The organism is Zobellella iuensis (assembly GCF_016746085.1).
GTDB classification, from domain to species: domain Bacteria; phylum Pseudomonadota; class Gammaproteobacteria; order Enterobacterales; family Aeromonadaceae; genus Oceanimonas; species Oceanimonas iuensis.
Map to the genome: position 1 here is coordinate 1 of NZ_JAERTZ010000026.1, position 57,152 is coordinate 57,152.

At 63.5% G+C, this 57,152-nt stretch carries 52 protein-coding genes (1 of these 52 running past the window's edge); 5 read left to right on the top strand and 47 right to left on the bottom strand.

Features of this window, described 5'->3' with window-relative positions; translation table 11 throughout:
- Positions 1-407 precede the first annotated feature (407 nt).
- The 8 genes from JKV55_RS13990 to JKV55_RS14025 all read right to left on the bottom strand — a co-directional run bounded on the left by JKV55_RS13990 (position 408) and on the right by JKV55_RS14025 (position 7,704).
- Positions 408-1,676, bottom strand: a complete 1,269-nt coding sequence (locus tag JKV55_RS13990) for a TRAP transporter large permease (protein ID WP_202086927.1) — start codon at positions 1,674-1,676, stop codon at positions 408-410.
- Positions 1,673-2,173 (bottom strand): TRAP transporter small permease, encoded by a 501-nt coding sequence (locus JKV55_RS13995; RefSeq protein ID WP_202086929.1) that lies wholly within the window; start codon positions 2,171-2,173, stop codon positions 1,673-1,675. Before JKV55_RS13995 ends, JKV55_RS13990 begins: the two co-directional genes overlap by 4 nt.
- Before the next feature lie 45 nt (positions 2,174-2,218).
- Complete coding sequence (locus tag JKV55_RS14000) at positions 2,219-3,190, bottom strand: TRAP transporter substrate-binding protein (protein ID WP_202086931.1); 972 nt, start codon at positions 3,188-3,190, stop codon at positions 2,219-2,221.
- A 121-nt stretch (positions 3,191-3,311) separates the two neighbouring features.
- Entirely contained in the window at positions 3,312-4,013 is a 702-nt protein-coding gene (locus JKV55_RS14005; protein ID WP_202086933.1) for a fumarylacetoacetate hydrolase family protein, read from the bottom strand.
- A gap of 16 nt (positions 4,014-4,029) precedes the next feature.
- Positions 4,030-5,061: a cupin domain-containing protein gene (locus tag JKV55_RS14010; RefSeq protein WP_202086935.1), complete on the bottom strand. Its 1,032-nt coding sequence runs from the start codon at positions 5,059-5,061 to the stop codon at positions 4,030-4,032.
- Between the two features lie 46 nt (positions 5,062-5,107).
- Positions 5,108-6,316 (bottom strand): 3-hydroxybenzoate 6-monooxygenase, encoded by a 1,209-nt coding sequence (locus JKV55_RS14015; RefSeq protein WP_202086937.1) that lies wholly within the window; start codon positions 6,314-6,316, stop codon positions 5,108-5,110.
- A 34-nt stretch (positions 6,317-6,350) separates the two neighbouring features.
- Complete coding sequence (maiA, locus tag JKV55_RS14020) at positions 6,351-6,992, bottom strand: maleylacetoacetate isomerase (RefSeq protein WP_202086939.1); 642 nt, start codon at positions 6,990-6,992, stop codon at positions 6,351-6,353.
- 13 nt (positions 6,993-7,005) lie between these two features.
- Positions 7,006-7,704, bottom strand: a complete 699-nt coding sequence (locus JKV55_RS14025) for a fumarylacetoacetate hydrolase family protein (protein ID WP_202086941.1) — start codon at positions 7,702-7,704, stop codon at positions 7,006-7,008.
- 179 nt (positions 7,705-7,883) lie between these two features.
- Between JKV55_RS14025 and JKV55_RS14030 the strand changes: the two genes are divergently transcribed.
- Positions 7,884-8,813: a LysR substrate-binding domain-containing protein gene (locus tag JKV55_RS14030; protein WP_202086942.1), complete on the top strand. Its 930-nt coding sequence runs from the start codon at positions 7,884-7,886 to the stop codon at positions 8,811-8,813.
- 93 nt (positions 8,814-8,906) lie between these two features.
- Here JKV55_RS14030 and JKV55_RS14035 read toward each other — a convergent pair whose 3' ends face one another.
- From JKV55_RS14035 to JKV55_RS14115, 17 genes are all read right to left on the bottom strand, one after another.
- Positions 8,907-9,854 (bottom strand): tetratricopeptide repeat protein, encoded by a 948-nt coding sequence (locus JKV55_RS14035; protein ID WP_202086951.1) that lies wholly within the window; start codon positions 9,852-9,854, stop codon positions 8,907-8,909.
- A gap of 124 nt (positions 9,855-9,978) precedes the next feature.
- On the bottom strand, positions 9,979-10,920 hold the full coding sequence (locus JKV55_RS14040; protein WP_202086953.1) for a type II secretion system F family protein: 942 nt from the start codon (positions 10,918-10,920) through the stop codon (positions 9,979-9,981).
- A gap of 1 nt (position 10,921) precedes the next feature.
- Complete coding sequence (locus tag JKV55_RS14045; protein ID WP_202086961.1) at positions 10,922-11,890, bottom strand: type II secretion system F family protein; 969 nt, start codon at positions 11,888-11,890, stop codon at positions 10,922-10,924.
- Positions 11,891-11,902: 12 nt separating this feature from the next.
- On the bottom strand, positions 11,903-13,210 hold the full coding sequence (locus JKV55_RS14050; protein ID WP_202086963.1) for a TadA family conjugal transfer-associated ATPase: 1,308 nt from the start codon (positions 13,208-13,210) through the stop codon (positions 11,903-11,905).
- A gap of 21 nt (positions 13,211-13,231) precedes the next feature.
- Positions 13,232-14,452 carry a CpaE/TadZ family protein gene (locus JKV55_RS14055; RefSeq protein ID WP_202086965.1) on the bottom strand — a complete coding sequence of 407 codons (1,221 nt, stop codon included), beginning with the start codon at positions 14,450-14,452 and terminating at the stop codon, positions 13,232-13,234.
- 14 nt (positions 14,453-14,466) lie between these two features.
- Positions 14,467-14,976 (bottom strand): TadE family protein, encoded by a 510-nt coding sequence (locus JKV55_RS14060; RefSeq protein WP_202086967.1) that lies wholly within the window; start codon positions 14,974-14,976, stop codon positions 14,467-14,469.
- On the bottom strand, positions 14,973-15,437 hold the full coding sequence (locus JKV55_RS14065) for a TadE/TadG family type IV pilus assembly protein (RefSeq protein ID WP_202086969.1): 465 nt from the start codon (positions 15,435-15,437) through the stop codon (positions 14,973-14,975). The genes JKV55_RS14060 and JKV55_RS14065 overlap by 4 nt, the downstream gene beginning before the upstream one ends.
- Complete coding sequence (locus tag JKV55_RS14070) at positions 15,437-16,774, bottom strand: pilus assembly protein TadG-related protein (protein WP_202086971.1); 1,338 nt, start codon at positions 16,772-16,774, stop codon at positions 15,437-15,439. The genes JKV55_RS14065 and JKV55_RS14070 overlap by 1 nt, the downstream gene beginning before the upstream one ends.
- A 14-nt stretch (positions 16,775-16,788) precedes the next feature.
- Complete coding sequence (locus tag JKV55_RS14075) at positions 16,789-17,058, bottom strand: addiction module component (RefSeq protein ID WP_202086973.1); 270 nt, start codon at positions 17,056-17,058, stop codon at positions 16,789-16,791.
- A gap of 10 nt (positions 17,059-17,068) precedes the next feature.
- A complete protein-coding gene (locus JKV55_RS14080) occupies positions 17,069-18,472 on the bottom strand; it encodes a type II and III secretion system protein family protein (protein WP_202086975.1) in 1,404 nt (467 codons plus the stop codon).
- A gap of 39 nt (positions 18,473-18,511) precedes the next feature.
- Positions 18,512-19,294 (bottom strand): Flp pilus assembly protein CpaB, encoded by a 783-nt coding sequence (gene cpaB, locus JKV55_RS14085; RefSeq protein ID WP_202086977.1) that lies wholly within the window; start codon positions 19,292-19,294, stop codon positions 18,512-18,514.
- 48 nt (positions 19,295-19,342) lie between these two features.
- Positions 19,343-20,581, bottom strand: a complete 1,239-nt coding sequence (locus JKV55_RS14090) for a DUF8689 domain-containing protein (protein ID WP_202086979.1) — start codon at positions 20,579-20,581, stop codon at positions 19,343-19,345.
- Between the two features lie 175 nt (positions 20,582-20,756).
- Positions 20,757-21,275, bottom strand: coding sequence for a prepilin peptidase (locus JKV55_RS14095; RefSeq protein WP_202086981.1), 519 nt, complete (start codon positions 21,273-21,275; stop codon positions 20,757-20,759).
- A 64-nt stretch (positions 21,276-21,339) separates the two neighbouring features.
- On the bottom strand, positions 21,340-21,549 hold the full coding sequence (locus JKV55_RS14100) for a Flp family type IVb pilin (protein WP_202086983.1): 210 nt from the start codon (positions 21,547-21,549) through the stop codon (positions 21,340-21,342).
- A 792-nt stretch (positions 21,550-22,341) separates the two neighbouring features.
- On the bottom strand, positions 22,342-22,509 hold the full coding sequence (locus JKV55_RS14105; protein ID WP_202086985.1) for a hypothetical protein: 168 nt from the start codon (positions 22,507-22,509) through the stop codon (positions 22,342-22,344).
- Positions 22,510-22,612: 103 nt separating this feature from the next.
- The gene (locus JKV55_RS14110; RefSeq protein ID WP_202086994.1) at positions 22,613-23,920 is read right to left on the bottom strand and encodes a L,D-transpeptidase family protein; all 1,308 of its coding nucleotides are present in this window, start codon (positions 23,918-23,920) and stop codon (positions 22,613-22,615) included.
- Between the two features lie 63 nt (positions 23,921-23,983).
- Entirely contained in the window at positions 23,984-24,328 is a 345-nt protein-coding gene (locus JKV55_RS14115) for a hypothetical protein (RefSeq protein WP_202086996.1), read from the bottom strand.
- A 119-nt stretch (positions 24,329-24,447) separates the two neighbouring features.
- Between JKV55_RS14115 and asnS the strand changes: the two genes are divergently transcribed.
- The 4 genes from asnS to JKV55_RS14135 all read left to right on the top strand — a co-directional run bounded on the left by asnS (position 24,448) and on the right by JKV55_RS14135 (position 30,043).
- Positions 24,448-25,848, top strand: coding sequence for an asparagine--tRNA ligase (gene asnS, locus JKV55_RS14120; protein WP_202086998.1), 1,401 nt, complete (start codon positions 24,448-24,450; stop codon positions 25,846-25,848).
- Positions 25,849-26,080: 232 nt separating this feature from the next.
- Entirely contained in the window at positions 26,081-27,757 is a 1,677-nt protein-coding gene (locus tag JKV55_RS14125) for a sensor histidine kinase (RefSeq protein ID WP_202087001.1), read from the top strand.
- Complete coding sequence (btsR, locus tag JKV55_RS14130; RefSeq protein WP_202087009.1) at positions 27,754-28,467, top strand: two-component system response regulator BtsR; 714 nt, start codon at positions 27,754-27,756, stop codon at positions 28,465-28,467. Before JKV55_RS14125 ends, btsR begins: the two co-directional genes overlap by 4 nt.
- 148 nt (positions 28,468-28,615) lie before the next feature.
- Positions 28,616-30,043: a carbon starvation CstA family protein gene (locus tag JKV55_RS14135; RefSeq protein ID WP_202087011.1), complete on the top strand. Its 1,428-nt coding sequence runs from the start codon at positions 28,616-28,618 to the stop codon at positions 30,041-30,043.
- Positions 30,044-30,151: 108 nt separating this feature from the next.
- On the opposite strand, the gene JKV55_RS14140 is transcribed toward JKV55_RS14135, so the two are convergent.
- The 22 genes from JKV55_RS14140 to JKV55_RS14245 form a co-directional block, all read right to left on the bottom strand.
- Positions 30,152-31,444 carry an NCS2 family permease gene (locus JKV55_RS14140; protein WP_202087013.1) on the bottom strand — a complete coding sequence of 431 codons (1,293 nt, stop codon included), beginning with the start codon at positions 31,442-31,444 and terminating at the stop codon, positions 30,152-30,154.
- A gap of 303 nt (positions 31,445-31,747) precedes the next feature.
- Positions 31,748-32,299 (bottom strand): HupE/UreJ family protein, encoded by a 552-nt coding sequence (locus JKV55_RS14145; RefSeq protein WP_202087015.1) that lies wholly within the window; start codon positions 32,297-32,299, stop codon positions 31,748-31,750.
- A gap of 2 nt (positions 32,300-32,301) precedes the next feature.
- Positions 32,302-32,955, bottom strand: coding sequence for an urease accessory protein UreG (gene ureG / locus JKV55_RS14150; RefSeq protein WP_202087017.1), 654 nt, complete (start codon positions 32,953-32,955; stop codon positions 32,302-32,304).
- A gap of 3 nt (positions 32,956-32,958) precedes the next feature.
- Positions 32,959-33,624, bottom strand: a complete 666-nt coding sequence (locus JKV55_RS14155) for an urease accessory protein UreF (RefSeq protein WP_202087019.1) — start codon at positions 33,622-33,624, stop codon at positions 32,959-32,961.
- Entirely contained in the window at positions 33,614-34,087 is a 474-nt protein-coding gene (gene ureE, locus JKV55_RS14160) for an urease accessory protein UreE (RefSeq protein WP_202087021.1), read from the bottom strand. Before ureE ends, JKV55_RS14155 begins: the two co-directional genes overlap by 11 nt.
- Before the next feature lie 258 nt (positions 34,088-34,345).
- Entirely contained in the window at positions 34,346-36,052 is a 1,707-nt protein-coding gene (gene ureC / locus JKV55_RS14165) for an urease subunit alpha (protein WP_202087023.1), read from the bottom strand.
- Positions 36,039-36,368 (bottom strand): urease subunit beta, encoded by a 330-nt coding sequence (locus tag JKV55_RS14170; protein ID WP_202087033.1) that lies wholly within the window; start codon positions 36,366-36,368, stop codon positions 36,039-36,041. The genes ureC and JKV55_RS14170 overlap by 14 nt, the downstream gene beginning before the upstream one ends.
- A gap of 9 nt (positions 36,369-36,377) precedes the next feature.
- Positions 36,378-36,680 (bottom strand): urease subunit gamma, encoded by a 303-nt coding sequence (locus tag JKV55_RS14175; protein ID WP_094040944.1) that lies wholly within the window; start codon positions 36,678-36,680, stop codon positions 36,378-36,380.
- Positions 36,681-36,693: 13 nt separating this feature from the next.
- Complete coding sequence (locus JKV55_RS14180; protein ID WP_202087041.1) at positions 36,694-37,575, bottom strand: urease accessory protein UreD; 882 nt, start codon at positions 37,573-37,575, stop codon at positions 36,694-36,696.
- Between the two features lie 254 nt (positions 37,576-37,829).
- Positions 37,830-39,185, bottom strand: coding sequence for a cytosine permease (locus JKV55_RS14185; protein WP_202087043.1), 1,356 nt, complete (start codon positions 39,183-39,185; stop codon positions 37,830-37,832).
- 616 nt (positions 39,186-39,801) lie between these two features.
- Positions 39,802-41,685 carry a propionyl-CoA synthetase gene (locus JKV55_RS14190; protein ID WP_202087045.1) on the bottom strand — a complete coding sequence of 628 codons (1,884 nt, stop codon included), beginning with the start codon at positions 41,683-41,685 and terminating at the stop codon, positions 39,802-39,804.
- 375 nt (positions 41,686-42,060) lie between these two features.
- Complete coding sequence (locus JKV55_RS14195; RefSeq protein ID WP_202087056.1) at positions 42,061-43,512, bottom strand: bifunctional 2-methylcitrate dehydratase/aconitate hydratase; 1,452 nt, start codon at positions 43,510-43,512, stop codon at positions 42,061-42,063.
- 349 nt (positions 43,513-43,861) lie between these two features.
- The gene (gene prpC, locus JKV55_RS14200; RefSeq protein WP_202087058.1) at positions 43,862-44,974 is read right to left on the bottom strand and encodes a bifunctional 2-methylcitrate synthase/citrate synthase; all 1,113 of its coding nucleotides are present in this window, start codon (positions 44,972-44,974) and stop codon (positions 43,862-43,864) included.
- Positions 44,967-45,842, bottom strand: a complete 876-nt coding sequence (gene prpB / locus JKV55_RS14205; protein WP_202087060.1) for a methylisocitrate lyase — start codon at positions 45,840-45,842, stop codon at positions 44,967-44,969. The genes prpC and prpB overlap by 8 nt, the downstream gene beginning before the upstream one ends.
- Complete coding sequence (locus JKV55_RS14210) at positions 45,839-46,486, bottom strand: GntR family transcriptional regulator (protein WP_202087062.1); 648 nt, start codon at positions 46,484-46,486, stop codon at positions 45,839-45,841. The genes prpB and JKV55_RS14210 overlap by 4 nt, the downstream gene beginning before the upstream one ends.
- A gap of 456 nt (positions 46,487-46,942) precedes the next feature.
- Entirely contained in the window at positions 46,943-48,844 is a 1,902-nt protein-coding gene (locus JKV55_RS14215) for a putative bifunctional diguanylate cyclase/phosphodiesterase (RefSeq protein WP_369409655.1), read from the bottom strand.
- A 2-nt stretch (positions 48,845-48,846) separates the two neighbouring features.
- Positions 48,847-49,389: a putative pterin-binding protein gene (locus JKV55_RS14220; RefSeq protein WP_202087064.1), complete on the bottom strand. Its 543-nt coding sequence runs from the start codon at positions 49,387-49,389 to the stop codon at positions 48,847-48,849.
- A 370-nt stretch (positions 49,390-49,759) separates the two neighbouring features.
- Complete coding sequence (locus JKV55_RS14225; protein ID WP_202087069.1) at positions 49,760-53,203, bottom strand: mechanosensitive ion channel domain-containing protein; 3,444 nt, start codon at positions 53,201-53,203, stop codon at positions 49,760-49,762.
- Between the two features lie 322 nt (positions 53,204-53,525).
- Entirely contained in the window at positions 53,526-55,469 is a 1,944-nt protein-coding gene (locus tag JKV55_RS14230; RefSeq protein WP_202087071.1) for a bifunctional metallophosphatase/5'-nucleotidase, read from the bottom strand.
- Between the two features lie 96 nt (positions 55,470-55,565).
- On the bottom strand, positions 55,566-56,435 hold the full coding sequence (purU, locus tag JKV55_RS14235) for a formyltetrahydrofolate deformylase (protein ID WP_202087073.1): 870 nt from the start codon (positions 56,433-56,435) through the stop codon (positions 55,566-55,568).
- An 87-nt stretch (positions 56,436-56,522) separates the two neighbouring features.
- Positions 56,523-57,005 (bottom strand): GNAT family N-acetyltransferase, encoded by a 483-nt coding sequence (locus tag JKV55_RS14240; RefSeq protein WP_202087075.1) that lies wholly within the window; start codon positions 57,003-57,005, stop codon positions 56,523-56,525.
- Positions 57,006-57,041: 36 nt separating this feature from the next.
- A protein-coding gene (locus JKV55_RS14245) for a hypothetical protein (RefSeq protein ID WP_202087077.1) crosses the window boundary here: on the bottom strand, positions 57,042-57,152 show its 3' end. The gene runs 204 nt beyond the window's last position; only the last 111 of its 315 coding nucleotides appear in the window; its start codon lies off the right edge, out of view; its stop codon occupies positions 57,042-57,044.

Below are 57,152 nucleotides of genomic sequence, written 5' to 3' on the forward strand. Positions count from 1 at the left end.
CTACGTGCGAGGTCAGCGAATGCTGCCTCCAGGGTCCAACGGCCTCCCCGGTAACTGTTTTTAACTCTATCAGTTCATCTCGCTTCAACATACAAGGGTCCGTTTCAATGGACCACCCCGCCACCGGCGCCGGGGTTCGGTCGAATAAATTCGACCCTACAAATGGACGGTGGTTTGGCTGAAGGGTCCATTTCAATGGACCTTCCACCCACGGCGCCGGGGTTTGGTCGAATAAATTCGACCCTACAACAGGAGCGCAGCGGGAACCTGCGGCGTTGAAAGCCATGCCTTAACCACAGGCGTATCCCCATGCGGGCGGGCCGCCCGCGCTCCAAAAAAAAAAAGCCCTTTCACCTGGGGTGAAAGGGCAAATCGGTGTCTTCACCACTTTTTTATTGTCGTTCGAACTACATCAGGCTCGGCAGCCACAGGGAAATGGCCGGGAACACCGCGATGATCAGCATGCAGATCAGCATGGAAGCCAGGAAGGGGATCATCGCCTTGAACAGGGCGCCCATCGGCAGGTTGGCCGAGGTCATGGCAATATAGAGCCCCGGCCCCACCGGCGGCGTGACCAGGCCGATCAGGGTGGCCAGGCTGATGATCACCCCGAAGTGGATGGGATCGATGCCGAAGGAAATGGCCGCCGGCAGTATGATGGGCACTATCACTATCATCACGCTGATGCTCTCGAGGAACATGCCGAGCAGGATCACCAGCACATAGACCAGCATCAGGAACAGCAGCGGCGAGGTGGTGATGCCGCTGATCCATGCCACCAGCATGTCCGGCACCGCCTCGAACGACAGCGCCCAGCCGAACACCGAGGCGGTGGCGATAAGGCCGGTGATGGTGGCGGTGTTGAGCGCCACCGAGGCGAAAATACCCGGCAGCTCCTTCAGGCCGATGCTCTTGTAGACCACGGCGCCGATGATAAAGGCCAGGATGGAGGCGATGGCGCCGGCCTCGGTCGGGGTCATCACCCCGGTGATGATGCAGATGATCACCACCACCGGAATGGTGCCGGGCAAGAGGCCGCTCACCAGCTCCTGGCGGATGTTCTTGTGCTTGAGGTGCTCGCCCGAGGGTAGGCCGGCGAACAGCCCGGTGAGGAAGATCACCAGGGCGAAGCCGGCGATGATCAAGAGTCCGGGCAGTATGCCGGCGATAAACAGGGCGGAAATCGGCTGGTAGGCCACCACCCCGTAGATGATCATCAGCATCGAGGGCGGGATGATGGGCCCCAGCAGGCCGCCGGCCATGGTGACGGCGGCGGAGAATTCCTTCTTGTAGCCCTTTTCCACCATGGTCGGCACCATCAGCCGGCTCATCACCGCTATCTGGGCGGTGGCCGAGCCGAGGATGGAGGCGGCCATGGCGTTGGTCAGCAGGTTGACATAGGCCAGGCCGCCCTTGAAACCGCCCACAAACACGTCGGCCGCGTTCATCAGCCGGGAAGTGAGCCCGCCCTTGTTCATCAGCTCGCCCACCAGCATGAACAGCGGAATGGCCAGCAGGCCGTTCTGGTTGAGGGAGCCGTAAAGCTGGATCGGCAGCGAGCTCATCAGCACGGTGAGGTCGGCCTGCCACAAAAACACCAGGGTGCCCAGCAGCAGGGTGATGAAGATGGGCAGCCCCAGCAGCAGGGCGACGAAGAAGGTAATGGAGGTCATCATAATGCCGCCTCACTGTGAACCAGCCTGGCGGGCAGGATGATTTTGATCAGTTGGTGCCAGGCCATGCAATAGAAGGACACCACCAGCACCGCGTAGTTGTACCAGCGCGGCAGCTGGGTGGTGGGGGAAACGTCGGCCTTGATCTCCGGGCGCAGTATCCATTCGGTGGCGTAGTAGCACAGCACCAGCAGCACCAGCATGGACAGCAGTTGCAGACCCTTGTTCAGCCAGGCTCCCCAGGGCTTGCCCAGGTTTTCCAGGATAAAGTCCACCCGCACCAGCTTGTTGCTGAACAGCAGGTAGCTGACGCCGATAAAGGTAGCGGAAATCAGGATCTGCACCGACACTTCCTCGGCCCAGAACAGCGGGCTGCTGAAGAAGTAGCGGAGTATCACCTGGGCGGAGAGGATCAGGGTCAGCGCCGCCGTCAGCAGCACCAGCAAGGCGTATTCCAGCTTGCCGAGCAGTCCATCCAATGTCTTGATGATCTTGAACATAATCACCTCGGTAGGCGGAGCCCGGGCCCCGCCCCTTGTGCTTGATTACTGGGTTTGCTGCTGGTAGAAGGCGTTGATGCCTTCGCTGGCAGCGCTGTATTTGCCGACGATCGCCTCGGCGGCCTGGCTCAGCTGCGCCGCGTCGAATTCGTTGATGGTGACCCCTTCCTGCCTGAGCAGCTCCAGGTTGCTCAGCTCGGCCTCGGCCTGCTTCCTGAAGCCCCATTCCTCGGCCTCCTTGAAGGCGTTCAGCACCAGGGTGTGATCCTCTTCCGACAGCCGGTTCCACCAGACCTCGGAGGCCACCACCACGCCGGGGAAGGCCATGTGGTTGGTCAGGGTCAGGTAGGGCGCCTGCTGGTACATCTTGAGGCCGACCACTATGTCCAGATCCACGTCCACCGCGTCCAGCAGGTTGGTGGTCAGGGCCGAGGACACGTCGCTGATGGCCAGGGCGGTGGGCGCCGCGCCCAGCTGGTTCCACCAGTCGTTGAACAGCTTGTTGGGGAAGGAGCGGATCTTCTTGTTCCTGAAATCGTCCACCGAGGTCATGGGTTTGGAGGAGATCACGTGGCGCATGCCGGCGAAGGTATAGCCCAGCCCCACCAGCTTGTGCTGCTTGAGGTTGTCCAGCATTTCCTGGGCGGCGGGATGCTGGCTGGCCTCGGCCGCGTCGGTCACGTCGTCGAAGATATAGGGCAGGAACCAGGCGTTCATGTCCTCGGCCCGGTTGGACAGGCTGCCCGCGGTCAGGATGGCCAGTTGCAGGCCGCCGGACTGCAGCAGATCGATCATCTGATCGTCGCCGCCCAGCTTGGACAGCGGGAAGATCATGATGGTGTGCTTGCCGCCCGAGGCTTCCTTCAGGTTGTCGTTGAAGCGCTCGGCCACCTGGTTCCAGATATGGCTGGGCGGGGTCACGTGGCCCAGGCGCATCCGCTCCGCGCTGGCGGAAAAGCTGAAGGTCAGTGCCGAGGCGATGGCGGTCACCGCGAAGAGTTTTTTGAAAGTTACCATGACGAGTCGAGCTCCCTGTAATCCTTGAGTCCGGGGGTATCCCCCACCATTGCGGCCGTTGGGCCTAACATCCGTTTTCATCATCAACGGGTCCGGCCGGGTCCATGACCCGGCCCCGTCGTTATTGGGCGATACGCAGCTCTACGTCGCCCACCCCGGCCACCGCGCCGGTGATCTTGTCGCCGGCCACCACCGGGCCCACCCCGTCGGGGGTGCCGGTGTAGATCAGATCCCCCGGCTGCAGGTGGTAGAAGCGGGACAGGTGGGCGATGATCTCCGGCACGTTCCAGATGAGCTTGGTCAGATCCGAGTGCTGCCTGATCTCGCCGTTCACGCTCAGGCTGATAGCGCCGCTGTCCACTATGCCGGTTTCTTCCTTGCGCACTATGGGGCCGAGCACCGCGGACTCCTCGAAGTCCTTGCCCAGATCCCAGGGCCGGCCGGTTTCCCGCGCCTTCAGCTGCAGATCCCGGCGGGTCATGTCCAGGCCGGCGGCGTAGCCGAACACCAGCTCGCTGGCCTCGGCCTCGCTCACCTCGAAGCCGGCCTTGCCGATGGCCACCACGAACTCCATTTCATAATGGTAATTGGCGGTTTGCGGCGGATAGGCGATTTCGCTGCCCGAGGGGATCAGGGTGCTCGGGTGCTTGGTGAAGTAAAAGGGCTCCTGGGTGGACTTGTCGACGCTCACGCCCATCTCGGCGGCATGGGCATGGTAGTTGCGGCCCACGCAGAAGATGCGGTGCACCGGGAACAGTGCGTCGGTGCCGGCCACGGCGGCGAAGGTCTGCTCTTTAGCGGGAAATAACAGTTTTACGGTCATCTTGTTCAACCCTTACTCAGTAAATGCCGAGGTAACGATGCAGCGGGGCTTCGTCGGCGGTGATCATAAAGGCCGGCTGGTCGGCCGAGCCGTTGCTCAGGGTAATGTCGCTGTAGCCGGGGGCGGACAGGGTGTCCTTGTCGTTCCAGGCCAGGGGCTCGCCGCCGTCCACGCTCAGTTGGCCGCATCCTTCCACCGCGTGGAACACGCAGGCGGTGGTGCGCCTGGGCAGGGTGAGGGTCTCGCCCGGGCGCAGCATCAGGGCGCCGAAGCCGATGCTGGGGAACAGGCTGGCGCCGGTTTCCGGGTTGACGTAGCTCACCTGCAGCAGGCCGTCTTGATAATGCTCGGCCATCTCCACCAGGCAGGCACGGGTCTTGCCCCAGGGATAGCGCAGCATGGGCGAGTCGGCGGTGCCGCGCCGGAAGTTGAGGTTGGGCACCACGCCGGCGGCGCTGTAGTCGGCAAACGACTTGTCCCGGCTCAGGGTGGTCTGCTGGGGCTGGCCTTCCACCGCCCAGGAGCCTTCCAGCTGGTAGATCAGCGGCAGGTCGAGGATATCCAGCCAGACGATGGGACCCTCCCCTTCGTGGTGGTGCTCGTGCCACTTGCCGGAGGGGGTGAGGATCAGATCGCCCCGCTCCATGCGGCAGGGCTCGCCGTTGACGGTGGTGTAAGCGCCCTCGCCCTCGATGATGATGCGCACCGCATTGGGGGTGTGGCGGTGGTTGGGCGCGGTTTCACCGGGCAGGATCAGCTGCAGCCCCATGTAGATGCTGGGGGTGGCCTGCATGTTGTTGAGGCCGTGGCCCGGGTTGGCCAGCACCAGCACCCGGCGCTCGGCTTTTTCCATCGGGGTCAGCTCGCCGGCCTGCAGCAGCAGCGGGCGCACCACCTCGTAGTCCCAGCGCAGGGTGCGGGTCTTGCGGCTGGGCACCTTGGGCGGCAGCACGGCGCGCATGTTGGGCCACAGCGGCACCAGGTTCTGTTCGGTCAGCTCGTTGCGGTAGCTTTCGGGCAGGTCTTCCAGGGTTCCGAGTTGATGCATCTTCTCTGTCTCCTTGCGGCGCCGGCCGGGCCGGCGCGCGATACGATTAGCGGTGGTCGTCTTTCAGGCAGTTGGTCACGTTCCAGCCGTACAGCCATTCGATTGCGTCGTAGAAACGTTCCTGGCTGCGGCCTTTCCACAGCTCGTTGCGGATCAGCCGCTCCACGCCCTTGGCATGATAGATGCGCCCCATTTCCCGGCTGGACAGCACGATGCGGGCGGTGCGGGCGACCCGGGAGCGCTGGTACAGATCCAGCGCCTGGTCCCAGTCGTTGTCGTGCACCCGCAGCGCCTCGCCCAGGGTCACGGCATCCTCTATCGCCATACAGGCGCCCTGGGCCATGTACTGGGTGGTGGGGTGGGCGGCGTCGCCCAGCAGGGTCGCCCGGCCGTAGGTCCACTGTTCGATGGGCTCCCGGTCGGCGGTGGCCCAGCGCTTCCAGCTCTTGGGCAGGTCGATCAGCTGGCGCGCCCTGGGGCAGATGCCCTGGAAGTAGCTTTGTACCTCTTCCTTGCTGCCTTCGGTTACGCCCCACTCTTCCTGCTCGCGGCTGTGGAAGGTCACCACCACGTTGTATTGCTCGCCGCCGCGCAGCGGGTAGTGCACCAGGTGGCAGTTGGGGCCGGCCCACAGGCTGGCAGCGTTCCAGCGCAGCTCTTCGGGGAAGTCTTCCTTGTCGACCACGGCGCGGTACACCACATGGCCGGTGACCCGGGCCGGATCATTGACGTAGGTGGCGCGCACCACCGACTTGACGCCGTCGGCGCCGATCAGGGCCACACCCCGGTAAACGTTGCCGCGCTGGTCGTAGACGGCCACGCCGTTTTCATCCTGCTCCACCCGCTGGATATGGGTGTCGGTCTTGAATTCCACCCGGCCGGTTTCCTGGGCGCCTTCGAGCAGCGACAGGTGTACGTCCACCCGGTGGATCACCGCATAGGGGTTGCCGAAGCGCTGGCGGAAGGCCTCGCCGGTTTCGATCTTGCCGATCTGGTATTCGTCGATGGCGTCGTGCATCACCATAAAGTCGGTGAACACCGAGCGGCTGCGCGCCTTGTCGCCCACGCCGAGGGCGTCGAAGGCGTGGAAGGCGTTGGGCCCGAGCTGGATGCCGGCGCCGATTTCACCGATCTCCGGCGCCTGCTCCAGCACCTGTACCCTAAAGCCCCGGCGCACCAGGGCCAGCGCCGCGGCCAGGCCGCCGATGCCGCCGCCGACCACGATGACTTTTTGCTCTGTCTGTTGCTTGTCCATCACTGTTCTCCTTTCAATCTGTCTGTCGCCCGGCTCAGGCGGTAAAGTCCGGCTGGCGGGAGGGGGCGGCCTGCTGGAAGGCCGGCTGCCGCTGGCAGTGCTGGTACACCGCCATCACCCTGGGATAGGCGCTCAAATCGCAGCCCATGCGCTCGGCGTTGGCCACCTGGGGCACCAGGCAGCAGTCGGCCAGGGTGGGCGCCTCGCCGAAGCAGTAGGGGCCATGGCCATAACGTTCGAGCAGGGCCTCCACCGCGCCGAAACCCTCGGCTATCCAGTGGCGGTACCAGTCGTTCTTCTGCTCCTCGCTCACCTCGAGGCGGTTCTTCAGGTAGCCGAGGATGCGCAGGTTGTTGACCGGGTGCATGTCGCAGGCGATGGCATTGGCCAGCTCCAGCACCCGGGCCCGGGCCCGGGGCTCGGCGGGCAACAGTCTGGGCTCAGGATGAGTCCCGTCCAGATAGTCGATGATCGCCATCGACTGGCTCAGGGCGGTGCCGTCGTCCTCCACCAGCAGCGGCACCCCCTGGGAGGGATTCAGCGCCCGGTAGTCATCGGCCCGTTGCTCGCCCACCCGGATGTTTATGCCTTTGTAGTCGTAGTCCAGGCCCTTCAGGGCCAGGGCGATGCGCACCCGGTAGGAGGTGGAGCTGTTGAAAAAGCTGTAAAGCTGCATGGTCTTCTCTCCCTTACAGCACACGCACGTGCAGTTCGCCCAGGCCCTCGACGCCGCCGACCATCAGCTCGCCCCGGTGCACCGCGCCCACCCCTTCCGGGGTGCCGGTCATGATCAGATCGCCCGGCTGCAGCTCGAAAAAGCGGGACAGGTAGCTGATGGTCTCGGGCACCGACCAGATCAGCTTGTCGATGTCGCTGCGCTGGCGGTCTTCGCCGTCTACCTGTAGCCAGATGGCGGCCTGCCCGGGGTGGCCGATTTGGCTGGCCGGATGGAGCGGGCCCACCGGCGCCGAGGCATCGAAGGCCTTGCCGATTTCCCAGGGGCGGCCCATCTCGCGCATCTTCATCTGCAAGTCGCGGCGGGTCATGTCCAGACCCACGGCGTAGCCCCACACATGGTCGTTGGCCTCTTCCAGGGGGATGTTGCTGCCGCCCTTGCCGATGGCCACCACCAGCTCTATTTCATAATGGTAGTTGCCGGTTTCGCCCGGATAGGGCAGCGCCAGCACCTGGCCGTCGGCCACCGGCACCACGGCATCGGCGGGCTTGCAGAAGAAGAAGGGCGGCTCCCGATCCGGGTCGAAGCCCATCTCCCGGGCATGGGCGGCGTAGTTGCGGCCGACGCAATAGACACGGCGCACCGGAAACTGCTGCTCGCCGCCGACGACGGGGATGCTGGTGACGGCTTGGGGTTCTACGACATAACTCACGTGACACTCTCCTGACTGATTGAGCGGCCCTGCGTCGGCGCCCTGGTACTGCCCGGCGATAGCATTCTTCCAATGTCTCGCTCACGGCCTCGTAACTTCTGAGCAACAGTATTGTCCGTGAAACCCATATCGAATAATGATATTTTTAGATACCGTCATACACTTTATGGTATAGCTCGATGGACTGGACCCGCCGCCTGCGCCTCAGGCACCTGCACCTGCTGATCAACCTGGCCGACACCGGCAGCCTGAGCGACACCGCCCGCATCATGCACAGCACCCAGCCGGGGTTGTCGAAGTGGCTGAAGGAGCTGGAAGAAGACATAGGCGCGCCGCTGTTCGAGCGCCATGCCCGCGGCCTCAGGCCCACCGCCATGGGCCAGTTGCTGGTGAGCCATGCCCGGCGCATGGTGACCGAGATGGCCCGGGCCCAGCACAACCTGGAAGCCCTGCAGGAAGGCAGCGCCCGCACCGTGGCGGTGGGCACCTCGCCGGCCTCGGCGCCCAGCTTCGTGCCGGCGGCCATCATGGCCTTTATCGCCCAGCATCCCAGGACGCGGGTGGAAATACAGGAAAGCACCATGAATTCGCTGCTGGACAAGCTGGAGCTGGGCAAGCTGGACGTGGTGGTGGGCCGGCTCGACAACTACCAGCCCCGCGCCAGCCTGAAGAGCGAAATGCTTTACGAGGAGCCGCTGCGCATCGTGGCCCGCCCCGACCATCCCCTGGCCGGGCGGCCGGGGCTGGGCTGGGACGACCTTTACCAGTACGACTGGATAGTCTGGCCCCAGGGCACCCCCATCCGCAGCAAGCTGGACATGGCCCTGACCCTGGCCGGGCGCAAACCGCCGCCCTACCGGGTGGAGTCCTCCTCCCAGGTGGGCAACCTCTGGCTGCTGCAGCACAGCGACATGCTGTCGGTCAGCTCGGAGCGGGTGGCCCGCCACTTCACCGGCCGCGGCCTGGTGGTGCCGCTGGACATCCGCCTCGACAGCGGCGAAGGCTATGTGGGCATGTGCTGGCGCGACGAAGAACACCCCGACCCCACCACCCTGGAGCTGCTGGAATGCCTGCGCCAAGCCCGGCAGGGCCACCAGGAGCAGCCGTAACAAGAGGGGAAAAAACGGAGCGCAGGAGATCCACACGGAGCGCGGGCGGGCCGTCCCCATTCGGGGACAAGACCCGCGCCCCACTGTGTTGTGTTACCTTTTGCCCACCGCCGACATGGTTTTAGTCTGCCGCAGGTTTTCAACGGCTTTGGGGTAATGGCGGGGCGAAGCGTCGATGGCACGTTGGAACAGGCCGGCGGCTTCTTCGTAAGCCCCTTCCATCATGGCGATGTAACCCAGATCGTTCAGGGCTTCGGCCTGGGACATGTTCTTGCGCAGGGCCGCCAACGCCTCTGACTTGCGCCCCCAGCGATAATACAACAATCCTAAGTTGTTCCAGGCCCTCTGGAATTCCGGATCCTGGTTCACCGCCCGGATCAGGGCCCGCTCCGCCTGGGGGTATTCGCCCTCCAGGTAATAGGAAAAGCCCAGGTTGGTGTGCAGCATGGCCAGGCCGGGCTGCACCTGCAGGGCACACTGGAAATACTGCCGCGCCTGCTCGCCCTGCTCCATGATGTCCGCCAGCAGCCCCAGGGCATTGTAGCTGCGCCAGGGCGACTGGCTGTCGGTGGTGCAGCTGGCGGCACCGGCATTGGCCGCCTTAAGCCTGGCCAGATCGGCGGCCACCACTTCCTGCAACAGGGTTTCCGCCTCCTGGTGGCGTTTCATGTCGACCAGCAACAAGGCGAGCGCTTCTTTCAGATCCTGCCGTTTGCCATCGAGGGCCATGGCCTGGCGGTAGGCCTGCTCGGCCACCCCGTTGTTCCTGCGCTGCTGCTCCAGCCGGGCGATGTTGAGGTAGAGATCCGCCTGGTTGAATTCCCTGAAGGCCAGCGCCTGGCGATAGGCATAGACCATGGCATCGATATTGCCCGCGGTTTGCGACTGGGCGACAAGCATACGGGCCTCCGCCGCGTTGGTGGGCTTGATCATCCCCGCCCCCGGCGCTGTCATCCCCGACAAGCCCTCCTCCTGCTGCCCACCGGTGGCGGCACAACCGCTCAGCAGCAGCACCATCAGCGCACTGGTGATCTTTTTCATCTCGTTATCCTTAAGCCAGTCCTTGGCTAGTGTCTGTTGAATCCATCTAATGCTAGTAGCAGTACCTGGCCCGGGCCAGCTTGCGGGCATCCAATTCATTGATTCCCGCTGCTTTATTACATGATTACATGTTGCCGAAGACTTTGAAGAGTTTGATTAAGGCCGGACCTATGGCCACGATAAAAAACGAGGGCCAGATAAAAAATACCAGCGGGAAAATCATCTTGGTGCCTATTTTGGCGGCCAGCTCTTCCGCCTCCTGCTTACGCTTGATGCGGTACTCGTCGGCATAGACCCGCAGGGTTTCGGCGATGCTGGTACCCAGCTGGATGCACTGATTGATCGCCACATTGAGGCTGCGAAAATCCTCAAGACCGGTGCGCAAAATAAACTCCTCGAAGGCCTGCTGCATGCTCAGGCCCGCCCTGAGCTTGGCGGAAATCAGCGCCAGCTCCTCGGCCAGCTCCTCATGGCTCATGTTCACCTCCTGGGCCACCCGCTGCAAGGCGGCCTTGAAGCCCAGGCCCGCCTCGGTACAGACCACCAGCAGATCCAAGGCATCGGGCATGGCCATTTTCATCTGGTTCATACGCTTATTAGCCAGTCGTTCAAGAATAAACACCGGCAAAACGTAGGCCACATAGGCAATGGCTGCCACTAGCAGCAGAATCATATTAAAAGGTAAACGGGTCAACAGGCTGAGGAACATAAAACTCAAGACTACTGCCAGCAGTATTACGAGCACCCGAATGCCGTTGAATGCCCTGTAAGCCGACTCCTTATGAAAACCCGCATGCACCAGCAGGGTGCGGATACGGTGGCCGTTAAAACCGCTGCCATGCTGTTTGGCAATCACCAGCCGCTGCTCCAGGGTTTGGTCGCTATCGTCAACTTCTTGCTGTATGTTTTTTAGCTGCCGGCGGTAAGGGCTGGCAACCCCGCTGGCCACCAGGGTCAAGCCCCAAAACAGGGTAACGGCGGAAAGCCCCACCACCCCTATCAGCAGCCACTGGCGCAGTTGCGGATCGGCGAATACCTGCCCTATCAGTTGATTGAACGTGTCCATATCACACCTCTATCTTGATAATTTTGCTGATCCACCAAGTGCCAATGGCCATCCCTGCTCCGCCGAACATCATCAACCTGTTACCTTCAGGAGTGCCAACCAGCTCGATGACATAGCTGGGAGTAGTCACGAACATGAGTGCAAAGAGTGCGAAGGGAGTCAATACCAGTATCCAGCCCGACATCCGTCCTTCGGCGGACAAAGTGCGCAACTGGCGATTAAACTTGAAACGATCTCGGATAATGCGCGCCAGCTTATCGATATTTCCCACCAGGTTGCCGCCGGTTTCCCGCTGCACCTGCACTGCGCTGATCAGCGCCATATTGGAGATACTGGGCACCCGCTCCAGCAGGCCGGTCATGGCCTTGCGCACATCCTTGCGGTAGTTGATATCGGCGAACACCAGGGCAAACTCCCGCCCCATGGGGTTGGGCATCTGCTCGCTGATCAGCTTGATGGTCTCGGCAAAGGAATAACCCGCCTGTAGCCCCCGCTTCATGATATCCAGCGCCTCGGGCAACTGCTGTTCGTACAGCGCCAGCCGTTGCAGGTAATTGCGCTTAAGCTTGAAATGAGTCGCCAGGGTGGGCAGCACCAGCAGCAAGAGGCTGAGCCAGATATTGTACAGCCAGAACCAGCTGGCCAGCACCAGCACCGCCGTCCCCACCGCCACCATCAGCACCAACTGCCAGGCATAAAGCCGGGAGCCGGCCAGATCCAGGGAAAAAGCCACCCGCTCCATCAAGGGCAGTGTCTCTATCCGGCGCAGCAGGGGAGAGAGGGAGTCCAGCTTTTTGGTGCGGTAGATGGACGCCTGGGCCTGCTCCCGGTTTTCTTCCGCCAGCGCCTGCACCCGGCGCTTGAGCATGGCCGAATATTTGAGCCGGGGCTGGGTGACCGGCACGAAGAGCGCCATGCTCAAACACACCACCGCCAGCCCCACCAGTGCCAGAAAAATCAAGGTATTCATGGCAACGCCCTCCTAGAAAATCCCTTTGTGCAGATCCTCGTCGCCGAACAGGCTGCGCGGCAGCACCATGCCCCGGCGCGCCAGCCGGTCGTAAAAGTTGGGCATAACGCCGGTGGGCTTGTGGCGGCCCAGCACATTGCCCTGCTCGTCGATGCCGGTGCGCTCGAAGGTGAATATTTCCGACATGGTGATGGTTTCGCCTTCCATGCCGTGCACTTCCTGCATGCTGACCATGCGGCGCTTGCCGTCTTCCTGCCGCTCCAGCTGGATAATCAGGTCCAGCGCCGAGGCCACCTGGGCCCGGATATTTTTAATCGGCATATCGAAACCGGTCATGGACACCATATTCTCCAGCCGGCCCAGGGCATCGCGTGGGGTATTGGCATGCACAGTGGTCAGAGAACCTTCGTGGCCGGTGTTCATGGCGGTGAGCATGTCGAAGGCTTCGGCACCGCGCACCTCCCCCACCACTATGCGATCGGGTCGCATCCGCAGGGTATTTTTCACCAGTTCCCTGAGTCCCACCTCGCCCTTGCCCTCAATATTGGCCGGGCGGCTTTCCAGCTGCACCACATGGGGCTGCTGCAATTGCAGCTCGGCAGAATCTTCCACCGTGATGATGCGCTGGTTGGACGGAATAAAACCGGACAGAACATTGAGAAAGGTGGTCTTGCCGGTGCCGGTGCCGCCGGAGATCAGGATATTGAGTTTGCCCTTGACCACCGCCTCCATCACCTGGGCGATGGCCGGGGTGATGGTGCCAAAGTCGATCAGGGTCTCGATGGCCAGTTTCTCCACGGTAAAGCGGCGGATGGAAAGCGTGGGGCCGTTCAGCGCCAGGGGCGGGATAATGGCGTTGACCCGGGAGCCGTCCTGCAGCCGGGCGTCCACCATGGGGGAGAGTTCGTCGATACGCCGGCCCACGCTGGAGACGATACGCTCTATCACCCCCATCAGGTGCTCGTCGTCCCGAAAGGTCAGCGGCAACCGCTCTATGCGCCCGCGCCGCTCCACATAGATGCTCTTGGCGCCGTTGACCATGATGTCCGCTATGGTGGCGTCGGCCAGCAGGGGTTCCAATGGCCCCAGGCCCAGCACCTCGTCCAGGATCTGGCGCACTATCTTCTGGCGCGAGACCAGCGACAAGGGCGTGGGCGAGTCCTGCATCAGTTGCAGGCAAAGCCGTTCTATCTGTTCGCCGGCCTGCGCCTTGGACACCGCCTGCAGCATGGGCAGGTCCAGCATGTCCATCAGCTTGGCATGCAGCCGTTGCTTGTGGCTTTCTTCTTCCTGATTGAGGATATAGTCTTCAAGGTTCATCCATGACCCCCTTGGCCTCGGCTATTTTTTGCCGAACAGCCGGTTAAAGAATCCCGGTGTGGGTTCGTCCTGCCCCGGTTTGATGTGCAGCGCCCGGGTAATATGATTGAAGGCATCAACCAGTTTATGGCCGCGCTTTTCCTCCGCCACCAGCCGGCCCAGGTCAGTACAGGTTTCGGCCATGGCAAAGTCGTTGGGTAAAGTAAAAATGCGGGCAAGCTCGGTGGCTTTTTCTATATCCTTGAGAGAAACATCCTTTTTCTTGTCGTAGCGGTTAATCAACAGCAGGATGCGATCCTTGGATATACCCAGTTCGTGACGCAATTGCCGCAGCAGGTAAATGGTTTCGCGCAGGCCCGCCAGGCTTTGCTGCATTATCACCAGCACCTGGTCGGCATTTTCCAGCAACGGCAGGTTCCAGTTTTCCGGCCCGCGGGACATATCCACCACTACATGGTCGTACTGGCCGCGCACCAGGTGCAGCAACTGGGAACACTGGCGGGCGGAGACACTTTTTTCATCGTGCAGCGGCAAGGTGGAGGCGGGCAGTATATCGAGCTTATCGCGCGCCTTGCTGACCATGCCGCCCAGTGCCATGGCATCCAGCTCGCCGGCCCGCAGCAGGGCCTCGTTCAGCCCACCCTGCCTGTCTTTTATGTTAAGGTAGTCGGCCAGGGAGCCGTAGTGCATATTGGCATCCAGCAGCAGCACTTTTTGTAGCTTATCCTCATCGCCCAGGGCATAGCCCAGATTGGCACAGACAAAGCTGGCCCCGGAGCCGGGCTTACCGTTGATAACCGCCGTTACCGGCGCCAGCCGTATACTGGCCGAAATTTGCGCCGACACCCGCACCAGGGCCGACCACAGCTCGACCGGTTCGCTCTCATAAGGCAGAAAATCCAGGGCCCCCATGCGCATGGCCCGGCGCACCAGGGCGGTGTTTTTCACATCGCCCACAAAAATCAGGGATCGCTCTTCCCCTGCCTTGCGCTCCAGTTCGTCGTACACGGGCACCATCATGGCGTGGTCCACCAGCAGCAGTACCTGGCGCTCGCCCTTGGGCAAAAAGTCCTGCTCGTTCAGTTTTTTCAGCTGCAACTGGCTGCTGTGATGCAGTTTTACCTTGAGCAGGGGCCAGAGCCGTTCGTCCGGGTCCAGCACATTCAGCTGCAGGGGACAGGACAGGGCCGGCAGCGGGTGCATCCCTTCGCGTTCCAGTTCGACTATTTTGGCGTCTGTCATAGATGGTCCCTTCGTCATGCCCCACAGGGGATTTTTTCGATAATGCCGTTAACCAGCACATTGCCCAGGCTCTCCGTCCTTACCGTGGTGGCAAAATCCGGCGCCCAGGCGCTCAAGTCCACCGTGAGCGGCAAAATCATCTCGTAGCGATAGTTGACGATGCGACTGCGAACATACTTGATGTCGTCTTCGTCGGCGCCGGCGGGGGCGGCCAGGGGAGTGCCGCTGTCCGCTCCCAGGTATTGCAGCTCGAGATTGGCCGGGGCAAAACCAGGCAAAGAGCCGCCGATTTGCGCCAGCACCATGTTGGAGACGTCACCATTCACCCCCTCTTCCACCGTGCATACCGCCGCCAGCCGGGCCCCCCGGCGTGACACCTCGTTCAGCAGCCCCCAGGTATACATCAGGCGGGCCACCTCCATCACCGCGAACAACACCAGAAACACCACGGCACCGACAATGGCGAACTCCACTGTGGTCGTTCCAACCTGGCCTTTAATATGGGTTCCGGCAGTTCGTTTCATTGCAGCACCCTCATGGTTATTTTTGTTTCCAGCGGAAAATCCAGGGAAATGACTCCACCAAAAAAGGTATTGAAACCGAGGCCGAAGATAGGTTGCCAGCTGTAACTGGTGTGGATTTCAACATAGAGATCGGTGCTCCCCTCGGGAATGGCCACAGTGCTGAAGCTGATGTCAGCAGCGCTCAGCCCCGGCAACACCGGCGCCTCGCCGGGTACTTCCTGGCCGTAGAGGATCAGGTTTCTGGCCCTGGCCTGCATAGCGGCGGTCAGTTCGAAATTGCCCGGGTTTTCGCTGAAACTCACCGCCCGGGCCCCGGCCCTGACCGCCTGGGTCAGGGTATTGTACTGGTACAGGGCGCGGCCGAATTCGGCAATGGCCAGCAGCATCAGCAACAGCAGAGGCATCACTATGGTCGCCTCGACGGCAGCCAGTCCTTTTTGCCTGGACAAAAGACGCTTCATCAGGAGCCTCCGTTACTGCCGTAGTCCTTATAGAGCACCAGGCGATAGCTGTTGGAATTGCTATTGAACCCGGTGCCATCGTTGGTGCAATTCTCAACGAACTCGGCCACCACAAACTGGGTATTCCCCTGGCCAGTGACCTTCTGGATCAGAAACATGCAGGCCGTGCCCATCACGGTGAGGGTAGACTGCCCGGGATTATGGCCGGTGCAGTTAGCCACCGGCACCCGCACCATGCGTCGCTTGGGCAGGCAATAACTGGTGCCGGGATCGGTCGACTTGCTGCCGCCCGCAATGCCCTTGGCGTAGTCGGGATAATCCTGCAACTTGGCCAGGGTAGTGGCGTCGTTCAGCACATTGTTGCCGCCATTGTTGCTGTCGAACTGGCTGCCAACAAAGTTGACCAGTTCCAGGCCGGTGTTGGTGTAGTTGGGCACCTCGCAGTCCGCATAGTAGCCTTCGGCCCCGCCGGCAACCGGCTCGGTGGTGGGCTCGGACATGGGCGAGAGATACTCCCCAAAACGGGTGTTCAGCCCTTGCTGGGTGGGGCCGACCATATTGCCGGTTTTGGTCTCCACCGTGTCGCCCGTGGGCACACAGGTGGCACCATGCACATTGCCGGCCAGCCCGTCCCGGAACTCGTTGGCGCCACCGCCCACCCCATCCAGATCGATCGCCATGAAATTGCCCGGCCCCACCACGGAATTGCGATTATGGTTGGGCGCCTTGATAACCAGCACGTCCCCCCGCTGATCATTGCTGGAAGGCGTGAAGCCAAAGTTGTAGTCGGGCTCGTTCTGGCTGGACAGGTCGCCCGCGCACATCAGCAAAGGAAGGATCCGACACTCTTCCTCCTCCTGAATGGGCGGGCTGGGCCCCGCCACCGCCGAGGCCCAGACCTGCCAGGTATCCAGCACCAGTTGCGAGAAAAACTGGGTCACGGGCACATTGCCCAGGGTCACCCGGATATAGCTGGCGTCCGGGTGGTTGATGGGCGTAAAGGGGCTGACCGTATGGGAGAACTGAATTTGCAGCAAGTCGGGATTGTCCAGCTGGGCCAGGTTCACATTGACCGAACTGAATCCCTCCCCCTGGAAGATGGCGACCAGGGTATTTTTAACCGCCTGCTCGGCCTGGGCCTGGGTGCCGCCGTCGTCCAGGGTTTTGGCGCCACTCAAGGCTGCGGCATCCACCGCGTCCTGCACCCTGGTTTTATTCAGCAACAAATAGCCCCCGTCCAGGGCCAGGGCGGTAAATCCCAAGAGCACAAACATCGCCACCGTCACCAGTATCAGCACGGCGCCCTTTTGCTGCTTGCGGTGCGATAACGCTTGCATGGCGTTCACTCCTGCTAGTTGCCAAAGTTCAGGGTGACCTGGGTCTTGCCCTCGGCCGGGGCCTCGGCCCCCTTGGCGTATTTGCCATAGAGGGGCACACCGTAGTTGCCGTCCAGGGTCAGGGCCGCGATTTTACCGTCGTTGCGGGCCGGGGCCTCCGGATCCATGATCTGCAGCTCGTTCAGCTCCCGGAGGCTTTCGCCCATGGCAAAGTTGTAGTGGCGCTCGGTGGCACAGCCGGCCAGCAGCCCGCCGGCCAGCAATATCAGTAGTGTCGGTTTCATCTTGCCGCTCCTATAAAGACTGACCATAAGTCTGCTCCGTTCCCCCTTCTCCCATGACAGGGCTCACCCCGCTGTTGCCGGCGGGCTGGGCCAGGGGAGTGCCGTCACCCACCCGGGTGCGCTCCGACATCCGGCCCAACAGGTAGAACTCCATGTCGTTGGGCTCGATAAAGCCATCGGTGGGCAGGGTGACCTGCTGCTTGTCGAAAGGCCGCACCAGGCGGGGCGTCACCATAATCACCAGCTCCGACTCGCCCTTGACGAAGCTGCGGCTGCTAAAGAGGTGACCCAGCACGGGAATGTCGCCCATAAAGGGCAACTGGCTGACCGACTCGCGCGTGCTTTCACTCAGCAGGCCGGCGATGCCGATGGTCTGGCCGTCGCCCAGCTCCACCGTGGTGCCGGCGCGGCGCTTGTTGAGCGCGGTGATATTGCCGAAGACGGGAATACTGGTGGTGTTGGCCACTGTGGGCTCGCTGACCGCCACACTCAGGTTGAGGTTGATCTTGCCGCTGCCGAGCACCACGGGCGTAAACTTGAGCCCCACCCCGAACTCCTTGAATTCGATGGCAATGCCGTCCTCCTTGGGCACCGGCACCGGAAACTCGCCGCCGGAGAGAAACTCGGCGGACTGGCCGCTGATGGCGGTGATGCGCGGCTCGGCCAGCACCCGGGCCAGGCCACGGGTCTTGGCCAGATCCAGTGCCACCTGGAAGATGTCGTCCTTGCTGGTCCAGTTGCCCAGCAGGGTATTGGTGCCGAAATCGGCCAGCTGGCCCACGCTGTCGCGCAGCAGGGTAAAGCTGCCGCCCTTCAGGCTCAGGCCGAAGGCGGACTCCCAGCTGCGGGAAGTGTCCCGCGCCACCTCGGCCACGGTCACCTCCAGCATCACCTGCTGGCCGCCGCCCACGCTCATCATGTTCATCACCTCGGAGCGGGCGGTGCCGCCCTCGGCGGCCACCACATAGCCCCGGGCCAGTTGATAGGCGGCGTTGAGCTTGTCGAGATCCGAGACCTCGCCGCTCATCACCAGCTGCCCCTGGGAACTGTGCACCTGGACAGGCTCGTTGGGCAGGAAGCGGTAAAGCCTGTCCTTGAGCCCTTGCAGGTCGTGACTGACTTCGATGTCGTACACCTGCATCAGGGCATCGTTCATATCCCATACCATCAGGTTGGTGTGCCCCAGCGACTTGCCCACCAGGTAAAGCTCGCGATCCTGCAGCACCAGCACGTCGGCAATGGCCGGGTTGCCCACCGACACCCGGCTGGCGGGCCTGTCCAGCATCAGGGAGCGGGATTTATGAATGGGCAGCTGTACTTCGCTGCCCGCCCGCTGCAGGCTGCCGCCGGCCCAGAGTTGCCAGGGCAGCAACAGTAACAAGGCCCCCAGCGTGATGTGTTTCAAGCTATTCATAGCCACCTCCGTGTGAATGTTCTGCTTGATAGGTATTTTTTAGCTTTTCACCGGCACCTGCTGTTGGTTGCTGCCCTTGATCAGATCAACGGTAGACGGCCGCGGTTTGGCCCTGGGCTGAGCAGCCGCCGGCTTGGCGGCGGCCGGCTCAGGGGCCAACGCCGCCGCCATCACGTCCTGCTCGTCGTTGGGGTTGCGCAACGCCAGCTGGATGCGGCCGTTGGAGCTGGCATTCACCAGCCGCTCGGCCTGCTCGGGAGTCACCTCCAGGGTGACGGCGCGCACCAGCTTGGGCCGGTTTTCATCGGTATGCTGGGTCTGATCCACCGCCAGCACCTTGAGATTGTGCAGCACAGTGCTGGTCATGTTGCTTTCGGTAAACAGAATATCGACCCGGTTGCCGGGCAACAGGAAACCGGCCACGCCGATCACGTCGTTTACCCGCACCGTGACCGCCCTCATGCCGGGCTCCAGCAGCACCGACAGGGTGCTGCCCTGGCCCAGGGGGGCCAGCCGCTCCTTGCGTAGCACGTCGCCCCGGTAGAGGTTGTTCTTGGCCACCATGTTTTGTACCTGGTCCAGGCTGGTAAGGGCGCCGGGCGGCACCAGGCGGCTATCGATTTCCCGCAACTGAACGTGCAGGGGCTCGATGGGCGCACCGGGCACCAGATCGATGGCGGCCACCACCACCCGGGTGGTTTCGGTGTCGACTTGCGTCACCAAGGGGCGGTTTTGCTGGTTGAGCCAGTTGTTCGCCATCCAGGCAGCGGCGAGGCCGAAGATCACGGATAATATAAACAACAGCAGGGTACGTGTTTTCATAACCTAATCCTTGGTTCTCTGTTGATTTATCATTGCCACTGAACCCGCTCAGCGCACGAAGTACATATCCCAGGCCTGGGTTAATATCGCTTCATCCAGGGGCTGCCCGGCCTGCCCATTAAAGTGCATAATATCGCGCGCAATACCCAGGATATCCCGCGGATAGCAGGCAATCAGGGGTTTGCCACTGTTTTTATGGAGGCTGGACACCATAAATTCGAACAGGCTCTCGGCGGCCGCAAGCTGATACTTATCAAGATTCATACGCCATACCTTGCGATATAAATCATCGGGCATTGCTTGTAGATGAATCTTGTAACCCAGGCGGCGGATAAAGGCATCATCGGCAATGATTTTAGGCTCCAGGTTGGTGGAAAATACCAGTATCTGCTCGAAGGGAACATCGAAATGCAGGCCATTGGACAGCGAGAGAAAATCGCGCCGTTCTTCCATCGGCACTATCCAGCGATTGAACAGCTGGTCGGCGGAAAAACTTTGCCGGCCCAGGTCGTCGATCAAAAAAACGCCGTTATTGGCCTTTAACTGCAGAGGCGCGCCATATTGCCGGGCCTGGCGATCGAAATGCACCTCCAGCATATCCAGCTTCAGTTCACCGCCCACCATCACCAGCGGGCGGCGGCAGGGAATATAGCGGCCATCCCGCTCTTCTTTATCCGGTGCGTCCAGCCGCCAGTGATAGAGGGGATCGAATACCGGGATAATGGTATTCTGCACCGCTATGGCATGGGGCACATAAATACTTTCATCGAAAATCCGGTTAAAGCGGTGGCACAAAAAACTTTTACCCGTGCCCGCATGGCCATAAATCAGCAGCGGCCGGCGGGAATTGAGTGCGGGCCCCAGGGAATTGATCAACTCGTCGCTGACGACCATATTATCGAGGGCGGCGACGAGGCGGTCGCGATGAATGCCGTGTTTCCCCAGGGCCTGGGCCAGCACCAGCCGGTGGTAGTCCGCAAGCGCTATGGGGGCCGGCCCTATATAGCCGTCGCGGCTGCTCAGCTCCTGGGCCTCGTGCTGGCCCTTGCCGGTCAGGGCGTAGCGAATGGGCTCGTCCATCCGCCCCGAGGCGCGCACCTCCGCCAGCTGCAGGGTTTTCAGCTCTTGCAGCAGCGGTTCGATAATGCTGGCGCGCAGGCAGAGCCGCTCGCTTAACGCCGGCAGCGAGAGGCTGCCTTCCTCCTGCAGATGGCGCAGCATCAGGCGACACAGCAGCTCGCGGGACAGGCCGGTGTCGGCCAAGGTCCTGGGTTTGGGCAAGTACATCCTTGTACCTCCTGTTATAAGCCGGAAGCTTGAAGCTTGAAGCTTTAAGCCGGAAGCTTGAAGCCGAAAGTTGCCGGCTGCACCGGCAGGGAGCATCCTGCTGCCGAGTCCGTAGGGTCGAATTGATTCGACCACCCGTTTTCCTGTAGAAATAACCGGTCGAATAAATTCGACCCTACGACACCAGGGTAAAAATATTAAAGTGGTTCAGCCCTACCGCCAGGGCGGCCCCCAGCGCCAGGGCCGGGCCATAGGGCACCTTCAGGCCCGCCATCTCCCCCTCTACCGGCGCCAGATAGCGGCGGGTGCCCAGAATAATACCGTAGCGGCTAAAGGTAGTTTTAAAACCTTGCCAGCCCACCCGGCGCCAGGCCAGCAGCAGCACCAGCGGCAGGCCGATAATCAGGCCATAAAGCAGGGACTCCAGAAATACCTGCCATCCTGTAAAGGCGGCTACTCCCAAGCCCAGCTTGACATCTCCTCCGGCTAGAAACCGGAAAAAAAACAATGGAAAAAGCACTATAAACGCATAGACAATACCTGTCAGACTGAAAGGAAGCCCCTCTCCCCATAAAAAATGATAAAACAACGAGAGTGGAATAAAACCCAAGGTCAACCAATTGGGAATCCTGTTCACCCTCAGATCAATCCATGACGAGAGCAACAGAAACAATGAAAATGGCAACAATTCCATATCACCACCACTGAATCAATAAGGGGCAGACTTAATGCCTGCCCTTACGAAAGCCAATCCATTATTATTCAGGTTCGACAATGGGGTCTACAGCAGTAACTTCTCCATTAATGATATTCGCCATATCCTGGACCCGGTCGCCCACGGCGTCACCCAAGTTGGAGAAGGCGGTCACTACCGCCACAGCCACCAAAGTGCCGGCAATGGCATATTCAACGGTGGTCAGCCCTTCTTCATCTTCGATCAAACGATTCAGTTCTTTTAAAATCAACATAAAAATACCCTCTATCCTTGTTGCGTATTTTTATTTCCATAGCGTTATGGAAAATCCTTTTATTGCCAGTTTCATGCGCCGGACCTGCCGACAGGATTGGTGAGCATGGTGATTTACATACCCGTTTTTTTCATATAGTCGCGCCGCCTCCTTTCTGCTCGATTATATGCTCCGGATTCAACCCGGACCCAGCACTTAGTGCTTAGTTATAAGGTATAGTGTCCGCCATGGTATTTATCCAATCCCAAAAACAGCTTATTTTTAGTACTGTTTCCCGCCTTATTTCGCACTATCTTCCTATTTTTTAGAACAATCGCTCTTTAGCTGATTTCCAGGTTACCGCTTGGTTATTTTTTAATCTCCAAACACCCGAAGCAATCACTTCAATCAATAATCGTTCGTACTGGTTCCGTTAATAACTGGCGTTATGCCTCGCCATTCGCTATTGACACCACCATAATGCATCGATATTCCATTTGGTGGGCGCCGTTATAAATAGCAAGGCCATACCGCCGATGGAGGGAGTATTGATAAGCCGGCATCCTCTGGCCGTCGGCCAAGTCCCGGGGGCTGGCCACCAGGGTCAGGGGCCAGGAGGAAGCGCGGTCAGGGGGAGCGCGGCCCGGTGATAAGCGCCGCCGGCACCGGCATCGAGGTGCCAGGCCTATAACTGAATGTGTAGCGAACAAGGCATAGCCTGGAGCACCCGGCAACCCGCACCGGGCACCGGAATGGGGCCGGCTCTGTCTGTGCGAGCCAGCCTGTCGATACCGCCGTATTCGGCGCCCTTGGTTAGCCCCGGATCCGGTTGAGAATCATGAAAATCAGCTGGCCAACAACGCCGAGCTGATCAAACGCCAGCAGCGCGCCAATGGCCAGCAGGGCGCCTATCACGGCGAATTCCACCTTGCTGAGCCCCTGTTCGTCCGGCAGCAGGCGCCGGAATTGTTCTGCCAACATAAGCCGTCCTTGTGGCTGGGTTGCGTTGCCCCTGGTTCCTTGCGCGCCATTAACGCCGCCTGGTCAAATAAATTCGACCCTGGGCCGGGTTAGGCATCACCCCTCATCCATTTTTGCCATAAATATCCCGGGTAAACACCAGGTGCCCCTGCTCCACCCAGGCGGTGAAATACACCAGATACAGGGGCACCCGGCCAACAGCCGGCAGAATGCGGGTCTGCGAGCCCGGAGGCAAAGGCCAGCCCAGGCCGGTGGCCAGGCGCTCTGGCTCGGCCAGGCGCACGCAGCCGTGGCTCAGGGCCCGTTCGGCCTCATTGAACGGGCGCTTGTCCGGCGTATCGTGCAGGTATACGTCGAAGCGGTTAGGCATTTCGAACTTCAGCCGCCCCAGGGCGTTGTTGGGCCCGGGCGCCTGTACCAGCCTGATCCCGGCGGGCGGTTGCAGCCAGTCGATGGTGCCGGGATCCTGGCCCTCGCCCTCTCCCGGCAGCCAGACGCTGAAACCGTTGCGGGCGAGAAAGCCGCTGTCCCGGCGCTGGGCCGGCAGCAGATCTTCGCGGATGATATTGGCGGTGGGGGTCCAGTCGGGATTGAGCTTGAGGCCGTCGATATGGGTGGCCAGGGCCGGGGTGGGCCAGTCGGGCCGCCCCACTATTACTTTCATTTCAAGCTCCGGCCGCTGGTTTTGCATCAGCGTCAGCCGGTAGGCGGGAATGTTCACCAGCACATAGCGCTCGGGGGCGGCGGGCGGCAGCAGCAGCCAGCGGCGCAGGTTGTGGCGCAGCTCGGCCCGCACCTCGGCCGGTGAGCGGGAAAGCAGGGCCCGGGTGTCGTCGTTCAGCCGGCCGGTGGCCGCCAGGCCATGGGCCTGTTGCAGGCTTTTCAGCACCTCGCTCAGGGAGGCATCGAGGGCATCCGCCCGGCCGCGGGGCGGTGGCAGGGCATGGCCCAGCTCAAGCAGGCGTTGGCGCAGGGCGGGAATGGCCGCATCCCGCTCGCCGGGGCGCACCTCGGCACCGGGCGGCAGGGGGGTATGGTGGTTGACCTGCGCCAGGGCCAGGTAGTGTTGCCTGAGCTGCCGGTAACCGGGGTAGTCCGGCTGCTGGCGGCGCAGGTAGGCGACCAGCTCGTCGCCGGCCAGGGCCTGGTTGAATCCGGCTTCTCCCCGCTCCGGCGGCAGCCGGTACTGGGCGAAGCGCGCCCGTTCGGCCAGCACCCGGCGCCATTCCCGGCCGAGCCAGGCATCCCGCTCCGCCAGGCTGAGGGATGCAAAGGCGGCGGGCTCCGGCAGCAGCAGCTCGTGCAGCAGCCGGCCGGCCTCGTTCAGGTCGTTGCCGCCGTGCCAGCGCAGCGGCTCGGCCGCCTGCAGCGGCCAGGCAAACAGCAAAAACACCATGAGTAAACGCAGCATTCTCTCCCCTCCCTGGGATCATGGCTGCGTTGAGTATATGCATTCCCTCGCGGCTTGACACTGCTACTCCGGATAGAAATAGAACAGCAGCAGGGTAAAGACGGCGGCCGAGGCCAGCATAACGAGGTACACCTTGAGGAACTGGCTGTGGCGGCGGCCCTTGAGGTGCACCAGGGTAAAGGTGGTCACCGCCAGCCCCAGGGCGCCCCAGATGCCCACATGGAACCAGTAGGTCGGCAGGCTCAGCCAGGTGGTTCTGACGTCAACTTCCAGGTATTTCAGGTAGCCGAACTCCTGCTCGGGGCGGCCGTAGTGGAACAGGATCAGCAGCAGGGCGTAAAGCGCCCAGCCACCCAAGGTCATGCCGGCGAGTAACCGGCCCAGCCAGTCGATGCGTCGCTGTACCATAGGCCACCTCCACGCACATCTTTTGCTTGAGTCCTGAGGCTACAAGGGTAACATTAGCCCCCTTATATATAGTCTATCGGCCGGGCGCCGATTTAGTTAAAGCTGGAGAGCGATTCAAGATGACCCACGCATCCGTTGCAGATGTGCTGGCGGGCAAATACCCCGTTGGTACCACCCTGACCGTAAAGGGGTGGATTCGTACTCGCCGTGACTCCAAGGCGGGCATTTCGTTTTTGGCGGTACACGACGGCAGCTGCTTCCATCCGGTGCAGGCCGTGGTGCCCAACGAAGTGGCGAATTATCAGTCCGAAGTGGTGCGTCTGACTACCGGCTGCTCGGTGGAAGTGAGCGGCACCGTGGCCGCCTCCCAGGGCCAGGGCCAGGATTTCGAACTGCAGGCCACCGAAGTCAAGGTGGTGGGCTGGGTGGACGATCCCGACACCTACCCCATGGCCGCCAAGCGCCATTCCATCGAATACCTACGTGAATATGCCCACCTGCGCCCGCGCACCAACCTGATCGGCGCCGTGGCCCGGGTGCGCAACTGCCTGTCCCAGGCCATTCACCGCTTCTTCCACGAGCGCGGCTACATCTGGGTGGCCAGCCCCATCATCACCGCCGCCGACACCGAAGGCGCCGGCGAGATGTTCCGGGTGTCCACCCTGGATATGCACAACCTGCCGCGCACCGACAAGGGCAATGTGGACTTCGGCGAAGACTTCTTCGGCAAAGAGGCTTTCCTTACCGTATCCGGCCAGTTGAACGGCGAAACCTACGCCTGCGCGCTGAGCAAGATCTACACCTTCGGCCCCACCTTCCGCGCCGAAAACTCCAACACCAGCCGCCACCTGGCCGAGTTCTGGATGATAGAGCCGGAACTGGCCTTCGCCGATCTGAACGACATCGCCGCCCTGGCCGAAGACATGCTCAAGTATGTGTTCAAGGCCGTACTCGAAGAGCGCATGGACGACATGAGCTTCTTCGCCGAGCGGGTCAACAAGGAGGTGGTCACCCGGCTGCAGGACTTTGTGGAAAAAGACTTCGCCCAGGTGGATTACACCGACGCGGTGCGCATCCTGCAAGAAAGCGGCCGTACCTTCGAATTCCCGGTGGAATGGGGCATAGACCTCTCTTCCGAGCACGAACGCTACCTGGCGGAAGAACACTTCAAGGCGCCGGTGGTGGTGAAGAACTACCCGCGGCACATCAAGGCCTTCTACATGAAGCTGAACCCGGATGGCGAAACCGTGGCGGCCATGGACGTGCTGGCTCCCGGCATCGGCGAGATCATCGGCGGCTCCCAGCGGGAAGAAGTGCTGGAAGTGCTGGACCGGCGTATGGAGGAGATGGGCCTGAATAAGGAAGACTACTGGTGGTACCGGGATCTGCGCCGCTACGGCACCGTGCCCCACTCCGGCTTTGGCCTCGGCTTCGAGCGCCTGGTGGCCTACGTGACCGGCATGGCCAACGTGCGCGACGTGATCCCCTTCCCCCGCACCCCGCGCAACGCCGAGTTTTAACCGGCTGGTTGAGGATTCCCCCGGCTGCGCCGCCGGGGGTTGTTGTAGGGTCCACTTCAATGGACCATCCCGCCAACGGCGCCGTGGTCGGTCGAATAAATTCGACCCTACGACGCCCCTACCGCTCCAACGCTACCCCGCATTTACTTGCCGCCGCTCAGGGCCGACAATAGCCTCCTGAACCATGCCGGCCACCGAGGCCGGGCGGAGCCGACCCCGAGGAGCCTTGCGGATGTTGTTGATCCTCTCCCTGCTGCAGCAGATGAGCGTCTTTCTGGTGATCGCCTATCTGTTTTCCAAGTCCCCCCTGTTCAGGCCCATGGCCAACTACTCCATGCGCTTGCCGCACAAATTGCTGATCTATTTTGTGTTCTCCGGCTTCTGCATCATGGGCAGCTACTTCGGCCTGGCGGTACAGGACGCCATCGCCAACACCCGGGCGGTGGGGGCCGTGCTGGGCGGCCTGCTGGGCGGGCCCGTCATCGGCTTTCTGGTCGGCCTCACCGGCGGCCTGCACCGTTATTCCATGGGCGGCTTTACCGACCTGGCCTGCGCCATCTCCACCACCCTGGAGGGACTGCTGGGTGGCCTGGTGCACTACTGGCTGGTGAGGAAGGGCAATATCACCGCCCTCTTCTCCCCCCGCATCGCCTTCTTCACCACCCTGGCGGCGGAGGCCCTGCAGATGGGCACCATACTGCTGGTCGCCCGCCCCTTCGAGCAGGCCTGGGCCCTGGTGCAGGTGATCGCCCTGCCCATGCTGCTCGCCAACGCCACCGGCGCCGCACTGTTCATCAGCATGATCCGCGATCAGAAGGCCATGCGTGAAAAATTCTCCAGCGCCTATTCGGCCAGGGCCCTGGCCATCGCCCGCCGCACCGTGGGCATCATGGCCAGGGGCTTCGGCCGGGAGTCCGCCGAGCAGATCTGCCGCATACTGCACCAGGAGATCGGGGTCGCCGCCGTGGCCATTACCGATCGGGAAAAGATCCTGGCCTTCACCGGCCTGGGCCACGAGCACCACCGGCCAGGCACCCCCATCTCCTCGGCCCTGACCCTGGAGGCGATAGCGGATCAGCAGGTGAAGTTCGCCGACGGTTACCAAACGCCCTATGCCTGCTCCCTCGCCGCCGACTGCAAGCTGGGCTCGGTGCTGGTGATCCCCATCCGGGGCGGCAACGGCATCCTCGGTACCATCAAGCTCTACGAGCCTAAGAAACGGCTGTTCCTCAAGATCAACCGCACCCTGGGCGAAGGCATCGCCGAGCTGATGGCCCACCAGATCTTGAGCGGCCAGCTGGAGCGCCAGCAGCAGTTGCTGACCCAGGCCGAGCTGAAGCTGGTCCACGCCCAGGTCAATCCCCACTTCCTGTTCAACGCGCTCAACACCATCGGCGCCATCATCCGGCTGGATCCGGACAAGGCCAGGGCCCTGCTGCTGCACCTGTCCCATTTTTTCCGCAAGAACCTCAAGCGCTCCGGCGAGCGCACCACCCTGAAGGAAGAGCTGGAGCACGTGCAGGCTTATCTGGCGATAGAGCAGGCCCGTTTCAGCGACCGGCTCAGGGTCGGCTTCGACGTGCCCGAGGCCCTGCTGGGGCAGCGGCTGCCCACCTTCACCCTGCAGCCCATCATCGAGAACGCCATCAAGCACGGCACCTCCACCCTGCTGGAGCAGGGCGATATCCGGGTGGAGGCGCGGCGGGAGGGCGAACAGATACGGCTGCGGATCACCGATAACGCCGGCAACTACCAGCCCGCCGCCCGGTCGGACGGGCTCGGCCTCGGCCTGGTCGACAAGCGGGTCAAGTCCCTCTATGGCGACCAGTACGGGGTGCAGATAGAATGCGAGCCGGAACGCTGGACCCGGGTTACGGTATCGCTGCCCGTTACGGAGGACAACCCATGATCAGTGCCCTTGTCGTCGACGACGAACCCTATGCCCGCGCCGAGCTGGCCGAGCTGCTGCGCGCCGAAAACGTCACCGTGCTGGCGGAGGCCGGCAACGCCCTGGAGGCGCTGGCCCTGCTCAACCGGCTGCGGCCCGATGTGGTCTTCCTCGATATCCAGATGCCCAAGGTCAGCGGGCTGGAGCTGCTGGCCCTGCTCGATCCCGCCCGCCTGCCCCGGGTGGTGTTCGTTACCGCCTTCGACGACTACGCGGTGCAGGCCTTCGAGGACAACGCCTTCGACTACCTGCTCAAACCCGTGGCTCCGGCCCGGCTGCACAAGACCCTGGCCCGGCTATCCCAGGCGCTGGCGCCCCAGGATCTGGCGGCGGTGACCCCGCCCCTGCGGATGGTGCCCTGCTACCAGCACCAGCGCATCCGCCTGGTGCCCATCGACGAGGTGGAATACGCCTATTCGGATCTCGGCGGCGTCCACCTGGTGACCGCCGAGGCCACCTACCATGCCCAGCTCACCCTCACGGCGCTGGAGTCGCGCAGCCCCCTGCTGCGCATTCACCGCCAGTACCTGGTCCGCGGCGAGGCGATTCGCGAAATCACCCTGCTGGACAACCACGCCGCCGAACTCAAGACCCGCCATGGCCATACCCTGCCGGTCAGCCGCCGCTACCTGAAACTGCTCAAGGACCATTTCGGCTTCACCGCAACGTGATAGCGCTCACCTTCCGGCCCGGTTCCGGCAGGGGGCCTTGCCGCTCGGCGGGCCATATGACCGCTCACCCAATCTCACCGGGACTTTGCCGGCCGGATCCATACACTGCAATCCATTAACAACCCGTTCACACAAAAGGAGCAGTGTTATGACGTGGCTTTTACTTTGCATCGGCCTCTTGATTGCCGGTTACTTCACCTACGGAAAATTCATCGAGCGCCTGTTCGGGCCCCGGCCCGAGCTGGATACCCCGGCGGTCACCATGGCCGACGGGGTCGACTATGTGCCCATGTCGGACAAGAAGGTCTACCTGGTGCAGTTGCTGAACATCGCCGGCCTGGGCCCCATCTTCGGCCCCATACTGGGTGCCCTCTACGGCCCCGTGGCCATGCTCTGGATAGTGTTCGGCTGCGTCTTCGCCGGCGCCGTGCACGACTACTTTTCCGGCATGCTGTCGGTGCGGGCCAGGGGCGCCTCGGTGCCCACCGTGGTCGGCCAGCAACTGGGCAGCTTCGCCAAGCACTTTATGAATATCTTCGCCGTGCTGCTGCTGTTGCTGGTGGGCGTGGTGTTCGTGCTGGGCCCGGCCAAGCTGCTGGGCGATCTCTCCGGCACCACGGTCGCCGCCTGGGTGGCCGCCATCTTCGCCTATTACATCATCGCCACCCTGGTGCCGATCGACAAAATCATCGGCCGCCTCTATCCCATCTTCGGCGCCCTGCTGGTGTTTATGTCGGTCGGCCTGCTGCTGGGCCAGTTCGCCAGCGGCAACGGCTTCCACTCGGGCGGGCTGGACTTCGGCAACCTGCATCCGGACGGCCTGCCCCTGTGGCCGCTGCTGTTTATCACCATCGCCTGCGGCGCCGTGTCCGGCTTTCATGCCACCCAGTCCCCGCTGATGGCCCGCTGCATGCAAAACGAGCGCTCCGGCCGCTTTATCTTCACCGGCGCCATGATCGGCGAAGGGGTGATAGCGCTGATCTGGTGCAGCCTCGGCATCTCCTTCTATGAAAGCCCGGAGGCGCTGAACGCGGTGCTGGCCAGCGGCGGCCCGGCCGCCGTGGTGCACCAGGTTTCCACCAGCCTGCTGGGCGTGGTGGGCGGCGTGCTGGCGATACTGGGCGTGGTGATACTGCCGATCACCTCGGGCGACACCGCCTTTCGCAGCGCCCGCCTGATCATCGCCGACTTCCTCAAACTGCCCCAGCAGTCCCTGCCCAAGCGGCTGCTGATCGCCCTGCCCATGTTCGTGATCGGCTACCTGATCACCCAGGCCGAGTTCGGCGTGATCTGGCGCTACTTCGGCTGGGCCAACCAGACCACCGCCATGATCATGCTGTGGGCCGCCGCCGCCTACCTGGCCAAGGAAGGCAAGCTGCACTGGGTATGCACCCTGCCCGCCATCTTTATGACCGCGGTCACCTTCACCTACCTGGCCCATGCGGATATCGGCTTCGGCCTGGGCATGCAGCCGGCCACCCTGATCGGCCTGGGCGTGGCCCTGGCCTTTACCGTCGCCTTCCTGCTGAAATACCGCCCGGCCGGCACCCCGGCCACGGTGGAAGAGCAGCCCTGACACAACAGGCCAAAGCGCAAAAAGCCCCGGATTTCCGGGGCTTTTTTGTTTTCGCCTGGGGCGGCGGGAGCCGCAGGGTCGAATTTATGCGACCGAACCCGGCACGGGTTACAGGCCTACCGCAAACTTCACCACGAAGAGCAGGGCCAGCACCCAGACGGTGGGGCTGATCTCGGCGGCCCGGCCGGACAGCAGCTTGACGCCGACGAAGCTGATAAAACCCAGGGCGATGCCGTGAGAGATGGAGAAGGTGAAGGGCATCATGGCCACCACCACCACCGCCGGTACCGCTTCGGTGATGTCGTCCCAGTGCAGGTGGCTGAGCTGAGCCATCATCAGCACCGCCACGTACACCAGGGCACCGGCGGTGGCGTAGGCCGGCACCATGCCCGCCAGGGGCGAGAACAGCAAGGCCAGGATAAACATCAGGCCGGTGACCACGGCGGTGAGGCCGCTGCGCCCGCCCACCGCCACCCCGGCGGCACTTTCCACGTAGGAAGTGGTGGTGGAGGTACCCAGCATGGAGCCGGTAATGGAGGCGGTACTGTCGGCCAGCAGGGCGCGGCCCAGGCGCGGCAGCCGGCCCTGCTCGTCCAGCAGCTTGGCGCGCTGGGCCACGGCGATCAGGGTGCCGGAAGTGTCGAACAGGTCCACAAACAGGAAGGCGAAGATCACCGACAGCATGCCCACATTGAAGGCGCCGGCGATATCCAGCTGCATAAAGGTGGGGGAAGGATCGGGCGGCAAAGACATGATGCCGTGGTACTGCACGTCACCGAAGGCGATGCCCAGGCCGGTGATCACCAGGATGCCGATCATCACGGCCCCGCGCATGCCGCGCGCCGCCATGCCGATGATCAGGAAAAAGCCCAGCGCCGCCAGGCCCACCGGCAGGCTGGTCACGTCGCCCAGGGTGACCAGGGTGGCCGGATGGTCGACGATGATGCCGGCGTTTTTCAGGCCGATCAGCGCCAGGAAGAGGCCGATGCCGGCGGCGATGCCGATCTTGAGCGGCCCCGGAATGGAGTTGATGATCCACTCCCGCACCTTGAGCAGGCTGAGCAGCACGAAGATACAGCCGGAGAAGAACACCGCCCCCAGGGCGGCCTGCCAGCTGTAGCCTTCGGTGAGCACCACCGTATAGGTGAAGAAGGCGTTGAGCCCCATGCCCGGCGCCAGGGCGATGGGATAGTTGGCCCAGAGCCCCATGATAAAACAGCCGATGGCGGCAGCCAGGCAGGTGGCCACGAAGACGGCGCCGCGGTCCATGCCCGCATCGGCCAGTATGGCCGGGTTGACGAAGATGATGTAGGCCATGGTGAGGAAGGTGGTGATCCCGGCCACCACCTCGCGGCGCACATCGGTATTCAGTTCCTTTAAATGAAAGTATTTATCCAGCATGGGGGATTGCTCTGAACAGGTTGTTGGAATAGGAAATTATCGACTCAAAAGGGACCTTTGGCAATGACAGGACCGGCCAGTTGACCGGCGGGACAGGGCGGCCCTCGGCGGGAGTCCATCACCTCTGCAGACCCGGCGCCGTTGTCCAGTTGAGTGCATTTTGCCCTGGATGCCCGCCTTCGCGGGCATGACGGCGTTGGTGCCACACCCGCGCACCTTTCGTCACTCCCGCGCAGGCGGGAATCCATGGGGTCTTGCAGATGGTCGCCATTATCCGGCTTTGCACCACCCGGGCGATGCCTCTTATATCGCGGCAAGCAGGCCGGCGCCGGCCATGGCGCCGCCGGCGATACGTACCGCGGTGGCGTGGATTTTGCCGGCGGCCAGCCAGCCTGCGGCGTGCAGCAGGGCGGTGGCGGCCACGAAGCCGGCAAAGTAACCCAGCGCCGAGCTGTGGGCCGGCAGCTCCAGGCCGTGGGCGTTGCCGTGGAACAGGCCGAACAGGGCGCACAGCCCCAGGGCCAGGCCGGTAAAACCGGTGACGCCGGCGGCCAACATGCCGCCCAGCACCACCAGCGAGGCGAGAATGCCCGTTTCCACCCCGGCAATGCCGACGCCGCCGATGCCGAGCAGGGCGCCCGCCACCATGGCCGCCACAAAGGCCAGCGGCAATTGCCAGGCTTTCTGTTCCCGGCCCAGCACCGCCAGCATGCCCACCGCCACCATGGCCAGCAGGTGATCCCAACCGAACAGCGGATGGGTAAAGCCGGACACCAGGCCGTGATCGCCATGGCCCGGGTGGGCGAAGGCGGCGGCGGGGGCCAGGGTCATCAGTACTATCAGTGCTCTGTTCATGGTTATGCTCCTTCCTTTGTGGTTGTTATGGCAAAGTCGGCGGGCAGCGGGCGCAGCATGCCCTGCTGCTGGATAAAGCGGATGATGTCGCCCAGGCCGTCGCCGCGCATCAGGTTGGTGAAGACGAAAGGGCGCTCGCCGCGCATGCGTTTGGCGTCTCTGTCCATCACCTCCAGGGAGGCGTTTACCATGGGCGCCAGATCGGTCTTGTTGATGATCAGCAAGTCGGACTTGGTGATGCCGGGGCCGCCCTTGCGGGGGATCTTGTCGCCGGCGCAGACGTCGATCACATAGAGGGTGAGATCCGACAGCTCGGGGCTGAAGGTGGCGGAGAGGTTGTCGCCGCCGCTTTCCACCAGCACCAGTTCGAGGCCGGGGTGGCGCTCCTGCAGGGTGTCGATGGCCGCCAGGTTCATGGAGGCGTCCTCGCGGATGGCGGTGTGCGGGCAGCCGCCCGTTTCCACCCCCATGATGCGATCCTCGGCCAGCGCCTCATGGCGCAGCAGGAATTCGGCGTCTTCCTTGGTATAGATGTCGTTGGTGACCACCGCCAGATCATAGTGATCCCGCAGGGCCAGGCACAGCTGGCGCAGCAGCGCCGTCTTGCCCGAGCCGACCGGCCCGCCCACACCTACGCGCAAACATTGTGTACTCATGGTTCAACTCCGGAATAAACGGGAATATTGGGTTTCGTGCAGGGCGCTGGCATGCACCTGGCCGGGCAGGCTCAGCCCCAGTTGGTCGTCGTGCAGTTCACCGGCCAGGGCCAGCGCCCCGGCCAATGCCGGCTTGAGTGCCAGCAACAGCCGCTGGGCGGCGGTCTGGCCGAGGGGCAGCGTCTTGCTGGCCACGGTGAGCTGGTTTTCGAGCCAGCTCCAGGCAAAGCCCAGGGCCGCGCCCTCGGCACTCAGCCCCCAGCTGCGGGCGGCCAGGGCCCAGGCGCTCATCAATGCCGGCGGCGCGGGCAGCATCGCCACCTCGGTGCCCTGCCCTTTAAGCAGCCGCACCAGGGCCCGGGCCTGCTGTTCATCCTCGAACAAGAGCTCGCGGGTTTCGCGGCCGGCGCGCACAAAATCGTTCCAGTATGCCAGCGCGTCGTTATCTCCCTGCTCCAGGGCCCGGTACAGACGCAGCAGCACCGGCAGGTCCAGGTGCGCCAGCCCCTGCAGGGCGCCGGCCAGCCACTGTTCCAGGCTGTCTTCATCATCGACCCAGCCCAGATCGATGGCCGACTCCAGGCCGGCGGAATAGGCGAAACCGCCGATGGGCAACGCCGGGCTGGCCAGGTGCAGCAGCCCGAGCAGTTCCCCCATCTCAGTGGTCATGGTGGTGCCCGTGATCATCATGATGGTGATGGCCGCCCAGGCCCTGGTAGGCGCCGGACTCGGGGTTAAAGGGCGCCTCGCCGTGCTCCAGCCGCAAGCCCAGGTGCTCGGCCAGGTGCTCCAGCACGTGATCCGGTGGAAAGCGCAGCCAGAGCGGGCCTATTTCCAGGGTGACGTGGCGGTTGCCCAGGTGATAGCAGGCGCGGGCGAAACCCGGCCAGTCCGCCGCGTGGGCGGTGACCATGGGCTCGGCCCGGGCCACCACTTCGAACAGCCGGCCACACTCGCTCAGGAGTTTGTCGCCCTGGGCCAGCACCTGGCCGCGCTCGAGGAAGAGGCCCACCTCGGTGCCGGCATCGCTGAGGGCGCGAAGGCGCCCCTTCCGGCGCAGCTCGAAGGGCAGGGTCAGGGTATCCTGTGCCGGTTCGGTTGTCTGGCCCAGGTTTTGGGTGATTCTCAGCATACATTTCCTCTGTGTAAGTGGTTGTTTCCGTAGGGCCGGTTTCACTGGACCTTTCCAACACCGGCGTCGAGTTCGGTCGAATAAATTCGACCCTACGAGTCGAGCCTTGACGCCTCTACCGCAGGTGGCGGCTTTGCCAAGGGTCCATTTCAATGGACCTTTCCAACACCGGCGCCGGGTTCGGTCGAATAAATTCGACCCTACGAGTCGAGCCCACAAGTCGGCCCTAGAGTGCAGGAGGGCGCCCATGGCGCCTGGTTAAAACAACGCATACAGCTGGGCCAGGGGCAGCACAGTGGCCGGTTCGCAGTGCAGCAGTTCGCCGTCGCAACGCACCTCGTAGGTCTGGGCGTCCACGGTCAGCTCGGGGGTGGCGCCGTTGTGGATGAGGTCCGCCTTGGTGATATTGCGGGTGTTGCGACAGGCCGCAAGCTGTCGCGTGAGGCCGAGATCCTTGGCCAGATCCCGCGCCAGCGCCGCCTGGCTGACAAAGGTCAGGCTGCTCGCCGCCGCCGCCCGCCCCTGGGCGCCGAACATGGGCCTGTAGTGCACCGGCTGGGGCGTGGGGATGGAGGCATTCGCATCCCCCATGGGGGCGTAGGCGATGCTGCCGCCCTTGATGATCAGCGCCGGCTTGATGCCGAAGAAGGCCGGGCTCCACAACACCAGGTCGGCCAGCTTGCCCACCTCCACCGAGCCCACCTCGTGGCCGATGCCGTGGGTGATGGCCGGGTTGATGGTGTACTTGGCGATGTAGCGCTTGGCACGGAAGTTGTCGGCGCCAAGCGCCCGGTCTTCCGGCAGCGGGCCGCGCTGCACCTTCATCTTGTGGGCGGTCTGCCAGGTGCGGCACACCACCTCCCCCACCCGGCCCATGGCCTGGCTGTCGGAGGAGATCATGGAGATCACCCCCAGATCCTGGAGGATGTCTTCCGCCGCTATGGTCTCCTTGCGGATGCGCGAGTCGGCGAAGGCCACGTCTTCCGGGATATTGGGATCCAGGTGGTGGCACACCATCAGCATGTCCAGGTGTTCGTCCACGGTGTTGACCGTATAGGGCCGGGTCGGGTTGGTGGACGAGGGCAGCACATTGGGCAGGCTGCAGGCGGTGAGGATGTCCGGCGCATGGCCGCCGCCGGCGCCCTCGGTGTGGTAGGTATGGATGGTGCGGCCCTTGAAGGCGGCCAGGGTATCCTCCACGAAGCCCGACTCGTTGAGGGTGTCGGTGTGGATGGCAATCTGCACGTCGTATTCCTCCGCCACCGACAGGCAGCAGTCGATGGCCGCCGGGGTGGTGCCCCAGTCTTCGTGCAGCTTGAGCCCCATGGCACCTGCTTCCAACTGCTCGCGCAGGGCCTCGGGCCGGCTGGCGTTGCCCTTGCCGAGAAAGCCGAAGTTCATCGGCATCTGGTCGGTGGCCTGCAGCATGCGGGCGATATGCCAGGCGCCGGGGGTGCAGGTGGTGGCCTTGCTGCCGGTAGCGGGGCCGGTGCCGCCGCCGAGCATGGTGGTGATGCCGGAGCAGATCGCCTCCTCCACCTGCTGGGGGCAGATATAGTGGATATGGGCGTCCACCCCACCGGCGGTGAGGATCAGGCCCTCGCCGGCAATCACCTCGGTGCCCGGCGCCACGTTGATGGTCACCCCGTCCTGGATATCCGGGTTGCCGGCCTTGCCGATGGCGTGGATGCGGCCGTCCTTGATGGCCAGGTCGGCCTTGACGATGCCCCAGTGATCCAGGATGAGGGCGTTGGTGATCACCGTGTCCACGCTGTCGGCGCGCACCGCCTGGCTCTGGCCCATGCCGTCGCGGATCACCTTGCCGCCGCCGAACTTCACTTCCTCGCCGTAGCGGGTGTAATCCTGCTCCACCTCTATCCACAGCTCGGTGTCGGCCAGCCGCACCCGGTCGCCCAGGGTGGGGCCGAACATGTCCGCATAGGCCTGCCGGCTAATTTTGCTCATCCTGCCCTCCTTCCAGTCGTCCCATTACCTCGCCCCGGAAACCGTAGACTGCCCGCTTGCCGCCCAGGGCCACCAGGGTCACGGTGCGGCTCTGGCCCGGCTCGAAGCGCACCGCGGTGCCGGCGGCGATATCGAGGCGAAAGCCGAGCGCCTGCGCCCGGTCCAGGACGAGCGCCGGGTTGACCTCGGCAAAGTGGTAGTGGGAGCCCACCTGGATGGGCCTGTCACCGGTGTTGGCCACGCTCAGGGTGCGCCGCTCCCGGCCTTCATTGAGGACGATGTCGTCTTCGGCCAGCTGGTATTCGCCCGGTATCATGGCGCCTCCTTATTGAATGGGTTGGTGCAGGGTCACCAGCTTGGTGCCGTCGGGAAAGGTGGCTTCCACCTGCACCTCCTGCACCAGTTCGGCCACGCCTTCCATCACCTGGTCGCGGCCGAGCCAGGTGCGGCCCTCACCCATCAGCTCGGCCACGGTGCGGCCGTCGCGGGCGCCTTCCATCACCGCCGCCGACAGGTAGGCCACCGCCTCCGGGTAGTTGAGTTTAAGCCCGCGCGCCAGCCGGCGCTCGGCCAGCAGGGCGGCGGTAAACAACAGCAGCTTGTCCTTTTCTCTTGGACTGAGTTCCATTTTTGGGTCTCTCCTAGGTAAGCCAGATCCGGGGAATAACGGCGGGCCGGCCGAGCACGGCGGGGCGGATAAGCCCCCAGGCCCGCCACATGCCGTCGCGGCAAATGTTCATATCAGTGCCCAAATAGCGCACCAGCAGCACGCCCAGGCGTTCGGTCAGGGTGAAATCGGGGCCCGGCAGGGCCTCGCGCAACTCGCCGATGAGGGCGTCATCCAGCCCGGGCCCCGCCGCCATCAGGGTGCCGAACACGCAGCCGCCGTTCAGCCCCACCCGGCCCCGGTGCAGCCAGTCGCCGCCCTCGAGGCTGAGGCGTTCGTTGAACAGCAGGCGGCCGGCCCGATGCAGTTGCAGGCGCTGGGTCAGGTGGCCCTGTTCGAACCAGTGCTCGCCGGCCGGGCGGCCCAGGCAGACCAGATCCCAGCCGATAAAACGGGCGCCTTCGGCCAGCTCGATTTTGGTGTCGAGCACGCCGTTGGCGCCCCGGTAGACGATGGTCTCCTGGGGCAGCCACTCCAGTTCGGCGCCCTCGCCGGCGCACAGCACCACCTGCTGGCCCTGGGCCACACCGGCGCTGTCACGGCCGTAGATCTTGCCCGCCGAGGGGGTGGTCAGCAGGCATTGGCTGCCGGGCTCGGCGGCCACCTCGATGGCCAACCGGTCGCCGGACACCAGGCCGCCGGGCGGATGCAGCAGGTAAAGGTGACAGCGGCCCCCTTCCGGGTAGAAGGGGCGCTGGATGCGCAGGGGGCCGGCAAAGTCCAGCCCCTTGAGCCGGGTCTTGCCCCCGGCCGGAAACGGGTCGGCTTCCAGCCGCAGGCGCAGGTGCGCCGGCCAGCTGCGCGTCTGGCCGTAACCGGAGCTGGCTTGCGGGGCTTGTGCTTGAAGCTGGGTCATATGGACACATCGGGGTCGAAGATGCTGTACACAAGCATTAACAGAATTCGTGCCAATTATTTAAATTACAATTAAATCAATTATTTAAATTTAATTATGACGAATGAACGGCATCGCCATCCCGCTTGCCCGAGCCTATATCACCAAAGTGGTGCACGCCGCCGTGCAGCGGATCCATATTGGTGCAATTCGAGTCCGTATCAACGAAAAAAGGCCCCACGAGGGGGCCAAGGCACGATTAACGCTTTAAAAACTCAGGACTCGGCTTGCAGCACCACCTCGCCGGCGGGTTTGGCGATGGGCTTCATCAGCAGGGTGTAGCCCACCACGCTGATCACCAGGCCGACGAAGAAGGCCAGGTTGATAAACACCAGGCTGCACAGGAAAGACACCCCGTACACCAGGAAGGCGCGCAGGTTGTAGTTGTTCTGGTAGACGAAGGGGCCCTTGGGATCGTAGAAATCGTTAACGTTCAGCCGGCCGTGGCGCAGCAGGTAGAAGTCGGCCAGCATGATGCCCGCCACCGGACCGAGCAGGCCGGAGGTGATGACGCTGAACCACAGCAGGTTGTCGGCGAATACCCAGGGCATCATCAACAGGCCGATTACGCCGGAGATGGCCACGCCCTGGGCGAAGTTCAGCCGGGGGAAGACGTTCATCAGGATATAGGCCGAGGGCATCAGGTTGGCGGCGGTATTGGTGGACCACTGGGCGAAGGCGATGGTCAGCATGCTCAGGATCAGCACTATGGGCGAGCTCATGGAGTTGAGCACGATTTCGATGGGATCCCAGGTGCCGGTGAGGATGCCGCCGATCATGCCCACCATCAGGATACCGGAGCCGATCACGATAAGGCCGGTGATCTGGGCGATAAAGGGCTTGCGGTTGCGGATAAAGAAGTTCTTGCTGGAATGATCGCGCGAGCGCTCCAGCTTGCGGGTGAGATCCGGGCTGTTCAGGCCCATGGTGATCCAGATGCCGGCGATGGCCATCACCGCGAACCAGAAGGAGCCGTTGTCCAGCGAAGGGGCGGCCAGCACGTCGCCGATGGTGGCGTTGTTGGTCTGCAGCAGCCAGAAGGTGACCAGGCCGATAAGAATGGTCAGCGCCGGGATCGCCACCCAGTCGAACTTGGCCATGGCCTTCATGCCGTAGACGGCGTTCACCACCTGCAACACCCCGAAGATCAGGATGAGGATGGTGGTGTTGGTATAGCCGACCCACATTTCCAGCACCTTGCCGATGGCCACCGCCGCCACCCAGGTCTGGAAGCCGAACCAGAAGCAGGCGGGAATGGCACGAAAGGCGGCGGGGATCTTGGCGCCCTTGTAGCCGAAGCAGGAGCGGATATAGACGGTGAAGGGAATGCCGTAGCGGATGCCGATGTCGCCGGCCAGGATCAGTATGCTGGTGACGATGGCGTAGGCCGCCAGTATGGCGCCGATGATGGTCCAGGGCGACAGGCCCGGATAGAGCTGGGCGCCCATGGTGAAGGCCCCCATGTTGATGGTCATGCCCGCCCAGAGCATGGTGAAGTCCCAGATGTTGATGTCCCTGTCCTTGTCGGTGGACGGCATCAGCTCGGGGTTGTTCATTTCATGTACAGCCATTGGCCTCTCCCTGTGTTATTGCCGTGCCGGCTATGTTGCCGGCCATGGTTAAATGTGAACAATGAAATTAAATTTACGTAAACAAGTTAACTAATAAATCGTTAACAATAAACCAAGCTTTTTGTTATCGATATGTATTTGTGATCCTTGTCACGCTATGGTGGGCGGAGAGCGGCCAGGGCCGGCTCAATCGAGGAAGGGAACGTCCAGATACCACCTTGTCACTCCCGCGCAGGCGGGAGTCCATGCGTTACTTCGGATCTGGCGATGCGGTCCACCCCTGTGCCCCGGCTCTGGATCCCCGCCTTCGCGGGGATGACGAAGTAAGATTTCCGAGGGAGGCGAAGTAAGATTCCCGAGGGGGTGAAGTAAGATTCCCGAGGGGGCGAAGTAAGATTCCCGAGGGGGCGAAGTAAGATTCCCGAGGGGGCTAAGGGAGATTCCCGAGGGGGCTAAGGGAGATTCCCGAGGGGGCTAAGGGAGATTCCCGAGGGGGCGAAGGTAGATTCGAGGGGTGATTAGCAAGAATGACGAGGGAGAAATGGCTGAATAGCGCTGTCGGGGCGAGGCCGGCTAGCATTCCCACGCCGGGCGTGGGAATGCGGTAACGAAAAGGCTAGCGCCGGGACTGCAATACCCGGGCGATGTCTTCCAGGCTGGCGGGATCCTCTATGGTGGAAGGCAGGGCCCAGGGTTCGCCGTCGGCCATCTGGCGGATGATCCGGCGCAGTATCTTGCCGGAGCGGGTCTTGGGCAGGCGGCCGACCACCAGGGCGGCCTTGAAGCAGGCCAGCGGACCGATACGCTGCCGCACCAGGGCGATCAGCTCCTCGACGATTTGCCCGGGCGGAGTGTGCACCCCGTCCTTGAGCACCACCAGCCCCAGGGGCTGCTGGCCCTTGAGCTCGTCCTGCACCCCCACCACGGCGCATTCCGCCACCGCCGGGTGGCCGGCCAGCACCTCTTCCATCTCGCCGGTGGACAGCCGGTGGCCGGCCACGTTGATAACGTCGTCCACCCGCCCCATCACGAACAGGTAGCCGTCTTCGTCCAGGTAACCGCCGTCGCCGGACACATAGTAACCGGGAAAGGAGTTGAGATAGCCCGCGCGGTAGCGGTCGTGGTTGCGCCAGATGGTGGTCAGGCAGCCGGGCGGCAGCGGTTCGCGCAGGGCGATCAGTCCCTGGGTGTTGGCCGGCACCGGCTGGCCCGCCTCGTCCAGCACCTCGACATTGAAGCCCGGCACCGGCAGGGTGGCGGAGCCCGGTTTGATGGCATGGGGCTCCAGGCCGATGGGGTTGGCGGCGATGGGCCAGCCGGTTTCGGTCTGCCACCAGTTGTCGGTCACCGGCCGGCCGGTATGCGTCATCACCCATTCCAGGGTGGGCGGATCCAGCCGCTCGCCGGCCATGTAGATATGGCGCAGCCTTGCCATGGGGTAACGCCGCACACCCTCGCCGGCGGGATCTTCCTTCTTGATGGCGCGAAAGGCGGTGGGCGCCGAGAACAGCACGCTCACCCCGTATTCGTCGCACAGCCGCCAGAAGGCGTCCGGATCCGGGGTTTTCACCGGCTTGCCCTCGTAGAGAATGCTGGTGCAACCCCTGAGCAAGGGGCCATAGACGATATAGGAATGGCCCACCACCCAGCCCACGTCCGAGGCGGTGAACATCACCTCGCCCGGCTTGAGGTCGAACACCGCCGCCATGCTGAAATGCAGCGCCACGGCATAGCCGCCGCTGTCGCGCACCACCCCCTTGGGCTTGCCGGTGGTGCCCGAGGTGTAGAGGATATAGAGCGGATCAGTGGCCCGGACGGGCACGCAAGGGTGGGGCTCGGCCCGGGCGAGCAAGGCCTGCCAGTCCAAATCCCGCTCTTCGGCAAGCACCGCCTCGCACTGGGGCCGTTGCAGCACCACCACCTGCTCCGGCTTCCAGCGGCTGTCCATCACCGCCTTGTCGACCAGGGGCTTGTAGGGAATGACCTTGTTCACCTCGATGCCGCAGGAGGCGGTGAGCAGCACCCTGGGCTCGGCGTCCTCGATGCGCACCGCCAGCTCGTGGGCGGCGAAGCCGCCGAACACCACCGAGTGCACCGCCCCCAGCCGGGCGCAGGCCAGCATGGCCATGGCGGCCTCGGGGATCATCGGCATGTAGATAACGACCCGATCGCCCTTGCCCACCCCCAGCCCGGCCAGCATGCCGGCGACCTTGGCCACCTCGTTGCGCAATGAAAGATAGCTGTAACGGGCCTTCTGGCCGGTGACCGGCGAGTCGTAGATGAGGGCGGTGTCGCCGCCGCGCCCGGCCTCGATATGATGATCGAGCGCCATATGGCAGAGATTGAGTTCGCCGTCGACGAACCAGCGGTCGATGCCGTTGCCGTCCTTGGCCAGTATGGTCTGGGGAAAGCGGAACCAGTCGAGCTTTTCCGCCTGCTCGCGCCAGAAGTTTTCCGGCTGTTGCCGTGCCGAATCGTGGTAGTGCCGGTAGGTAGACATCGATGTCCTCCTGTAAGCAAAGTGGCGCCGGCCCCTCCCCTGGGCCGGCGGTGGATGGTTGTTTCGTATTCGGGGTGGGGTTGTTCATCACTCCCGCGTACTGCCGTCACTCCCGCGCACCACCCCGTCACTCCCGCGCAGGCGGGAGTCCATTTATCCCTGCGGATCAGCCGTCGTTATCCGCCTGTGTGCACCCTGCCCTGGATCCCCGCCTTCGCGGGGATGACAGGGGGATACGCGGGGATGACAGGGGAATGCACGGGGAGAACGGAAGATATGCGGGTACCGCGAGGGAGGGTTAGTCTCCCCAGTTCCCAGTTCCCAGTCCCCAGTCCCCAGTCCCCAGTCCCCAGTCCCCAGTCCCCGCCATTATCTTCAGTTGATCACAAACAGCGCCATAAACTCCTGCACCGGGGTGGCCTCCAGCCGTTGCTGATCCAGACAGAGATCCACTATCTGCCGGCAGCGGCCCAGGGGGAAACGGGTCTGCAGGTTGCGCAGGAACTTGCGCTCCAGCACCGGTATGCCCTCGGCCCGGCGGCGACGGTGGCCGATGGGGTATTCCACCTCCACCTTGTCGGTGCTGGTGCCGTCCTTGAAGAACACCTGGATGGCGTTGGCGATGGCGCGCTTGTCGGCCTCCAGGTACTCGGCGCTGTAGCGCGGCTCTTCCACTATCTCCATCTTGTCGCGCAGGGCGTCGATGCGGCTGTCGCCCCGGTGGAAGTCGTCCTCGTAGTGTTCGGCCACCAGGTCGCCGTACAGCAGGGGCACGGCAATCATGTACTGCAGGCAGTGATCCCGGTCCGCCGGGTTGGCCAGATCCCCCACCTTGGAGATGATGCGGATGGCGGACTCGTGGGTGGTCACCACGATGCGATCGATGTCACCGATGCGGTCCTTCACCTGGTGGTGCAGGCGCACCGCGCACTCCACCGCGGTCTGGGCGTGGAACTCGGCGGGGAAGCTGATCTTGAACAGCACGTTTTCCATCACGTAGCTGGAAAATGGCTGGTTGACCTTGAAGCTTTCACCCTTGAACAGTACGTCGTAATAGCCCCATTTGGGTGCGGTCAGCACCGAGGGCAGGCCCATCTCGCCCTTCATGGTGATCATGGCCAGGCGCACCGCCCGGGCGGTGGCGTCCCCCGCCGCCCAGGACTTGCGCGAGCCGGCGTTGGGGGCATGGCGGTAGGTGCGCAGCGAGCAGCCATCCACCCAGGCCTGGGACAGGGCGTCGATGATCTGCTCCCGGCTGCCGCCGAGCATTTTGGTGACCACGGCGGTGGAAGCCACCCGCACCAGCAGCACGTGATCCAGCCCCACCCGGTTGAAGCTGTTTTCCAGCGCCAGCACGCCCTGGATCTCGTGGGCCTTGATCATGGCGGTGAGCACCTCCCTCATGGTGAGCGGCGCCTTGCCCTGGGATACCGCCACCCGGCTCAGGTAGTCGGCGGTGGCCAGGATGCCGCCCAGGTTGTCGGAGGGATGGCCCCATTCGGCGGCGAGCCAGGTGTCGTTGAAGTCGAGCCAGCGGATGATGCAGCCGATATTGAAGGCGGCGGTCACCGGATCCAGCTCGTGGGAGGTGCCGGGCACCCGGGCGCCGTGTTGCACCGTGGTGCCGGGTACGAGCGGCCCCAGGTGCTTGGTGCACTCGGGAAAGCGCAGCGCCAGCAGGCCGCAGCCCAGGGTGTCGATCAGGCAGTTGCGGGCGGTGTCGTAGGCCTCGGCGGAGTCGATCTCGGTGTTGGCCACATAGTCGGCGATGGTGACCAGCAGTTGATCGGGATCGGGTCTTTGGTTCAGGTCGAAATTGGCGCTCATCTTGGTGTTCCTTGGTTGGTCTGAATGATTGTTCCGTCAATGGGTGGTCGACTGAAGTCGACCCTACGGCCGGCTGGGGCGCGGGTCTTGTCCTCCGCAGGGAGGGCGGCCCGCCCGCCTGGCGTTGAACCGGAGCCTGGGTGTGTTTTTCAGGACCCTGGATCCCCGCCTTCGCGGGGATGACATACCGTCACTCCCGCGGTTTCTCCATCACTCCCGCGGTTTCTCCGTCACTCCCGCGAAGGCGGGAGTCCAGACCGGAGGGCAGCGCAGAGGTACAGGCTTTATGGATCCCCGCCTTCGCGGGGATGACACTCCACATCCGGCTTCCAGCCTCAAGCTTCCAGCTTCAGCGCTGCGCTATCGGTACCCACTGCTGGTGGCCCGGGCCCACGTAGTCGGCGCTGGGGCGGATGATGCGATTATGGGCGCGCTGCTCCATGATGTGGGCGGTCCAGCCGGTGACCCTGCTCAGCACGAAGATGGGGGTGAACAGCTTGGTGGGAATGCCCATAAAGTGATAGGCGCTGGCGTGGTAGAAGTCGGCGTTGGCGAACAGCTTCTTCTCCCGCCACATCACCTGCTCCACCCGCTCGGACACCGGGTAGAGCACCCGGTCGCCCACCGCCTGGCCCAGCTGTTTGGCCCAGGGCTTGATGATGGCGTTGCGCGGGTCCTTTTCCTTGTACACGGCATGGCCGAAGCCCATCACCTTGTCCTTGCGCGCCAGCATGGCCAGCAGCTCGCGCTCGGCCTCGTCCGGGCCGCTCCATTGTTCGATCATCGCCATGGCCGCCTCGTTGGCGCCGCCGTGCAATGGGCCGCGCAGGGTGCCGATGGCGGCGGTCACCGCCGAGTGCAGATCGGTGAGGGTGGAGGCGCACACCCGGGCGGCGAAGGTGGAAGCGTTGAATTCGTGCTCCGCATACAAAATCAGCGAGCAGTGCATCACCTTGACATCCAGCTCCGGCGGGGTGTGGCCGCGCAGCATGTGCAGGAAGTGGCCACCGATGCTGTCGTCGTCCAGGGCGGTGTCGATGCGCACGCCGTCGTGGGCGTAGCGGTACCAGTAGCAGATCATCGAGGGCAAGAGCGCCAGCAGCCGCTCCGCCGCCTCCTGCTGCTCGCTGAACTTGTGTTCGGTTTCCAGGTTGCCGAGCAGGGAGCAGCCGGTGCGCAGCACGTCCATGGGGTGGGCCGAGGCGGGGATCTGCTCGAGCACGGTGCGCAGCGCCGCCGGCAGGCCGCGGTTGGCGCGCAGCCGGGCCTTGAAGGCGGAAAGCTCGCCGGTGTTGGGCAGGTAGCCCTTGAGCAGCAGGAAGGCCACTTCCTCGAACTGGGCCTTGGCGGCCAGATCCTCGATATCGAAGCCCCGGTAGGTCAGGCCGGAGCCGGTCTTGCCCACGGTACAGAGGGCGGTCTGGCCGGCGCTCTGGCCGCGCAGTCCTTCGGTGTTAGTCATGGTTTCCTCCTTGTGCGAACAGTACATCCAGTTTGGCTTCATAGTCGTGGTAGCCCAGGGTCCGGTACAGCTCCTCCCGGGGCTGCATCAGTGCCACCGCCTCGCGCTGGTGACCGTCCTGCAGGATGTGGCGGTAAACGGCCTCGGCGGCCCGGCTCATGGCGCGGAAGGCCGACAGCGGATAAAGCACCATGGCCACCCCGGCGCCGGCCAGCTCGGCCTGGCCGAACAGGGGCGTCTTGCCGAATTCGGTGATGTTGGCCAGCACCGGCACGCCCACGGCGTCGCAGAAGGCGCGGTACTGCTCCAGGCTCTCCATCGCCTCGGGGAAGATCAGGTCGGCGCCCGCCTCCACGCAGGCCAGGGCCCGCTCTACGGCGCTGTCCATGCCCTCCACCGCCAGGGCGTCGGTGCGGGCCATGATGGCGAAGCGGCTGTCGGTGCGGGCGTCCACCGCCGCCTTGATCCTGTCCACCATCTCCGCCCGGGACACGATGGCCTTGTTGGGCCTGTGGCCGCAGCGCTTCTGCGCCACCTGATCCTCGATATGGATGGCCGCCACCCCGGCCCGCTCCATCTCCTTCACGGTACGGGCGATGTTGAAGGCGCCGCCGAAGCCGGTGTCCACGTCCACCAGCAGCGGCAGCGGGCTGGCGGCGGTGATGCGGCGGGCGTCCTCCAGCACGTCGTTGAGGCTGGTGATGCCCAGATCCGGCAGGCCGAAGGAGGCATTGGCCACCCCTGCCCCCGACAGGTACAGGGCCCGGTGCCCGGCCTGCTCGGCCTGCATGGCGCTGTAGGCGTTGACGGCGCCGACGATGGCCAGGGGCCGGGATGACGCCATGGCGTCGAACAAACTCTGCTTCATTGCATTTCCTCCTGGAATTGGGCCAGCAAATGGTTGCGACTGCGGGCCACGTGGCGACGCATCAACAGCTCGGCCAGCTCGCCGTCGCCCTGGAGCACGGCGTCCAGGATCTGGCGATGCTCCCGCAGGGCGAGCCGGGGGTCGGAGTGACGGTAAGAAAGACGATGGCGGTACATGCGCAGCAGCTGGTACAGCTCATCGCACAACAGGCCGACCAGCATCCGGTTGTGGCTGGCCTTGAACAGCAGGTAGTGGAAGTCCTCTTCTCCCTGCTGGCGCAGGTAGACTTCCTGGCTGTCGACAAATTTCTGGTGCTCGTCCAGCAGCCGGGTGAGGGACTCGGCCTCTTCCCGGCTGATGGCGACGGCGGCCAGGCGGCAGGCCATGCCCTCGAGCGCCTCGCGCACCGCGAACAGCTCGGTCAGCCCCTCGGCGGTGAGTTGCACCACCCGGGCGCCCTGGCGCGGCAGCCGCTCCACCAGGCCCAGTCCTTCCAGCCGCAGCAGGGCCTCGCGCACCGAGCCCCGGCCCACCGCGTAACGGCGGGCCAGCTCGGGCTCGGACAGTTTGGTGCCGGGGGTCAGTTCGCCGCTGATCACGGCTTCCACCAGGCGGGGGGTCAGATCTTCACTGAGTACGGACATGATGTTGTCGACATTTCAGTTTCACATAACTAAAAAATAGCAGGTTATTAGCAAGATGAAACAAAAGTTGTCGACAAAAGTAACGAAAGAGGAGATCGCGCACATTTCGACCAAGGTCGTATTGTGGTGAGGAGTGAGCCGTAGGACCGAATTTATTCGACCACAATCCGGCGCCGGCGTGGGAACGGTCCGTTGAAGCGGACCTACGGCAGGCCCGGCGTAGCCGGCGACCGTAGGGTCGAATTTATTCGACCAAACCCCGGCAGCGGCGGTGGGATGGTCCGTTGAGACGGACCCTACGGCCAACCCGGCGTCCATTTGTAGGGTCGAATTTATTCGACCACAATCCGGCGCCGTTGGTGAAAGGGTCGATTGCAATGGACTCTACAGCTGGAGCGCGGGTGGCCCGACCTCCGCGCGGGTGGCCCGACCTCCGCGCGAAAGGCGATCCCCTGCTCAAACGGACAGGGCATAGGGCCGGCCATCCCGGGCCAGCCAGCCGGCCACCGCCTCCGCCGGCATCGGCTTGGCAAGCAGATAGCCCTGTCCCAGCTGGCAGCCCAGCTGCTGCAATCTCTGCTGCTGTTCAGGCAGCTCTATGCCTTCGGCGGTCACCGCCATCTCCAGGCTCTGGGCCAGGGTGACGATGGTCTTGACCAGGTCGAACGCGCGCTGGTCTGTCGACAGATCGGCGACGAAGGATTTATCGATCTTGAGCTTGTTGACCGGCAGCTGGCGCAGGTGGCTGAAGGAGGAATAACCGGTGCCAAAATCGTCCAGCGCAATTTCCACCCCGATCCGGCGCAGCTCATGCAAGGTATCGAGGGAGCCAGCGGTGTCCCACAGGCTGGTATCTTCGGTGATCTCCAGCACCAGGGCCGCGGCACTGATGCCGGTTTCGCGCAGGGTATGCGCCACCGCGGCCGCCAGTTGACCACGCATAAACATGGTGGGGCTGATATTGACATTGACCTTGAGCCCGTCGAAGCCCGCCAGTTGCCACTGGCGCAACTGCCGGCAGGCCCGGTACAGCACCCACTCGTTGAGCGCACGCGCCAGGCCGTGGTGCTCGGCCACCGCTATCAGCTCCAGCGGGCTGACATGGCCGAATTCCGGCGACTGCCAGCGCAGCAGCGCCTCGAGGGACTCGATACGGCCGGTGTCCAGGCGGAAAATGGGCTGGTAGTGCAGCGCCAGCTCGTCTTTCTCCAGCGCCGCCTGCAGCCCCACCGCCAGTTTCTGCCGACGCAACCGCCGTTCATCCATGCCCAGTTCGAACAGCTGCACCGCGCTCTGGCGGTTGTGCTTGGCATGATACATGGCGGTATCCGCATGGCTCAGCAACTCGGGCATGGTGGTGCCGTGATCCGGGTACAGGCTGGTGCCGATGCAGGCCAACGGCGACAGGCAGCCGTCGTTGAGCCGGATTTCCCGCGACAGCGACTGCCAGAGGTGCGAGGCCATCTGCTCCGCCTCGACGGGATCGGCCAGCCGCTGCTGTATCACCACGAATTCATCGCCGCCCAGCCGGGCTACCTGCCCCTGATCGCCGATGGCCTGGCGCAGGCGGGAGGCGATCACCCGCAGCAACCTGTCCCCCACCTCGTGCCCCAGGCTGTCGTTGATCGCCTTGAACTCGTTCAAATCCACCATATGTACCGCTATCCGGTGGCGCTCCTTCTGGGCTGTGGTAATGGCGTTGCCCATCAGCTGGTAGAAATACATGCGGTTGGGCAGGCCGGTCAGCATGTCGTGGAAGGCCAGGTGGCGGTTGCTCCGGTTTTCCCGCAGCAGCAGCCATAGCATCAGGCCGCCGCTGAGCAGCAGGCCGGCCAGATACAGCATGGAGCGGACACGGATATCCTGGATGATATTGAGCTGATGCCAGACATTGGCCCCGGAGAAGCTTTCCACATTGACTTCCCGGGTCAGGGTCCGGTAGACGGCCAGCTCCTGCTGCAGGGCGAGAATGCCGGCCCGGTCGGCCGCGGTCAACCCGTAGACCCGCTCCTCCCACAACACCAGTTGCGCCCGGAAGCGGCGCAGCAGGGGCATCATGCCGGGCTGCTCCCGCAGCGGCTGGCTTTCCTCCCCCTTCAGCAGCACCTCGATCCGGCTCCACAGCAGCTCGAAGCGCAACTGAAGATTGGCTTCGTCGTTGGTGCCGGCCATCAGTTCGGTCAGGGCATGATCGAATTTCAGCGACTCCGTTTCCAGCTCGGAACTGGCCCAGCCGACGGCCTTGATGGTGGCCGATACATACTGCACCACATCCAGATCCCGGTTATAGCTGTACAGCGAACTGAAGCCGAACAACAGGGCCACCGCGGTCAGCAGGAGCAGCTTGAGTTTGTTCACGATCAGCGGATATCCAGGGTTCTGAGCTGCCACACCATCATTTCGTGATGCTGTTTGGTATTGAGCTCGGGGGAATCCGAGAGTGGCAACAGTATCCAGATCGGGCCTTTGTCGCGAATTTTCATCACTTCCCCATCCTGGTGGGTGGCCAGCAGCACCGGCAAGCGTGCGGCCGTCGCCCCGTCGATATCCACATGATACTGATTCAGTGCCAGCGCCCTTATTGTTTCCCCGTCGGCCGCCGCCACCCGAGCCAGCAGATCCTTCAGCAGCACACCACGATAGTGATGTACACCGTCGGTCCAGGGCGTCTGGGTATTGAATTCGTGCTGGGGCAGCTGCGCCAGCATGGCCAGGTCGAAGTCGGCCCGGCTATCGGCGTTGGTCTCCCCTACCTTGCCGGTTACGCTGAGCAGCACCGGCCCCAGGGCCGCCGGCAGAGGTTCTACCGCCGCCACTGTGCCATGGCACAGGCCGAACAGCAGGCACAGGGCGTAAAGGGGACGCCGTAGTCCGTCCCCGAATAACGACTTCGTCGGAAGCATGGTGATACCTCTTATCATGAGGGACTCATAAGAGTTTAGATAGCCGTTCCCGTTTTAACAGGGGGCATGCAATAAAAGTCGCAGATTAAAGCAGTCGGAAATCGAAGTCGAGCTGATCCGGGCACCAGGGCAAAGCCCCGGACGAAAGGGACTCACTCAACGTCAACTCTCGACAAATAACGACATTGGGGCCGGCCGGCTGGCTGCCGGCATATGCACTTCAAACTCTCTTTCCGCCCGGAGAAACCACCATGGAACTGCTTCCGACCCTGGCCACCGTGCTGTGGTTGCTCCTGCCCGTACTGTCGTTTCCGCTCACCCCGGGCGCCCTGCCCCCTTACGGCAAGCCAGGGCCCGGGCGGGCTGAGCCTCAGGCCGGTTTGCCCCCGGCCTCCCCATTCCCCGTCTCACGCGGCAGATGGCGGATATGCAGATCCATCTGCGGGAAGGCGATTTCGATGCCCGCTTGGCGGAAGCCCTTGAGGATGGCGAAGTGCAGCTCGCTGATGGTGACATTGCGGTCCTTCATCTTGTCCACATGGGCGCGCAGCTCGAAGTTGAGGGCGCTGTCGCCGAACAGGTTAAAGAGCACAGTGGGGGCCGGATCTTCCAAGGTCAGGGGATGGGCCAGGGCAAGCTGCTCCAGCAATTCCTTGACCTTGTCCACATCGGCGTCGTAGCTCACCCCCACCTTGATCACGATGCGGGTGACGTTGTCGGACAGAGTCCAGTTGATCAGCCGCTCGGTGATAAAGGCCTTGTTGGGCACCACTATCTCCCTGTTGTCCCAGTCGATGATGGTGGTGGCACGGGTGCGGATGCGCGCCACCGTGCCGCTGTATTCGCCGATGGTGATGGTATCCCCCACCCGCACCGGACGCTCGAACAGCATGATGATGCCCGACACGAAGTTGGCCACCACTTCCTGCAGGCCGAAGCCCAGGCCCAGGGTCAGGGCCGCCACCATCCACTGCAGTTCGCTCCAGCGCAAGCCGAGCAGGGAAAACACGGTGATCACCGCCATCACCGCCAGGGCGTAGCGCAGCAGGGTGGTGACGGTGTAGCTGTGGGCCGCGTCCATCAGGCTACTGCGGGCCAGCAGTATCTCCACCAGGCCGGGCAGGTTGCGGGAGGCCAGCAGGTAGACGCCGCCGAGGAAGAAGGCCAGCAGGAAGTCCTGCAGGCTGACCGCACTCAGCACCTCGGCGTCCCCCACCGTGATGGTACGGGACCAGAGCGTCACCCCGTCGAGCCAGGTCAGGGCCGGCAGCACCTCGGCCCACACCCAGAGCAGCGCCACCACCAGGCCGGTGGCGGTGGCGGTGCGCAGCAGGGTACGGGTCTGCTGGTTGATGTGCTCCAGGCTGAGATGGGGATCGGGCAGCTCGACATTGCCTTCGGCGGGGGTCTTCTCCTCTTCCGCCTCCCTCGCCTTCTGCTCGCGCCGGCGGCGGAGCAGCAGGTGCACCTCGCTCAGGATCAGAGCCCGGGCGGCCAGGCTGTAGGCCAGCCAGACCAGGCCCAGCACCACCAGGCTGTCGATAAAGCGGGGCAGCAGTTCGGCCACGGTGATCAGGTAACCGCTCAGGATCAGCACACCCATGGCCGCGAACAGCAGGCTCATGCCGAGCCGCAGCAGGCGCCGCTGATGCTCGCTGAGGAAACCGGGCTCCTGCCTGGGGGGCGGCGCCAGCAGCTGCCAGGTGGCCAGGCCGTTCACCAGGGTGCTCAGCAGCAGGCAAAGGCGGCCGAACACATCGTAAACGCCTTCGTCCGGGTGGGCGAAGCTCAGGGACAGCAGCAGGATGAACAGCAACTGCAACGGCAGGAACCAGGACAGCACGATGCGCAGCCGCGCCACCAGCAGGGGGTGCCAGTCGAAATGCACCCTGCCCAGCCCGCCCTTGCGGGTGAAGGACAGGAACAGATGGCCCACCAGCCACCAGAGGGCGATATTGCGCAGGGTCACGGCCAGCACCTCCACCGCCGGATCCGACTCGGACAGCCCCGCCGGCCGCAGGGAGGCGGCCAGCAGCAACACCGGCACCGGCAATACCCGCAGCAGGCTCCAGCCGATGGCCTTGAAGGTCAGGTTGATGTTGTCGGTATAGCGATGGGAGCACTGTTCCGCGATCTGCGCCAACTGCCCCCGGCTGTTGCGGCCCCACCAGGCCAGCAGGCCCGCCAGCGCCACTACCAGTGCCGTTCCCAGCGGATTGGCCACCACCACCAGCCAGAGCACGGCCACCAGCGAACGCCAGTTGCCCGGGGTGAGCAGGCTCAGCAGGGCGTCGGGTATCCGTTTCAGCCAGTCCAGATCGATCACCGAGTGGCTGGGCCACCACAACAGACTTTCGCCCAGCACCTGATCCAGCTCCGTCACCAGCCGGTTCACCTCCCGCAGCCGCACCTCGTTCTGGCGCAGCTGCTCGCTGAGCTGGTCTTCCGCCTGCAACTGCAGGCTCAGGATCTGGAACTTGATCCTGTTCAACTCGCTCCGGGCCGGGTCCTCGGTCAGCAGCGGTGGCTGGGCCTCCAGTCCCCTGAGCTGGTCACGCAGGGAAATGCTGCGCAGCCGGGACTGGGCCAGTTCCCGCTCCAGTTCCCGCAGGGAAAAACGGGATTCCTTGTACTCGTTGAGCCGGCGCCGCTCATCCAGGAACTGCACGCCCAGGGCCTCGGTCAAGCCGCCGATGTCGAGCCGCTCGCGAATGCTGCCCAGGGTCTGGCCCAGCCGGGTCTCCCGCTGGCCGTAGTCGTCCCGCCGCGCCTGCAGTACCCGCAGCTGTTCATAGGCCGCCGCCACCCCGTCGATATTGCCGCGCAATGCTTCCAACTCGGCGGAGAAGCGGCCGGCGGCCTCCGGCTCGCGCTCGGTCAACTGGTGCAGCTCCACGCTGAGCGCCCGCAACTCGGCGGAAGAACGCTGGTTGAATTCGGCTTCCAGCACCTGCAGGTGCAGGCCGAGCAACCGCCCCGCCAGGCCCAGGGCCTGGCTTTCCAGCCGCAGCAGCTCCAGCCGCACCGGCGCCGTCCTGGCATCGAGCTCGGCAGCCAGCAGCCGGGCCTGCTGCCGCCGCTGGGTTGCCAGCTTCAGCTGCTCCACCGCCTCGGCCAGGCCGGGCTGTTGTTCCGCACCGGCCGGCACCGCGACCTCTTCCACCGGCTGGCGCCGGATCTCCTCCAGGCTTTGCTGCTGGTCGCGCAACTGCTCTTCGAGCCGGGCCTGGGCCTGCTGTTTCTGCTCCAGCTCGCTCAACAGCCGGCTGTGGCGGATGTTGTACTCGCCGATATCGCTTTCGATGCGGGTGAGGGAGATATCCTGTGCGCCGAAGTCGGTGAGCAGACGACTGAACTCGTCCAGCTGCTGTTGGGCCTGGCTCAGCCGTTCGTCAAAATTCCGTGCCAGCTCAACCCGCTCCAGCGCCCCCTTGAGCCGGGCCGTGGCGCTTTTTTCAACCTCCATCACCTGCTGCCAGAGCTGGCGTTCCTCCTCGGACAGGGCTTCGTTTTCCAGCTGCTGGCCGGCCCCGGTAGACAGCTCCTGGCCCAGCCAGGCCTGGGCCTCGGTGTCGTCGATGGCGGCGACCTGGGTCTCCAGTTGTTCACGCCCCAGCGCCAGGGCCGTGCGCAACTCGGGCAACTGCCGCATCAGCACCAGGGCGGCACTGTTTGGATCGGCTTGCTGTGCCTGGGCCTGGGTCTGGGCCTGGGCCTGGGCCTGGGCCTGGGCCTGGGCAGGCAGCCCCCACCACAACAGCAGACAAAACAACCAGCCGGTGACACCTAAACCGGCAATAGCGGAACGACGCATAGACAGCCACACACTCGAGGAGAAAAACAGGGCTAGATGATACGTCAGAAGAGCCGGGCTCGGCGAGCCCCGGAATAAAACGGGGATTGGGGATTGGGGATTCGGGATTGGGGATTGGGGATTGGGGATTCGGGATTCGGGATTGGGGATTCGGGATTCGGGATTCGGGATTCGGGATTCGGGATTCGGGATTCGGGACTCGGGACTCGGGACTCGGGACTCGGGACTCGGGACTCGGGACTCGGGACTCGGGACTCGGGATTGAAGGCCGGAACCGGGAACCGGACAATCCCCAGTTCCCGGTTCCCAGCCCCAATTTCGGTCAGAGCCGGTTAAGGGTAATGCCCGACTCCGGCAGAGCGGTCAGCACCGGCCGCTGGTTGCGCACGTAATCGACGAAGGCCTGGGCGTCGGTGTTGCAGCGCACCCCCTGGGCCTTGCAGTCCAGCGGCTGGTTGATGTAGTGCACCTGCACCCGGCCGCCGTCGGTCTTGCTCAGGCGGGCCACCGGGAAGGCCGCCAGCCGGCCGTTGACGAAGGCCAGATCCAGCCGGTCGGTCAGCACCTGCTGGGACTCATAGAGGGTGTTCCAGCCATCGTTGCCGGAGGCGTTGTAGCTGGTCATCACCACCTGGTAGCTGGCTTGCGGATCGAGCCGCTGCCACTGGCCGTCGCGCCGGACCTCGATGCGGCTGAGGAAGCCCCTGTCCTTGCCGGTTTCATCGAACTGGTAGCGCAGGCCCGCCGCATAGGGGAACTTGCCGGTGTGGGCCCCCTCGGGCAGGGAAGCATTGATGGTCTCCAGCAGCAGGCCCGCCACCTGGCGGCCGGTGAGGGAAACGATGCTCATGGCGTTGGAGAAAGGCAGCAGCTCCAGGGTGACGTGGCCTTCCTTGAGCTCACCGGGTTCCAGGCTGTTGCGCACGCCGCCGGCGCCGACCAGGGCGAAATCGGCCTGCCGGCCGGTGACCGCCCGCACTTCGGGCCTGTTGGCCCAGTACAGCTGGCTGGCCGCCACCAGCGGAGCCACTTCGGAACCCTGGCCGGCCACCGGCATCCGCACATGCCGGAGTTCGGCGGGCACATGGCCGATCACCCGGCCATAGGCCCGGTCCAGGGCCGGCTTGTAGTTCTCGTCGATATGGGCGCGCAGGGCCGGGTCTTCCGCCACTATGGCGATATTGGGCTGGGCCTCGATATAGGCGGCGACCCGCTCGGCGTCCTGGCCGGCCAGGCGGTGCTGTTCGGCCCGGCGGATGTCGCGGAAGAAGGCGTTGTCGGACAGCAGGGTATTGCCGCCCTCGCAACGCAGCAGTTGGCCGTCGGGGGTCAGGGTCAGGTCCACCCGGCCCATGGCCTGGGCGTACTGACCGGCCTGCACCACGCAGGTCTTGCCACGGCCATCCTGGTTGGTGAACACCTGGGCATAGGGTTCATTCTGATCCCAACCCAGGTTGCGGAAATCACCGAGCAAGCTGTGGGAGTGGCCGCCCACGATCAGATCGATGCCGTTCACTTCTCTCGCCAGGCGCTGATCCCGCTCCAGTCCCAGGTGGGTGATGGCGATGATGTTCTTCACCCCCATCTCGCGCAGGTGGCGCACGGTGCGCTGGGCACCCTGGACTTCCCGCTCGAAAATCAGCTCGCCCACGTTGGGGGCGATATCGGGCATGTCTTCCAGCACCACGCCCATCACCGCCACCACGGGCCGGCGGCCGGCGTCCTTCATGGTCTCGACCCGACGCTTCCTGTTGCCGTCGAAGGCGTACAGCACATAGGGCTTGAGGTTGTCGAGCTCCGCCAGGTGCGGATCCCGACTGGTATCCAGGTTGGCGGCCAGCACCGGGAACTCGACACTTTCGATAAAGGCGGCCAGGCGTTCGTTGTTGAGATCGAACTCGTGGTTGCCCAGCGCCATGGCGTCGAGCTGCATCCGGCTCAGCACATCGGCGTTCATGGCCCCCTGGTTGAGCTTGAAGTAACCGGTGCCCTGCCAGGCATCGCCGCCGTGCAGGAACAGCAGCGGCTGATTGGCGGCGGTCGCCTGTTCGCGCAGGGCGTTGGCATGGCTCAGCAGACGGGGATGCCCCCCCAGGCGGGTGAACAGGGCCCGGTTGTCCAGCTCCAGTCGTGCATCGGTGGCATCGAAATGGGAATGGGTGTCGTTGATATGGGCCACGGTCAGGGTAAAGGGCTGATCCGGCTGCTGGCTGGCGCAACCGGCCAGCGCCAGGGCCAGTACCCCGGCCACTATGCTTTTATTCATGGATGGATAAACTCCGTTTATTGATAAATGTCGTGCTCTTGGGTTCTGCGTGCCTGGTCGAATAAATTCGACCCTACGATACCCCTGCCGCAGGGCTCAACTGGTAAAGACCACCGTCTTGCCGTTGTGCAGAAACACCCGGCGCTCGATATGGTACTGCACCGCCCGGGCCAGGGTGATGCATTCGATATCCCGCCCCTTGGCGATCAACTGCTCCGGGTAATGGCTGTGGTCCACCACTTCCACCCCCTGGGTGATGATGGGGCCCTCGTCCAGATCGTTGTTGATGTAATGGGCGGTGGCTCCCACCAGCTTGACGCCCTTGTCGTAGGCCTGGTGATAGGGCTTGGCGCCCTTGAAGCCGGGCAGCAGGGAATGGTGGATATTGATGGCCCTGCCATTGAGCGCTTCGCACATGGCCGGGCTCAATACCTGCATGTAACGCGCCAGCACCACCAGGTCCGCTTCGCACTCCCCGATGATGCCGAGCACCTGGGCCTCCTGCTCGGCACGGTTATCCTCGCTGACCGGCAGGTGATAATAGGGAATATGGTGCCAGTCGGCCAGGCGCTGCAGATCCGGGTGGTTGGAGATGATGGCCGGGATCTCGATGGCCAGCTGGCCGGTGCGGTAGCGATAGAGCAGATCGTTGAGGCAGTGATCGAATTTCGACACCATGATCACCACGTTGGGCCGGTGGCGGGTGGCGGTCAGTTCCCACTGCATGTCGAACTGTTCGGCCCGGGGGCGGAAGCCGGCGCGGAATCCCTCTTCGTCGAAGGCGGGCTCCCGGGGCGGACGGAACTCGGCCCGGATAAAGAAATGCTCGCTGATGACGTCGTCGAAGGTCTGCATTTCCACCACGTAGCAGCCCTGCTCGCGCAGGTAGCGGGTCACCACATCCACGGTACCCAGGCTGCCCAGGCAATGGGCGGTCAGATAATAGGTGTCTTTCGGCTTGGCCACTAATACTCTCCCTACCCCAAATAAATGATCTGCCCCTCGGGGTGCAGGCCGCTATTTTGCGGTAATCCGCGCCATTGTGCCAGCGGCTCAGGCGACAGGGGGAGCCAGCGGCTTCTCCATCATGAAACGGGTAAAAGCATGGCCGCCCCGGTTGACCTGCTGCTGGGTCACCAGCCGGAAGCCGCGCTGCTCGAAGACAGGCCGCGACAACAGGCTGGCGTCGGTATGCAGCAGGCCGACCCCGCGCCTTTGCGCCTCCCGCTCGATATCGGCACAGAGCCGGCCGGCCAGGCCCCGGCCGGTGTGCCCGGCCAGCACATAGAGCAGGGCCAGGTGATCGTCCGGGTAGAGGGTGGCGAACGCCACCGGTATCTGCTGGAAGGCCATGACCCGGGTGTAGCCGTCCCGGATCAGGGCCTTGAATTCGTCGGCATAGAGGTAGGGGAACGACGCCCACACCGAGACCTGCTCATCGCTGTAGCCCTGGTGCCCCTGTGCCATCACCGCGTCGTGATAGATAAGCTCCAGGCTGCTGAGATCGGTCTCTTGATAGTCTCTGATCAGGTACATGGCGGCTCCGAGGGGGTGACCGGTCCGGGAGGTCTGTTAATTCTTGTCCGACCCGTCGGGCTTGTCCAACCATTGCAGTTTCAGCTCCTTGCGACGGGCGCTGAAGGCCAGTACCCCGCCGGCGATACAGACCATAAGGCCGAACAC

Excerpts from the sequence above, each read along its gene's own strand:
- JKV55_RS13990 (WP_202086927.1), bottom strand. The coding sequence starts at position 1,676 with ATGATGACCTCCATTACCTTCTTCGTCGCCCTGCTGCTGGGGCTGCCC.
- JKV55_RS13995 (WP_202086929.1), bottom strand. The coding sequence starts at position 2,173 with ATGTTCAAGATCATCAAGACATTGGATGGACTGCTCGGCAAGCTGGAA.
- JKV55_RS14000 (WP_202086931.1), bottom strand. The coding sequence starts at position 3,190 with ATGGTAACTTTCAAAAAACTCTTCGCGGTGACCGCCATCGCCTCGGCA.
- JKV55_RS14005 (WP_202086933.1), bottom strand. The coding sequence starts at position 4,013 with ATGACCGTAAAACTGTTATTTCCCGCTAAAGAGCAGACCTTCGCCGCC.
- JKV55_RS14010 (WP_202086935.1), bottom strand. The coding sequence starts at position 5,061 with ATGCATCAACTCGGAACCCTGGAAGACCTGCCCGAAAGCTACCGCAAC.
- JKV55_RS14015 (WP_202086937.1), bottom strand. The coding sequence starts at position 6,316 with ATGGACAAGCAACAGACAGAGCAAAAAGTCATCGTGGTCGGCGGCGGC.
- maiA (WP_202086939.1), bottom strand. The coding sequence starts at position 6,992 with ATGCAGCTTTACAGCTTTTTCAACAGCTCCACCTCCTACCGGGTGCGC.
- JKV55_RS14030 (WP_202086942.1), top strand. The coding sequence starts at position 7,884 with ATGGACTGGACCCGCCGCCTGCGCCTCAGGCACCTGCACCTGCTGATC.
- JKV55_RS14035 (WP_202086951.1), bottom strand. The coding sequence starts at position 9,854 with ATGAAAAAGATCACCAGTGCGCTGATGGTGCTGCTGCTGAGCGGTTGT.
- JKV55_RS14040 (WP_202086953.1), bottom strand. The coding sequence starts at position 10,920 with ATGGACACGTTCAATCAACTGATAGGGCAGGTATTCGCCGATCCGCAA.
- JKV55_RS14045 (WP_202086961.1), bottom strand. The coding sequence starts at position 11,890 with ATGAATACCTTGATTTTTCTGGCACTGGTGGGGCTGGCGGTGGTGTGT.
- JKV55_RS14050 (WP_202086963.1), bottom strand. The coding sequence starts at position 13,210 with ATGAACCTTGAAGACTATATCCTCAATCAGGAAGAAGAAAGCCACAAG.
- JKV55_RS14055 (WP_202086965.1), bottom strand. The coding sequence starts at position 14,452 with ATGACAGACGCCAAAATAGTCGAACTGGAACGCGAAGGGATGCACCCG.
- JKV55_RS14060 (WP_202086967.1), bottom strand. The coding sequence starts at position 14,976 with ATGAAACGAACTGCCGGAACCCATATTAAAGGCCAGGTTGGAACGACC.
- JKV55_RS14065 (WP_202086969.1), bottom strand. The coding sequence starts at position 15,437 with ATGAAGCGTCTTTTGTCCAGGCAAAAAGGACTGGCTGCCGTCGAGGCG.
- JKV55_RS14070 (WP_202086971.1), bottom strand. The coding sequence starts at position 16,774 with ATGCAAGCGTTATCGCACCGCAAGCAGCAAAAGGGCGCCGTGCTGATA.
- JKV55_RS14075 (WP_202086973.1), bottom strand. The coding sequence starts at position 17,058 with ATGAAACCGACACTACTGATATTGCTGGCCGGCGGGCTGCTGGCCGGC.
- JKV55_RS14080 (WP_202086975.1), bottom strand. The coding sequence starts at position 18,472 with ATGAATAGCTTGAAACACATCACGCTGGGGGCCTTGTTACTGTTGCTG.
- cpaB (WP_202086977.1), bottom strand. The coding sequence starts at position 19,294 with ATGAAAACACGTACCCTGCTGTTGTTTATATTATCCGTGATCTTCGGC.
- JKV55_RS14090 (WP_202086979.1), bottom strand. The coding sequence starts at position 20,581 with ATGTACTTGCCCAAACCCAGGACCTTGGCCGACACCGGCCTGTCCCGC.
- JKV55_RS14095 (WP_202086981.1), bottom strand. The coding sequence starts at position 21,275 with ATGGAATTGTTGCCATTTTCATTGTTTCTGTTGCTCTCGTCATGGATT.
- JKV55_RS14100 (WP_202086983.1), bottom strand. The coding sequence starts at position 21,549 with ATGTTGATTTTAAAAGAACTGAATCGTTTGATCGAAGATGAAGAAGGG.
- JKV55_RS14105 (WP_202086985.1), bottom strand. The coding sequence starts at position 22,509 with ATGTTGGCAGAACAATTCCGGCGCCTGCTGCCGGACGAACAGGGGCTC.
- JKV55_RS14110 (WP_202086994.1), bottom strand. The coding sequence starts at position 23,920 with ATGCTGCGTTTACTCATGGTGTTTTTGCTGTTTGCCTGGCCGCTGCAG.
- JKV55_RS14115 (WP_202086996.1), bottom strand. The coding sequence starts at position 24,328 with ATGGTACAGCGACGCATCGACTGGCTGGGCCGGTTACTCGCCGGCATG.
- asnS (WP_202086998.1), top strand. The coding sequence starts at position 24,448 with ATGACCCACGCATCCGTTGCAGATGTGCTGGCGGGCAAATACCCCGTT.
- JKV55_RS14125 (WP_202087001.1), top strand. The coding sequence starts at position 26,081 with ATGTTGTTGATCCTCTCCCTGCTGCAGCAGATGAGCGTCTTTCTGGTG.
- btsR (WP_202087009.1), top strand. The coding sequence starts at position 27,754 with ATGATCAGTGCCCTTGTCGTCGACGACGAACCCTATGCCCGCGCCGAG.
- JKV55_RS14135 (WP_202087011.1), top strand. The coding sequence starts at position 28,616 with ATGACGTGGCTTTTACTTTGCATCGGCCTCTTGATTGCCGGTTACTTC.
- JKV55_RS14140 (WP_202087013.1), bottom strand. The coding sequence starts at position 31,444 with ATGCTGGATAAATACTTTCATTTAAAGGAACTGAATACCGATGTGCGC.
- JKV55_RS14145 (WP_202087015.1), bottom strand. The coding sequence starts at position 32,299 with ATGAACAGAGCACTGATAGTACTGATGACCCTGGCCCCCGCCGCCGCC.
- ureG (WP_202087017.1), bottom strand. The coding sequence starts at position 32,955 with ATGAGTACACAATGTTTGCGCGTAGGTGTGGGCGGGCCGGTCGGCTCG.
- JKV55_RS14155 (WP_202087019.1), bottom strand. The coding sequence starts at position 33,624 with ATGACCACTGAGATGGGGGAACTGCTCGGGCTGCTGCACCTGGCCAGC.
- ureE (WP_202087021.1), bottom strand. The coding sequence starts at position 34,087 with ATGCTGAGAATCACCCAAAACCTGGGCCAGACAACCGAACCGGCACAG.
- ureC (WP_202087023.1), bottom strand. The coding sequence starts at position 36,052 with ATGAGCAAAATTAGCCGGCAGGCCTATGCGGACATGTTCGGCCCCACC.
- JKV55_RS14170 (WP_202087033.1), bottom strand. The coding sequence starts at position 36,368 with ATGATACCGGGCGAATACCAGCTGGCCGAAGACGACATCGTCCTCAAT.
- JKV55_RS14175 (WP_094040944.1), bottom strand. The coding sequence starts at position 36,680 with ATGGAACTCAGTCCAAGAGAAAAGGACAAGCTGCTGTTGTTTACCGCC.
- JKV55_RS14180 (WP_202087041.1), bottom strand. The coding sequence starts at position 37,575 with ATGACCCAGCTTCAAGCACAAGCCCCGCAAGCCAGCTCCGGTTACGGC.
- JKV55_RS14185 (WP_202087043.1), bottom strand. The coding sequence starts at position 39,185 with ATGGCTGTACATGAAATGAACAACCCCGAGCTGATGCCGTCCACCGAC.
- JKV55_RS14190 (WP_202087045.1), bottom strand. The coding sequence starts at position 41,685 with ATGTCTACCTACCGGCACTACCACGATTCGGCACGGCAACAGCCGGAA.
- JKV55_RS14195 (WP_202087056.1), bottom strand. The coding sequence starts at position 43,512 with ATGAGCGCCAATTTCGACCTGAACCAAAGACCCGATCCCGATCAACTG.
- prpC (WP_202087058.1), bottom strand. The coding sequence starts at position 44,974 with ATGACTAACACCGAAGGACTGCGCGGCCAGAGCGCCGGCCAGACCGCC.
- prpB (WP_202087060.1), bottom strand. The coding sequence starts at position 45,842 with ATGAAGCAGAGTTTGTTCGACGCCATGGCGTCATCCCGGCCCCTGGCC.
- JKV55_RS14210 (WP_202087062.1), bottom strand. The coding sequence starts at position 46,486 with ATGTCCGTACTCAGTGAAGATCTGACCCCCCGCCTGGTGGAAGCCGTG.
- JKV55_RS14220 (WP_202087064.1), bottom strand. The coding sequence starts at position 49,389 with ATGCTTCCGACGAAGTCGTTATTCGGGGACGGACTACGGCGTCCCCTT.
- JKV55_RS14225 (WP_202087069.1), bottom strand. The coding sequence starts at position 53,203 with ATGCGTCGTTCCGCTATTGCCGGTTTAGGTGTCACCGGCTGGTTGTTT.
- JKV55_RS14230 (WP_202087071.1), bottom strand. The coding sequence starts at position 55,469 with ATGAATAAAAGCATAGTGGCCGGGGTACTGGCCCTGGCGCTGGCCGGT.
- JKV55_RS14240 (WP_202087075.1), bottom strand. The coding sequence starts at position 57,005 with ATGTACCTGATCAGAGACTATCAAGAGACCGATCTCAGCAGCCTGGAG.